55 protein-coding genes and 1 riboswitch (1 of these 56 running past the window's edge) are annotated in these 56558 nt (G+C 73.5%); of the genes, 35 read left to right on the top strand and 20 right to left on the bottom strand.

Features of this window, described 5'->3' with window-relative positions; translation table 11 throughout:
• Positions 1 to 10, top strand: partial view of a class I adenylate-forming enzyme family protein gene (locus tag AC1UE5_RS17555; protein ID WP_482925857.1) — the end only. Its footprint begins 1235 nt before the window's first position; 10 of the gene's 1245 nt are visible here — the last part of the coding sequence; its start codon lies beyond the left edge, outside the window; its stop codon occupies positions 8 to 10.
• Here the strand turns inward: AC1UE5_RS17555 and AC1UE5_RS17550 are convergent.
• On the bottom strand, positions 7 to 738 hold the full coding sequence (locus AC1UE5_RS17550; protein WP_482925855.1) for a GAF domain-containing protein: 732 nt from the start codon (positions 736 to 738) through the stop codon (positions 7 to 9). The genes AC1UE5_RS17555 and AC1UE5_RS17550 overlap by 4 nt on opposite strands.
• Before the next feature lie 125 nt (positions 739 to 863).
• Here AC1UE5_RS17550 and AC1UE5_RS17545 point away from each other — a divergent pair, with 125 nt between their 5' ends.
• From AC1UE5_RS17545 to AC1UE5_RS17535, 3 genes are all read left to right on the top strand, one after another.
• The gene (locus AC1UE5_RS17545; RefSeq protein ID WP_482925853.1) at positions 864 to 1451 is read left to right on the top strand and encodes a sigma-70 family RNA polymerase sigma factor; all 588 of its coding nucleotides are present in this window, start codon (positions 864 to 866) and stop codon (positions 1449 to 1451) included.
• Positions 1448 to 1762, top strand: coding sequence for an STAS domain-containing protein (locus AC1UE5_RS17540; RefSeq protein ID WP_482925851.1), 315 nt, complete (start codon positions 1448 to 1450; stop codon positions 1760 to 1762). Before AC1UE5_RS17545 ends, AC1UE5_RS17540 begins: the two co-directional genes overlap by 4 nt.
• 97 nt (positions 1763 to 1859) lie before the next feature.
• The gene (locus tag AC1UE5_RS17535; protein ID WP_482925849.1) at positions 1860 to 2711 is read left to right on the top strand and encodes a class I SAM-dependent methyltransferase; all 852 of its coding nucleotides are present in this window, start codon (positions 1860 to 1862) and stop codon (positions 2709 to 2711) included.
• Here AC1UE5_RS17535 and AC1UE5_RS17530 read toward each other — a convergent pair.
• Complete coding sequence (locus AC1UE5_RS17530; protein WP_482925847.1) at positions 2708 to 4813, bottom strand: MMPL family transporter; 2106 nt, start codon at positions 4811 to 4813, stop codon at positions 2708 to 2710. The genes AC1UE5_RS17535 and AC1UE5_RS17530 overlap by 4 nt on opposite strands.
• Before the next feature lie 124 nt (positions 4814 to 4937).
• Here AC1UE5_RS17530 and AC1UE5_RS17525 point away from each other — a divergent pair, with 124 nt between their 5' ends.
• The 7 genes from AC1UE5_RS17525 to AC1UE5_RS17495 all read left to right on the top strand — a co-directional run bounded on the left by AC1UE5_RS17525 (position 4938) and on the right by AC1UE5_RS17495 (position 12270).
• Positions 4938 to 5432 carry a MarR family winged helix-turn-helix transcriptional regulator gene (locus AC1UE5_RS17525; RefSeq protein WP_482925845.1) on the top strand — a complete coding sequence of 165 codons (495 nt, stop codon included), beginning with the start codon at positions 4938 to 4940 and terminating at the stop codon, positions 5430 to 5432.
• Between the two features lie 44 nt (positions 5433 to 5476).
• On the top strand, positions 5477 to 6466 hold the full coding sequence (ilvC, locus tag AC1UE5_RS17520) for a ketol-acid reductoisomerase (RefSeq protein ID WP_482925843.1): 990 nt from the start codon (positions 5477 to 5479) through the stop codon (positions 6464 to 6466).
• A gap of 66 nt (positions 6467 to 6532) precedes the next feature.
• Positions 6533 to 6616, top strand: a riboswitch (ZMP/ZTP riboswitch).
• Between the two features lie 30 nt (positions 6617 to 6646).
• Positions 6647 to 7768, top strand: a complete 1122-nt coding sequence (gene serC, locus AC1UE5_RS17515; protein WP_482925841.1) for a phosphoserine transaminase — start codon at positions 6647 to 6649, stop codon at positions 7766 to 7768.
• Positions 7765 to 9372: a phosphoglycerate dehydrogenase gene (gene serA / locus AC1UE5_RS17510; RefSeq protein ID WP_482925839.1), complete on the top strand. Its 1608-nt coding sequence runs from the start codon at positions 7765 to 7767 to the stop codon at positions 9370 to 9372. Before serC ends, serA begins: the two co-directional genes overlap by 4 nt.
• A gap of 101 nt (positions 9373 to 9473) precedes the next feature.
• Positions 9474 to 9923, top strand: a complete 450-nt coding sequence (locus AC1UE5_RS17505) for a hypothetical protein (RefSeq protein WP_482925837.1) — start codon at positions 9474 to 9476, stop codon at positions 9921 to 9923.
• 23 nt (positions 9924 to 9946) lie between these two features.
• Positions 9947 to 10885, top strand: a complete 939-nt coding sequence (locus AC1UE5_RS17500) for a hypothetical protein (RefSeq protein ID WP_482925835.1) — start codon at positions 9947 to 9949, stop codon at positions 10883 to 10885.
• Entirely contained in the window at positions 10882 to 12270 is a 1389-nt protein-coding gene (locus tag AC1UE5_RS17495) for an RNA polymerase sigma factor (protein WP_482925833.1), read from the top strand. The genes AC1UE5_RS17500 and AC1UE5_RS17495 overlap by 4 nt, the downstream gene beginning before the upstream one ends.
• Here the strand turns inward: AC1UE5_RS17495 and AC1UE5_RS17490 are convergent.
• The 4 genes from AC1UE5_RS17490 to AC1UE5_RS17475 all read right to left on the bottom strand — a co-directional run bounded on the left by AC1UE5_RS17490 (position 12267) and on the right by AC1UE5_RS17475 (position 16174).
• The gene (locus tag AC1UE5_RS17490; protein ID WP_482925831.1) at positions 12267 to 13412 is read right to left on the bottom strand and encodes a carboxylate-amine ligase; all 1146 of its coding nucleotides are present in this window, start codon (positions 13410 to 13412) and stop codon (positions 12267 to 12269) included. The two genes, AC1UE5_RS17495 and AC1UE5_RS17490, sit on opposite strands and share 4 nt — an antisense overlap.
• Positions 13409 to 14812, bottom strand: a complete 1404-nt coding sequence (locus AC1UE5_RS17485) for a circularly permuted type 2 ATP-grasp protein (RefSeq protein ID WP_482925829.1) — start codon at positions 14810 to 14812, stop codon at positions 13409 to 13411. The genes AC1UE5_RS17490 and AC1UE5_RS17485 overlap by 4 nt, the downstream gene beginning before the upstream one ends.
• Positions 14813 to 14921: 109 nt before the next feature.
• Positions 14922 to 15668, bottom strand: coding sequence for a gamma-glutamyl-gamma-aminobutyrate hydrolase family protein (locus AC1UE5_RS17480; protein WP_482925827.1), 747 nt, complete (start codon positions 15666 to 15668; stop codon positions 14922 to 14924).
• 56 nt (positions 15669 to 15724) lie between these two features.
• On the bottom strand, positions 15725 to 16174 hold the full coding sequence (locus AC1UE5_RS17475) for a winged helix-turn-helix transcriptional regulator (protein ID WP_482925825.1): 450 nt from the start codon (positions 16172 to 16174) through the stop codon (positions 15725 to 15727).
• Between the two features lie 93 nt (positions 16175 to 16267).
• Between AC1UE5_RS17475 and AC1UE5_RS17470 the strand changes: the two genes are divergently transcribed.
• The 7 genes from AC1UE5_RS17470 (at position 16268) to AC1UE5_RS17440 (ending at position 23001) form a co-directional block, all read left to right on the top strand.
• On the top strand, positions 16268 to 17416 hold the full coding sequence (locus AC1UE5_RS17470) for an MFS transporter (RefSeq protein WP_482925823.1): 1149 nt from the start codon (positions 16268 to 16270) through the stop codon (positions 17414 to 17416).
• A gap of 64 nt (positions 17417 to 17480) precedes the next feature.
• Positions 17481 to 18737: an ABC transporter substrate-binding protein gene (locus AC1UE5_RS17465; RefSeq protein ID WP_482925821.1), complete on the top strand. Its 1257-nt coding sequence runs from the start codon at positions 17481 to 17483 to the stop codon at positions 18735 to 18737.
• A complete protein-coding gene (locus AC1UE5_RS17460) occupies positions 18734 to 19669 on the top strand; it encodes a carbohydrate ABC transporter permease (protein WP_482925819.1) in 936 nt (311 codons plus the stop codon). The genes AC1UE5_RS17465 and AC1UE5_RS17460 overlap by 4 nt, the downstream gene beginning before the upstream one ends.
• 3 nt (positions 19670 to 19672) lie before the next feature.
• The gene (locus tag AC1UE5_RS17455; protein ID WP_482925818.1) at positions 19673 to 20515 is read left to right on the top strand and encodes a carbohydrate ABC transporter permease; all 843 of its coding nucleotides are present in this window, start codon (positions 19673 to 19675) and stop codon (positions 20513 to 20515) included.
• Positions 20516 to 20529: 14 nt separating this feature from the next.
• A complete protein-coding gene (locus tag AC1UE5_RS17450; RefSeq protein ID WP_482925816.1) occupies positions 20530 to 21738 on the top strand; it encodes an ABC transporter ATP-binding protein in 1209 nt (402 codons plus the stop codon).
• Between the two features lie 59 nt (positions 21739 to 21797).
• Positions 21798 to 22601 (top strand): helix-turn-helix domain-containing protein, encoded by an 804-nt coding sequence (locus tag AC1UE5_RS17445; protein ID WP_482925814.1) that lies wholly within the window; start codon positions 21798 to 21800, stop codon positions 22599 to 22601.
• Between the two features lie 10 nt (positions 22602 to 22611).
• The gene (locus tag AC1UE5_RS17440; protein ID WP_482925812.1) at positions 22612 to 23001 is read left to right on the top strand and encodes a VOC family protein; all 390 of its coding nucleotides are present in this window, start codon (positions 22612 to 22614) and stop codon (positions 22999 to 23001) included.
• 18 nt (positions 23002 to 23019) lie between these two features.
• Here the strand turns inward: AC1UE5_RS17440 and AC1UE5_RS17435 are convergent, their stop codons facing one another.
• A complete protein-coding gene (locus AC1UE5_RS17435; RefSeq protein ID WP_482925810.1) occupies positions 23020 to 23859 on the bottom strand; it encodes a thioesterase family protein in 840 nt (279 codons plus the stop codon).
• 40 nt (positions 23860 to 23899) lie between these two features.
• Here AC1UE5_RS17435 and AC1UE5_RS17430 point away from each other — a divergent pair, with 40 nt between their 5' ends.
• Positions 23900 to 24499, top strand: coding sequence for a TetR/AcrR family transcriptional regulator (locus AC1UE5_RS17430; protein WP_482925808.1), 600 nt, complete (start codon positions 23900 to 23902; stop codon positions 24497 to 24499).
• A gap of 21 nt (positions 24500 to 24520) precedes the next feature.
• On the opposite strand, the gene AC1UE5_RS17425 is transcribed toward AC1UE5_RS17430, so the two are convergent.
• The 3 genes from AC1UE5_RS17425 to AC1UE5_RS17415 all read right to left on the bottom strand — a co-directional run bounded on the left by AC1UE5_RS17425 (position 24521) and on the right by AC1UE5_RS17415 (position 28721).
• Complete coding sequence (locus AC1UE5_RS17425; RefSeq protein WP_482925806.1) at positions 24521 to 25336, bottom strand: MBL fold metallo-hydrolase; 816 nt, start codon at positions 25334 to 25336, stop codon at positions 24521 to 24523.
• The gene (locus tag AC1UE5_RS17420; RefSeq protein WP_482925804.1) at positions 25333 to 26181 is read right to left on the bottom strand and encodes a chromosome partitioning protein ParB; all 849 of its coding nucleotides are present in this window, start codon (positions 26179 to 26181) and stop codon (positions 25333 to 25335) included. Before AC1UE5_RS17420 ends, AC1UE5_RS17425 begins: the two co-directional genes overlap by 4 nt.
• A 68-nt stretch (positions 26182 to 26249) precedes the next feature.
• Positions 26250 to 28721, bottom strand: coding sequence for an alpha/beta hydrolase (locus tag AC1UE5_RS17415; RefSeq protein ID WP_482925803.1), 2472 nt, complete (start codon positions 28719 to 28721; stop codon positions 26250 to 26252).
• A gap of 412 nt (positions 28722 to 29133) precedes the next feature.
• On the opposite strand from AC1UE5_RS17415, the gene AC1UE5_RS17410 reads away from it, so the two are divergent.
• Positions 29134 to 31143, top strand: a complete 2010-nt coding sequence (locus tag AC1UE5_RS17410; protein ID WP_482925801.1) for an Ig-like domain-containing protein — start codon at positions 29134 to 29136, stop codon at positions 31141 to 31143.
• Between the two features lie 60 nt (positions 31144 to 31203).
• Here the strand turns inward: AC1UE5_RS17410 and AC1UE5_RS17405 are convergent, their stop codons facing one another.
• From AC1UE5_RS17405 to AC1UE5_RS17375, 7 genes are all read right to left on the bottom strand, one after another.
• Positions 31204 to 31686, bottom strand: a complete 483-nt coding sequence (locus AC1UE5_RS17405; protein WP_482925799.1) for a type 1 glutamine amidotransferase — start codon at positions 31684 to 31686, stop codon at positions 31204 to 31206.
• Positions 31623 to 31874, bottom strand: a complete 252-nt coding sequence (locus tag AC1UE5_RS17400; protein WP_482925797.1) for a hypothetical protein — start codon at positions 31872 to 31874, stop codon at positions 31623 to 31625. Before AC1UE5_RS17400 ends, AC1UE5_RS17405 begins: the two co-directional genes overlap by 64 nt.
• A gap of 9 nt (positions 31875 to 31883) precedes the next feature.
• Positions 31884 to 32723, bottom strand: a complete 840-nt coding sequence (locus tag AC1UE5_RS17395) for an ABC transporter permease (RefSeq protein WP_482925795.1) — start codon at positions 32721 to 32723, stop codon at positions 31884 to 31886.
• A complete protein-coding gene (locus AC1UE5_RS17390; RefSeq protein WP_482925794.1) occupies positions 32724 to 33587 on the bottom strand; it encodes an ABC transporter permease in 864 nt (287 codons plus the stop codon).
• A gap of 7 nt (positions 33588 to 33594) precedes the next feature.
• Positions 33595 to 34815, bottom strand: a complete 1221-nt coding sequence (locus tag AC1UE5_RS17385) for an ABC transporter substrate-binding protein (protein WP_482925793.1) — start codon at positions 34813 to 34815, stop codon at positions 33595 to 33597.
• Complete coding sequence (locus AC1UE5_RS17380) at positions 34816 to 35931, bottom strand: ABC transporter ATP-binding protein (RefSeq protein ID WP_482925792.1); 1116 nt, start codon at positions 35929 to 35931, stop codon at positions 34816 to 34818.
• A gap of 82 nt (positions 35932 to 36013) precedes the next feature.
• A complete protein-coding gene (locus tag AC1UE5_RS17375; RefSeq protein WP_482925791.1) occupies positions 36014 to 37648 on the bottom strand; it encodes a PucR family transcriptional regulator in 1635 nt (544 codons plus the stop codon).
• Between the two features lie 108 nt (positions 37649 to 37756).
• Here AC1UE5_RS17375 and AC1UE5_RS17370 point away from each other — a divergent pair, with 108 nt between their 5' ends.
• Positions 37757 to 39094 (top strand): aminotransferase class III-fold pyridoxal phosphate-dependent enzyme, encoded by a 1338-nt coding sequence (locus tag AC1UE5_RS17370; protein WP_482925790.1) that lies wholly within the window; start codon positions 37757 to 37759, stop codon positions 39092 to 39094.
• Positions 39095 to 39143: 49 nt separating this feature from the next.
• Positions 39144 to 40226: a CAP domain-containing protein gene (locus AC1UE5_RS17365; protein ID WP_482925789.1), complete on the top strand. Its 1083-nt coding sequence runs from the start codon at positions 39144 to 39146 to the stop codon at positions 40224 to 40226.
• A 3-nt stretch (positions 40227 to 40229) separates the two neighbouring features.
• Here the strand turns inward: AC1UE5_RS17365 and AC1UE5_RS17360 are convergent, their stop codons facing one another.
• Entirely contained in the window at positions 40230 to 40715 is a 486-nt protein-coding gene (locus AC1UE5_RS17360) for an HPP family protein (RefSeq protein ID WP_482925788.1), read from the bottom strand.
• Between the two features lie 262 nt (positions 40716 to 40977).
• Between AC1UE5_RS17360 and AC1UE5_RS17355 the strand changes: the two genes are divergently transcribed.
• Positions 40978 to 42540, top strand: a complete 1563-nt coding sequence (locus AC1UE5_RS17355) for a 2-isopropylmalate synthase (RefSeq protein WP_482925787.1) — start codon at positions 40978 to 40980, stop codon at positions 42538 to 42540.
• Between the two features lie 30 nt (positions 42541 to 42570).
• Here the strand turns inward: AC1UE5_RS17355 and AC1UE5_RS17350 are convergent, their stop codons facing one another.
• Together AC1UE5_RS17350 and AC1UE5_RS17345 are read right to left on the bottom strand one after the other, a co-directional pair.
• Entirely contained in the window at positions 42571 to 43509 is a 939-nt protein-coding gene (locus AC1UE5_RS17350; protein ID WP_482925786.1) for a patatin-like phospholipase family protein, read from the bottom strand.
• Positions 43506 to 43997, bottom strand: a complete 492-nt coding sequence (locus AC1UE5_RS17345) for a beta-class carbonic anhydrase (protein WP_482925785.1) — start codon at positions 43995 to 43997, stop codon at positions 43506 to 43508. The genes AC1UE5_RS17350 and AC1UE5_RS17345 overlap by 4 nt, the downstream gene beginning before the upstream one ends.
• Before the next feature lie 76 nt (positions 43998 to 44073).
• On the opposite strand from AC1UE5_RS17345, the gene AC1UE5_RS17340 reads away from it, so the two are divergent.
• The 12 genes from AC1UE5_RS17340 (at position 44074) to AC1UE5_RS17285 (ending at position 56407) form a co-directional block, all read left to right on the top strand.
• Positions 44074 to 44634: a helix-turn-helix domain-containing protein gene (locus AC1UE5_RS17340; protein WP_482925784.1), complete on the top strand. Its 561-nt coding sequence runs from the start codon at positions 44074 to 44076 to the stop codon at positions 44632 to 44634.
• 12 nt (positions 44635 to 44646) lie between these two features.
• The gene (leuC, locus tag AC1UE5_RS17335) at positions 44647 to 45993 is read left to right on the top strand and encodes a 3-isopropylmalate dehydratase large subunit (RefSeq protein ID WP_482925783.1); all 1347 of its coding nucleotides are present in this window, start codon (positions 44647 to 44649) and stop codon (positions 45991 to 45993) included.
• A gap of 12 nt (positions 45994 to 46005) precedes the next feature.
• Entirely contained in the window at positions 46006 to 46566 is a 561-nt protein-coding gene (gene leuD / locus AC1UE5_RS17330) for a 3-isopropylmalate dehydratase small subunit (protein WP_482925782.1), read from the top strand.
• Complete coding sequence (locus tag AC1UE5_RS17325; RefSeq protein ID WP_482925781.1) at positions 46563 to 47249, top strand: class I SAM-dependent methyltransferase; 687 nt, start codon at positions 46563 to 46565, stop codon at positions 47247 to 47249. The genes leuD and AC1UE5_RS17325 overlap by 4 nt, the downstream gene beginning before the upstream one ends.
• 134 nt (positions 47250 to 47383) lie before the next feature.
• A complete protein-coding gene (leuB, locus tag AC1UE5_RS17320) occupies positions 47384 to 48424 on the top strand; it encodes a 3-isopropylmalate dehydrogenase (RefSeq protein ID WP_482925779.1) in 1041 nt (346 codons plus the stop codon).
• Between the two features lie 27 nt (positions 48425 to 48451).
• On the top strand, positions 48452 to 49363 hold the full coding sequence (locus AC1UE5_RS17315) for a branched-chain amino acid transaminase (protein ID WP_482925777.1): 912 nt from the start codon (positions 48452 to 48454) through the stop codon (positions 49361 to 49363).
• Positions 49364 to 49395: 32 nt separating this feature from the next.
• Positions 49396 to 50943, top strand: a complete 1548-nt coding sequence (cimA, locus tag AC1UE5_RS17310; protein WP_482926398.1) for a citramalate synthase — start codon at positions 49396 to 49398, stop codon at positions 50941 to 50943.
• Complete coding sequence (locus AC1UE5_RS17305) at positions 50940 to 52067, top strand: DegT/DnrJ/EryC1/StrS family aminotransferase (protein ID WP_482925775.1); 1128 nt, start codon at positions 50940 to 50942, stop codon at positions 52065 to 52067. The genes cimA and AC1UE5_RS17305 overlap by 4 nt, the downstream gene beginning before the upstream one ends.
• Positions 52068 to 52157: 90 nt before the next feature.
• The gene (locus AC1UE5_RS17300; protein ID WP_482925773.1) at positions 52158 to 54089 is read left to right on the top strand and encodes a S8 family serine peptidase; all 1932 of its coding nucleotides are present in this window, start codon (positions 52158 to 52160) and stop codon (positions 54087 to 54089) included.
• Positions 54090 to 54099: 10 nt separating this feature from the next.
• The gene (locus tag AC1UE5_RS17295) at positions 54100 to 54465 is read left to right on the top strand and encodes a hypothetical protein (RefSeq protein WP_482925771.1); all 366 of its coding nucleotides are present in this window, start codon (positions 54100 to 54102) and stop codon (positions 54463 to 54465) included.
• Positions 54466 to 54482: 17 nt separating this feature from the next.
• Complete coding sequence (argH, locus tag AC1UE5_RS17290; RefSeq protein ID WP_482925769.1) at positions 54483 to 55820, top strand: argininosuccinate lyase; 1338 nt, start codon at positions 54483 to 54485, stop codon at positions 55818 to 55820.
• A complete protein-coding gene (locus AC1UE5_RS17285; protein ID WP_482925767.1) occupies positions 55820 to 56407 on the top strand; it encodes a DNA-3-methyladenine glycosylase in 588 nt (195 codons plus the stop codon). The genes argH and AC1UE5_RS17285 overlap by 1 nt, the downstream gene beginning before the upstream one ends.
• Positions 56408 to 56558: the final 151 nt, after the last annotated feature.

Below are 56558 nucleotides of genomic sequence, written 5' to 3'. Positions count from 1 at the left end.
CGCCCTCTAGCGCCGGCGCAGGCGCATCTCGGTCATGACCGAGGTGGCGAGGTCGACGAGGGTCGCGCGCATCTCCTGCGACCACTCGCGGGGCTCGCCGTCGACGACGCAGAGGGTGCCGATGGCGTGGCCGTCGTCGTCGCACAGCCGCGCGCCGGCGTAGGCGCGGACGCCGTACTGCTCCAGCTGGGGGTCGAGGCGCAGCACGGGGTGCTCGCGGACGTCGGGCACGATCAGCGGCTCCTCCGCCGCGAGCGCCTGCGGGCAGACCGTGTGCTCGAGCGTCGTCTCGCGCGTGCTCGCCCACGGCTCGGGCAGGCCGGTGCAGCCGAGGAAGATCTGGCGGTCGCGGTCGATCAGCGTCACGAGCGCGACCGGCGTCTCCAGCACGCGTGCGGACAGCCGCGCGAGGCGGTCGAACTCCGGGTCGGCGTCGAGCTCCAGCAGCCCGCTGGCGTGCAGCGCGCGCAGGCGGTCGGGGTCGTGGACCTCCGGGGGGAGCGGGATCCCGCCGCCCGCCGGCCGCGACGTGGCCCGCGCCCGCGCCCGCAGCGCGCCCTGCGCCACGGCCTCGACCGTCAGCTTCGTGTCCTCGTCGCCGCGCTGCGCGGCGAGCGCCGCGACGCGCAGGATCGTCGCGTCGCGCACGAACTGCGCGGCGCTCACACCCTGGGTGCGGGCCTCGGTCTCCAGCATCGTCCAGAGGGACTCGTCGAACCGGACGGTGGTCGCGCGCATCGGCATCTCCCTAGGGACGCTATCGGATCCGACATCGCCCGCAAGGCCGAAAGGATGGAATTGGGTATGAAAGCGCTCATACCGATTGCGCTTCCGGGTGGCGCGTGTCAGCTTGATCTGTGCCGATGCGCCACACCGACTCGAACAGCCCCGACCTGTCCCGCCTGGACGACGCCCAGCTGCTGCGTCGGGCCTGCGCGGGCGACGCCAACGCCTTCACGCTCGTGCACGACCGGCACGCCCGTGCGGCGCTGACCGCCGCTCAGCGCATCCTCGGCCGTTCTCCCGCCGCCGAGGACGTCGTGCAGGAGGCGTTCGTCCAGCTGTGGAAGAGCGGTGACCGCTTCGCCCCCGAGCGCGGCTCCCTGCGCGCCTGGCTCCTCGTCGTCGTCCGCTCCCGCGCCCTCGACTCGCTCCGCCGCGAGAAGGTCCGCACGCAGGTCACCGACCGCGTCCTCGCGGCCGTCCGCACCGAGCCGCAGGTCAACGCGGAGGAGGAGATCGCCCGCCGTGCCGCCGCGCGCGACGTGCGCACCAGCCTCACGCGCCTGCCCAAGGAGCAGGGCCAGGTCCTCGGCATGCTCTACCTCGCCGGCCGCACCCAGGCCGAGATCGCGGGCGAGCTCGACGTCCCGCTCGGCACTGTCAAGGGCCGCACGCGCCTGGGCCTGACCAAGCTCCGCACCGACCTGCGCGAGCACTCCGCCGCATGACCAAGGGGCTCCAGCGCCTGGGCCTGTCGGTCCTGCACGGCGGTGCGCGCAGCGCGCACGTCGTCGCGGCGGGGGAGCTCGACGTCGAGACCGTCGACCTCCTCGAGGAGACGCTCTGCGACACGCACCGGCGCGCGCGGCGCATCACGCTCGACCTCACGGCGATCACGTTCCTCGACCTCGCCGGCGTCGCGTTCCTGTACCGGGCCGTGATCAAGCTCGGCACCCAGCTGAAGATCGTTCCCCCCGCCGGCGGCCCCGCGCGCCGGCTGCTTCAGACCAGCGGCGCCGAGCTGCTGCTCCCCGTCTGAAGCGCGTTCCGTCCCCCGCGTTCCCCCGCCCGTCCCCACCCCGGCCGCCTGGCCGCGCGCCCGTCCCCAGCGCGCGGCCAGGCTAGGCTCCGCGGCGATGGTCGACGATCCCGACGCCTACCGCGACGACGCGCGCGCCATGTGGGACGAGGCGGCGCAGGGCTGGGAGAGCCGCCGCGCCGCCTTCCAGCGCGCGATGCAGCCCGTCTCCATGTGGCTGGTCGAGCGCGTCGCCCCGCAGCCCGGCTACACGATCCTCGAGCTCGCCGCCGGCCCCGGCGACACCGGCCTGCTCGCCGCCGAGCTCGTCCTCCCGGGCGGGAAGGTGATCCTCACCGACACGTCCGAGAAGATGGTCGAGGTCGCGCAGCGCCGCGCGCAGGAGCTGGGCATCCGCAACGCGGAGGCCAAGCAGATGGACATGGAGTGGCTCGACGAGCCGACCGCGTCCGTCGACGGGGTCATCAGCCGCTTCGGCTACATGCTGCTCGCCGACCCGGCCGCGGCCTTCCAGGAGACGCGCCGCGTGCTGCGTCCCGGCGGCCGCGTCTCGCTCGCCGCGTGGACGGCCGCCGAGGACAACCCGTGGGCGACCGCCCCGGCGACGTCGCTGCGGGAGCTCGGCCTGGTCGAGGAGGCCGACCCCGCCGCACCCGGCCCGTTCAGCTTTGCCGCGCCGGGGACGATCGAGACGTACCTGGAGGAGGCGGGCTTCGACGACGTCGTCGTCCAGGCGCTCGACGCGCGGTTCGCGTTCCCGAGCCCCGACGCCTACTTCGAGCACCAGCGCGAGATGTCGCCGACGCTGCGCGGCGTCCTGCCGCGGCTGTCGCCGGCCGAGCACACGCACCTGCGCGACGCGATCGACGAGAAGCTCGCGGCGTACGTCCGGGCCGACGGCTCCGTGGAGCTGCCGGCCCGGACGTGGGTCGCCGCCGCGACCGCCTAGGCGGTCGCGCCGCTCGGCTCCAGCTCGGTCCGCGGGATGACGCGGTCGAGCCAGCGGGGCAGCCACCAGGAGCGGTCGCCGAGGAGCTGCATCACCGCGGGCACGAGGATCATCCGCACGATCGTCGCGTCGATCAGGACCGCGGTCGCCAGGCCGACGCCGATGAGCTTGAGGAAGACCTCGGGGCTGAGCACGAACGCCCCGAACACCGCGACCATGATCGCCGCTGCCGCGGTGATCACCCGCGCGGTACGCGCGAGGCCCTCGCTGACCGCCTCGCTGGTCGCCTTCCCGCCCAGGTACTCCTCGCGGATGCGCGAGAGCAGGAAGACCTCGTAGTCCATCGAGAGCCCGAAGAGGATCGCGAACATGATCACCGGGATGAACGGCGGCACCGGCGTCGCGGTGTCGATCCCGATCAGCTGCCCGAGGAACCCGCCGTCGGCGAACGCCGCCACGACGCCGTAGGCCGCGCCGATCGACAGCAGGTTCAGCGCACCGGCCTTCAGCGCCACCAGCGGCGAGCGGAAGGCGACGAGCAGGAGCAGGAACGAGAGCGCGACGACGCCGCCGATGAAGACGGGCATCCGCGCCGCGACCGCGTCGGACTGGTCGACGAGCGACGCGGTGTTGCCGCCGACCTGCACGCCGTCGTGGGCCCGCAGCCGCGTGACGAGCTCCTCGGTCGCGTCGTCCTGCGGCGACGACGCGGGGACGACCGAGATCATCGCGGTGTCGCCCGCGCGGTTCACGACCGGCTCGCTCACCGCCGCGACGCCGGGTTCGTCGCGCGCCTCGGCGGCGACCCGCGCGACGGCGGCGCGGTCCTGTCCGTCCATGACCACGAGCAGCGGCCCGGCCGCGCCGGCGCCGAAGCCCTCGCGCGTGAGGTCGTAGGCGGTCCGCGTCATGGTGCCCTCGGCGTCGTTGCCGCGGTCGGGGAAGCCGAGCCGCAGCCCGGTGACCGGCGCGGCGAGCACGAGCAGGAGCGCGACGCCGGCGACGGCGGCCAGGAGTGGGCGGCGCTGGAGCATCCGGCTCCACCGCGCGGCAGGGGTGCGGGCCGGGTCGGCGGCCTCGCGGCCGACGCCCGGGATGCGCAGCCGGTTGATCCGCGTGCCGAAGAAGCCGAGCAGCGCGGGCAGCAGCGTCACCGAGGCGGCCATCACGATCAGCACCGCGGCGATCGCGCTCAGCGCCACGCCGTAGAGGTAGGTCAGGCCGACGAGGAAGAGGCCCATGAGCGAGATGACGACCGTGCCGCCGGCCACGAGCGCGCTGCGCCCCGCCGTCGCGATCGCCTCGACCGTCGCGGCCTGCGGCGCGAGGCCACGGGCGACCGCCGCGCGGAACCGCGTGATGATGAGCAGCGCGTAGTCGATGCCGACGCCGATCCCGATCATCGCGGCGACCGACTCCGCCCAGTCCGGCGTGTCGACGACGGCGGCCAGCAGCATCACGACGGCGGTCGAGACGCCGAGCCCGAAGAGCGCGGTGATCAGCGGCAGCCCGGCCGCGACGATCGAGCCGAAGGTCAGCAGCAGCACGGCCGCGGCGATCAGCAGGCCGACGCCCTCGGACGAGACCGCGCCCTGCTGCGCATCGACGATGGCCTGGCCGGTGACCGCTACCTGGACGCCGTCGCGCGACGCGCGCTCGGCCGCCTCGATCAGCGCCGTGCCGGTCTCGACCGGGACGTCGGACGCGTTCTCCACCGCCAGCGGCAGCCGCACGAGCGCGGTGCGCCCGTCCTCCGAGACCTGCGCTGCGGGCGGTTCCGCTCCTCGGGCGATCCCTTCAAGCCCGCGCGCCTCGGTCAGCACGCGGTCGACCTGCTCCCGGACGGCCGGCGCGGACGCGTCCTCGGCCCGCCAGACGACGTCGATCGTCTCGGGCGACTGGCCAGGGAAGCGCTCGGTGAGCCGCTCGGCCGCGGCCTTGGACTCCGAGCCCGGTGTCGAGTAGTCGGCCGACCACTCGCCGTGGAACGCGGTGGCGAGCCCGAACGCCGCGACGAGGGCGACCACCCAGCCGAAGACGACGAGCCGGCGGCGCCGGAACATCCGGTCGGCGAGGCGGGCGAGTGGGGTCTGGAGCGGCATCGTTCCCTTTCTTTCCGTCTCAACAGTTGACACGGAAAACGTTGACGGCGGAAACGTACGCGCTCAACAGTTGACGTGTCAAGTGTTGATTTCGAAAAGATCACCTCCTACAGTTCTCGCCGCCATGGGTCACATCGAGCCGAAGTTCCAGGGCTGGTACGGCACGCTTCAGGCGACGCTCCGGTCCCTGGAGAAGATCGAGCAGGAGGTCGAGGCCGAGTCGGGCCTGCCGATGCCCTGGTTCGAGCTCCTCTACTACCTGTGCAAGGACACCGAGCACGACGGCCGCTGGCGCATGGGGGAGCTGGCCGACATGACGCTGCTCTCGCGCGGCGGCGTCACGCGCCTGGTCGCGCGGATGGAGGAGGCGGGCCTCGTGCGCCGCGAGACGCCGCCCGAGAACCGGCGCGTCACGTACGCCGTCATCACGCCGAAGGGCAGGGAGACGATGGAGCGGGCGGCCCCGCTCCAGAAGGCGGCGGTCGAGAAGTACTTCGGCGCGGCGATCACCGACGAGGAAGCCGAGACGCTGCGGCAGATCAGCGTGCGCGTGCTCGAGCTCGTGGGGGAGCGCTGCGACTGGGTCATCAAGGACCTCACCGCCGCGCCTAATTCGTAGGTGAACCCAACGTCGCGCGCGCGTACGCGCTAGGTTCCACCGCCATGTACTACGACGACGACGCCGACCTCGGCCTGCTCGAGGGGAAGACCGTGGCCATCATCGGCTACGGCTCCCAGGGGCACGCGCATGCGCAGAACCTCAAGGACTCCGGAGTTGACGTCGTCGTAGGCCTTCGTCCCGACTCCAAGAGCGTCGAGCAGGCCAAGCAGGACGGCCTGCGCGTGCTGGACGTCGCCGACGCCGCCAGCGCGGGCGACATCGTCATGCTCCTCACCCCGGACGAGCTGCACCGGCAGATCTGGGAGAGCGACGTCCGCGACGGCATCGCCGAGGGCAACCTGCTCCTCTTCGGCCACGGCTTCAGCGTCCACTACGGCGAGGTCGAGCCGCCCGCGGGCGTCGACGTCGCGCTGGCCGCCCCGAAGGGCCCGGGCCACCTGGTCCGCCGCCAGTACACCGAGGGCTCCGGCGTGCCGGGCCTGATCGCGATCCACCAGGACGCGACGGGCAACGCCAAGGCGCTCGCGCTCGCGTACGCCAAGGGCATCGGCTGCACCCGCGGCGGCGTCATCGAGACGTCGTTCAAGGACGAGACGGAGACCGACCTCTTCGGCGAGCAGGCCGTGCTGTGCGGCGGCGCCTCCGAGCTGGTCCAGGCCGGCTTCGAGACGCTCGTCAACGCCGGCTACGACCCGCAGATGGCGTACTTCGAGTGCCTCCACGAGCTCAAGCTCATCGTGGACCTCATGTACGAGAAGGGCCTCGCGGGCATGCGGTACTCGATCTCCAACACGGCCGAGTACGGCGACTACACCCGCGGCAAGCGCGTCATCACCGAGGAGACGCGCGCCAACATGAAGAAGATCCTCGAGGAGATCCAGGACGGCACCTTCGCGCGCGAGTGGATCGCCGAGAACCGCGCGGGCCAGGAGAACTTCAAGCGCATGCGCGAGGAGCAGGCGAGGGGCCAGATCGAGACGACCGGCAAGGAGCTGCGGTCGAAGATGGACTGGATCAAGACCGAGTTCTGAGCCGCGCCCGCCGGTTCTTGACGAATCGGTGACAAGCCGCTCGCACCCGCTCGATATGCTCGCCCAAGGCGCCGCCGCGACTGGCGTCTTGGGTGGAGCACCACCGGGAAGCGGCGGCCGCATCAGCCGCCGCACGCCTGGGCACCTCTGTTCTGAACCACGAACTTCGGAGCTGTCCGCATGACGTCGACCGCGACGGTGGAGATCCCGCCGGACCTGAAGCCCCAAGACGGCCGTTTCGGCGCCGGGCCCTCGAAGGTCCGCCCCGAGCAGCTGCAGCACCTCGCCGACCACGGCGTGGCCATCATGGGCACCTCGCACCGCCAGGCGCCCGTCAAGGGCGTCGTCAAGCGCGTCCGCGAGGGCCTCGCCGACCTCTTCCAGCTGCCCGACGGCTACGAGGTCATCCTCGGCAACGGCGGCACCACCGCCTTCTGGGACGCGCTGGCGTTCGGCGTCGTCCGCGACCGCGCGCTGCACCTGACCTACGGCGAGTTCTCGTCGAAGTTCGCCAAGGTCACGCAGGCCGCGCCGTTCCTCGGCGACTCGATCGTCGTCTCGGCCGACCCGGGCTCCGCGCCCGCGCCGCGCGACGACGACGCCGCCGACGTGGTCGCCTGGGCCCACAACGAGACCTCGACCGGCGTGATGGTGCCGATCGAGCGTCCGGCCGGCGACTCGCTCGTCCTCATCGACGCGACGTCCGGCGCCGGCGGCCTGGCCGTCGACGTGTCGAACGCCGACGTCTACTACTTCGCGCCGCAGAAGTCGTTCGCCTCGGACGGCGGCCTGTGGCTCGCGCTCGCCAGCCCGGCCGCGATCGAGCGGATCGAGGAGATCGGCAAGACGGACCGCTGGGTCCCGGACTTCCTCTCGATCCCCACGGCGCTGGACAACTCGCGCAAGGACCAGACCTACAACACGCCCGCGGTCGCGACGCTCCTGCTGCTCGCCGACCAGCTCGACTGGATGTGCTCCAACGGCGGCCTGGACTTCACGGTCGGCCGCACGAAGGCCTCCTCGGACCACCTCTACGGCTGGGCCGAGAAGACCGAGTACACCTCGCCGTTCGTGCAGGACCCGGCGCACCGCTCGCTGGTCATCGGCACGATCGACTTCAGCGACGACGTCGACGCCGCGCAGGTCGCCAAGACGCTGCGCGCGAACGGCATCGTCGACGTCGAGCCGTACCGCAAGCTCGGGCGCAACCAGCTCCGCGTCGCGATGTTCCCGGCCATCGAGCCGGACGACGTGAAGGCCCTGACGGCCTGCATCGAGTACGTCGTGGAGAACCAGGCATGACCAAGGTCCTCGTCGCCGAGAAGATCGGCCAGAGCGGGATCGACCTGCTCCGCGAGCACTTCGACGTCGACACCGCGTTCGACGCCGACGGCTTCGACCTCCCGAGCCGGATCGCCGAGTACGACGGCATCCTGATCCGCTCCGCCACGAAGATGACGGCCGACCTCATCGAGGCCGGCACGAACCTGCGCGTCATCGGGCGCGCGGGCGTGGGCGTCGACAACGTCGACGTCCCGGCCGCCACCAAGCGCGGCATCGTCGTGGCCAACGCCCCGCAGTCCAACGTCGTCACCGCGGCCGAGCACACCGTGGCGATGCTGCTCGCCGTCGCGCGCAACATCCCGCAGGCGCACAAGTCGCTCGTCGAGGGCCGCTGGGACCGCTCGAAGTACAGCGGCGTCGAGCTGCTCGACAAGACGCTGGGCATCCTCGGCTTCGGCCGCATCGGCCAGCTGGTGGCCGAGCGCGCGAAGTCGTTCGGCATGCGCATCGTCGCGTTCGACCCGTTCGTGTCGGCCGAGCGCTACAAGGAGCTGGGCGTCGAGAAGGCCGAGACGTCCGACGACGTGTACGCGGCCGCCGACTTCCTCACGCTCCACCTGCCCAAGACGCCGGAGACCGAGGGCTGGCTCAACGCCGAGGCGCTCGCGAAGTGCAAGGACGGCGTCTTCGTGATCAACGTGGCCCGCGGGCCGCTGATCGTCGACGAGGACCTCGAGGCCGCGATCGCGTCCGGCAAGGTCGGCGGCGCGGCGCTCGACGTCTTCCGCTCCGAGCCGGTCACCGAGCATCCGCTGTTCGGCAACCCCAAGGTCGTCGTGACGCCGCACCTCGGCGCCTCGACCGCCGAGGCCAACGACCGCGCCGGCTACCAGGTGGCCGAGCAGATCATCGCGGCGCTCAACGGCGGCAGCGTGACGACCGCGGTCAACGCGCCGGCCGTCAAGGCGGAGGACCTCGAGGTGCTCGGGCCGTTCGTCCCGCTCACCCAGGGCCTGTCGCGCCTGGCGTCGACGCTCGCCGAGAGCTCCTCGGTCGACTGCGTCGAGGTCGAGTCGCTGGGCCGCATCGCCGAGCGCGACACCCGTCCGCTGGGCACCGCCGCGCTGCTCGGCGTCCTCTCCGGGCGCACCGAGGAGGAGGCGAACGCGGTGAACGCGCCGTTCCTCGCCGAGGAGCGCGGCATCGAGCTGATCGAGACGAAGAACGCGCACGCGCGCGACTTCACCGACCTGGTCCGCATCACGGTGCGGTCGGGCGGCGTCGAGACGCGCGTCGTCGGCACGACCCTGGGCAACCGCGACCGGCCGCACCTCCTGGAGGCGTGGGGCCAGCGGTTCAACCTCCAGCTCACCGAGCACCTCGCGCTCTTCCGCTACCAGGACGTGCCGGGCCAGATCGGCCGCGTCGGCACGCTCTTCGGCGAGGCCGGCGTCAACATCGCCTCGGCCGCCGTCGGCTACAAGACCGACGAGGACGAGGGCGAGGACGGCGTCGCGGTGATGGTCGTCACCACGTCCGACCCGATCCCGCAGGAGCTCGTCGACCGCATCGTCGCGACCGACGGCTTCCTCGACGGCCGCGCCGTCGCGCTGACCGCCTAGCGCCACCGCTGCATCCGCCCGCCGCGTCCGCCGAAGGTCGGACGCGGCGGTGCGCGGACCCCTGAGCCGTCACGCTGGCGGAGGCCTCCGGTCGTACGGGTATGACCAGAACTCTCCGCAACGCGCTCGCCGCGACCGCCCTGCTCGCCGTCGCCGCGGCGCCCTCCGCTGCCGTCGCGAAGGACCGGGACGCGCACTCGCAGACCTCGCTCACCGTCACGCTGTCGTACGACGACGGCCGCGCAGCCGAGAAGATCGACTGCGGCAAGGAGCTCCAGGACACCCGCGTGCTCTGCTACGGCTTCGTCGGCGACCAGGTCGCCGCGGCCCGCGCGGCCGGCGCGACCAAGGTCCGCACGCGCAGCACCTACGACGACGGCGACTGGGCGGATGCGACCTACCGCGTGCCCGCCACCGACACCGAGCGGTTCACGACGGTGAGCAAGACCTCGTTCAACGGCCGCGAGCGGACGTTCCGCTACACCGCCTCGATCGAGGAGTACCGCCAGCGCGCCGCCGAGGCGCGCAAGAACGCGCGGGTGGCGCGCTGAGCCTCACGCGCACAGCGGGGTCGGTGGCCGTCGCGGCGCTCGCCGCGGCGGCCCTGACCCCTGCGCCGGCGGCGCGCGCGGCGAAGTGGCTCGCGCCGCCGGACCTGCAGGCGGTGCCGGTCGCCGCCGGCACGGTCGAGCACCAGGTCCTCGACCGGCGCATCACGCGCTCGGACGGCGTGCTCGGGCGGGTCACGCGCATCGAGCACTGGATCGCGGCCGACGCCGCGCGGACCGTCGTCACCGGGCCGCGGGGCGGCGTGCAGAGCGAGGACGCGCTCGCGCCCGACGGGACGTGGCGGGTGTGGAACGCGATGGAGCCGCGCGTGCTGCGCGAGTACCGGCTCGACGACCCGGCACCGCTGATCCGCTGGAACGCCGCGACGCAGGCCGAGCTGCTAAGGGCGCAGCTGAGGGCCGGCGTGCTGAAGCGCGCAGGCGCCGGCCCGCGCCGGTTCGGGCAGCGCACGGTCGTGCTCGTCGACGGCCCGAACGCCGGCGACGGCCCGCGCGAGCGCGACCGCATCCTCGCGCTCGCCGGCTCGCTGCGGATCGTCGAGCGCGAGCTGACCGTGGGCGACGTGGTCGTGACCGAGCGGCTCACGCGGCTCGAGACGCGGCCGCGCGACGAGCGCCAGCTCCAGCTCGGTCCGCACCCCGAGGCCGTGCCGCGCATCGCGCCGGCCGACGTCGGCGACCTGATGCTGGAGCGCAAGGCCGGGATCGACCGGCTGGGGGAGGTCGGCGACACCGCCGCGCGCGCCGCCTCGGGAGCGCGTGCCGCGATCGTCTGCGCGCGCCGCGCGTCGCTGCTGGAGAGCCCGCAGGGCATGGTCGTCGGCGCCGTGCTGCGCGGCGACCGCGTGCGGCTGCTGCGCCGCGACCGCTCCCGCCGCTGGCTGTTCGTCCGCACCGACCTGGGCGGGCGTGGCTGGCTCGCCCGGAGCCACGTGTGCACGTGAGCGCGCCCCGAGCCGGCGCGCCGGACGCCGCGGACGTCGCGCTCATCGACCGCTTCCGGGCGGGCGACCAGGCCGCCTTCGCCCGCCTGCACGCGCGCCACCACCGGGCGCTGGAGCGGTACGCCTACCGCGTGCTCGGCGATCACGCGCTGGCCGAGGACGTCGTGCAGGAGGCGTTCCTGCGCGCGTCGCGGGCGCTGCTGCGCGACGCGCCGCCGCTCAAGCTCCGCGCGTTCCTCTTCACGCTCGTGCGCAACTGCGCGCTGGACGAGCTGGCCCGTCGCCGCGCCGAGCCGCACGACCCGGCGAGCGTCCACCTCGTCAGCGTGCCCGAGCCGGACGGCGATCCGCACGTCCGGATGGAGCGTGCGGCCGACCTGCGCCACGTGCTCGCCGACCTCGCCGCGCTGCCGGCGCCGCAGCGCCACGCGCTGATCCGGCGCGAGCTCGACGGTGAGTCGCACGAGCAGATCGGGCGGGAGCTGGGCATCGCCGAGAGCGCGTCGCGCTCGCTCGTGCACCGGGCGCGGCGGTCGCTGGGGCGCGGCGTGGCGGCCCGTACCGCGGACTGCACGTCGGTGCAGGAGGCGCTGCTGGTGGCGTTCGACGCCCGCCGCCGCGCCCCGGTGCATGCGCTGCGCCACGTCGCCACGTGCCCGGCGTGCCGGGCGTTCCGCGCGGACCTGCGCGGCCTGCGGCGCACGCTCGACCTGCTCGTGCCCGGGCCGGCGCTGCTGCTGTTCGGCGGCGCGCTCGGCATCAAGGCGGCGCTGGGCTCCAAGCCCGCGGCGGTCGTCGCCACGGGCGCCGTGGCGGTCGGCGGGACGGTCGCGGCGGCGCAGCTCGTCACCCACGCGGGGGAGCCGTCGCCCGTCGCGTTCCGCAGCCCGACGCTCGCGCCCGCGCGGGTGCTCGCGGGCGCGCCCCTGCCGGCCGGCGCGGCGCTGGTGACGCGGCAGGCGCGGGTGGAGCGGGGCGTCGCGACGGTCGCGCTCACCTGTCCGGCCGGGCACGTCGTCGCCGACCTGCTCGACACCGCGACGACCGGCGCGCTGGTGTACGCGGAGACGACCGTCCCGGGCCGCTCGCGGCGTGCGCAGGTGCGCGTGCGCGCGGAGGCGGGGCGGCCGGTGCGGACGATCCGCGTCCTCTGCCGCCGGCCCGACGCGCAGGGGTCGGTGCGGCCGGGCGCCGACCCGCGGGCGCGCGCGGCGACGTGCGCGCGGCGGACGTTCGTGCTCGCCGCGCCCGGCGGGGCGACTGTCGGCTCGGTCAGCCGCGGCCAGCCGCTGCGCATCGTGCGGCGCGGGCGCGTGTGGACGCGCGTGGTCGCCGACGACGGCACGCGCGGGGTGGTGCGGACGGCCGCGCTCTGCCCGCGCTAGCCGACCGCGACGACGGGGCTGAACGACTCGGCCAGCGCCCCGACGAGGTGGCGCTGGTCGTCGTCGTCGCCCGCGAGCGTGCGCTGACGCTGCGCACCCGGCTCGGTCAGCAGCCGCGTCCGCACGAGCTCCAGCTCGTCGGCGCAGCCGAGGTCGTGGGCGTGCGGCTCGCACGCCTCCAGCACCTCGTACGCCAGCTCGGTGATCGGCACGCGCGTGCCGCGGTCGGGGTCGATCAGCTCTGCCGCGACGCCGTCGCGCGCAGCCAGGAAGCGGTTCTCGTCCAGCACCTCCTGCGCGTGCAGCACGCGCGAGGACGCGTAGCCCTCGAGCACCTCCAGCCGCACCAGGCACTGGACGAGCGCGACGAGCGCCGCGGTGTGGTCGCTCGTCGTCTGCGCGTCCATGATGCGCACCTCGACCGTGCCGTAGCGCGGCTGCAGCCGGACGTCCCACCACAGGTAGCTGTGGTCGGGCAGCGCGTGGCTGGCGATGAGCAGGTCGACGCTGCGCGTCCAGTCGGCGTAGGAGCTGAAGACGCGCGGGATGCCGACGCGCGGGAAGGCCTGGAAGAGCGGCGTGCGGGCCGAGGCCAGGCCGGTGTCGCGGCCCTGCCAGTAGGGCGAGTTGGCGCTGAGCGCGAGCAGCAGCGGGATGTGCGCCCGCATCTGGTTGAGCGCGGCGGTCGCGCCGGCCGGGGTCGGGATGCCGACGTGGACGTGGAGCGCGAACGTCGGCTCGCGCCGCGCGAGCGCCCGCATCGAGCCGTAGACGGCCTGGTGGCGCTCGGCGCCGGCGACGCGCATGTCGTGCCAGATCGCGAACGGGTGCGTGCCGCTGCACGCCGCGCGCAGCTCGAGCGGGCCGAGGATGTCGTTCAGCGTCGCGCGCAGGTCGGAGATCTCGCGGATCGCGGTGCCGACCGTGCGGTGCACCCCGGTCTGGATCTCGACCGCGGCGCTGTGCGTCTCGGAGCTGACCTGCGCGCGCAGCTCGCCCGGCACCACGGCGAGCACGTCCTCGATGCGCTGCGCGAGGGCCCAGCTGCCGGGGTGGAGGAGCATGACCTCCTCCTCGACGCCCAGCGTGGCCCCGACGTCGTCGGCACCCTGCCAGCGCGCCCACCCCGCCTGGGCGCTCATCGCTCCAGCACCCAGGTGTCCTTGCCGCCGCCCCCCTGCGAGGAGTTCACGACGAGGTTCCCTTCCTCGTATGCCACACGGCTGAGCCCGCCCGGGATCGCCTGCGCGCGCTCTCCGTCGAACGTCACGAAGGCTCGCAGGTCCACGTGGCGCGGCGCAAGCTCGCCGTCGATGACGGTCGGATGGCGGGAGAAGAAGACGGTCTCCTGCGCGATCCACGCGTCGGGCGCGGCGCGGACGATCGCGGCGATGCGGTCGCGCTCCTCCGGCGTCGCCGTCGGTCCGACGAACACGCCCTCGCCACCGTACGCGCTGCGCGGCTTGACGACCATCTCGTCGATCCGGTCGAGCACCTCGGCGAGCTTGTCGGGCTCGCACAGGTCGAACGTCGGGACCGAGGCGATCAGCGGCTCCTCGTGCAGGTAGAAGCGGACCATGTCCTCGACGTGCGCGTGGACGAGCTTGTCGTCCGCGACGCCGTTGCCGAGCGCGTTGATGACGGCGACGCTGCCGTCCTTCAGGCCCTCCTCGAGCGCGGCCGCGACCAGGGTGCGGCGCCCGTTGGCGTCGTTCAGGCGGTCCTCGTCGGTGCGCCGGTAGACGACGTCGACCTGGCGGGGATCCAGCTCGTCGAGCGTGACGAGCGGGACGCCGAGCCGCTCCGCCAGCAGGCTGTGCTCCCAGTAGGCGGTGTTGCGGACGCCGTCGGTGAGGAGCACGACGCGCGCCTTGTCGGGGCCGCGCGGCGACGCGTTGCGCAGCGTGCGGCCGAGCGCCTCGATCGCGACGTCCTCGATGGCGACCGGCGCGGGGTGGCTGCCCTCGGGGTCGCCGGCGTGGGGGAGGACCGCCTGGCGCGCCGCGAAGGCGTACGCCAGCCCCGACGGCGTGCGCAGGTTGTCCTCGAGCACCTGGAAGTGGCCGTCCGGGGTGCGGACGATGTCGAGCCCGGCCATCCCGACGCGGATGCGCGGCTCGGCGTGGCCGTCGAGCTCGGGCTCCCAGTAGTCGGCGCCGGTGATGACGCGCTCGGGGATGACGCCCTCGTGGACGATCCGCTTGCCGGTGTGGATGTCGTGCAGGAACGCGTCGAGCGCGTGCACGCGCTGCTCGAGCCCCGCGGCCAGCACGACCCACTCCTCCGGCGTGAACACGCGTGGGATCAGGTCGACCTTGAACGCCTCGCGCTGCTCGCCCGCCCCGAACGCGCACCCGAGGTCCAGCAGCGTCCGCCGCATCGCGCCGAGCGCCTCGTCGAGGTCGACGCGCCCCAGCCGGTCGAGGATCTCCGCGTAGTGCGCGCGCGGCGTGCCGATGTCCTCGAACCCCTCGTCGTAGAGGTCCTCGGGGTCGTACCGCTCCCCGCCCTGCGGGAGCGACACGTAGGTCGTCGCTGGCATGTGCTCTGCGTTCACCGGAATGGACCGCAACGTAACCCGGGCACACGCGCCAAACATCCGCCACTCGGTCGGACATTCCCGTCCGGGTTGTCGAACCGGGCGTCCGCGCCTACGCCGCGCGCCGCTGCCGCGCGGCAGGCCCGCAGGCGTCGAGGAACGTCTCGAAGAGGCGCTCCTGGTCGGGCGCGCGCAGCAGGCCCTCGGCGTGCCACTGCACCCCGACGACCCAGTCGCGGTCGGTCGCCTCGATCCCCTCGACCAGCCCGTCGTCGGCCCACGCGACCGGCCGCAGGTTCAGGCCGAGCTCGTCGACCGCCTGGTGGTGGAACGAGTTCACGCGCGTCTCCACGACCCCGAGCCCGTCCGCCAGCAGCGAGCCGGGCTCCACGCGCACGCCGTGGACCGGGATGTGCCCCGGCTCCTCCTGGCGGTGCCCCGGCAGGTCCTGGTGCAGGGTCCCGCCGCGCGCGACGTTCAGCGCCTGCAGCCCGCGGCAGATGCACAGCATCGGTAGCCCGCGCTCGAGCGCCAGCCGCACGAGCGCGATCTCCGAGCCGTCCAGCTCCGGCTCCGTCGGCCCCAGCTCCGGCGACGGCTCCTGCCCGTACAGCGACGGGTGGATGTCCGGGCCACCCGCGAGCACCACGCCGTCCACGCGCGAGAGCAGCTCGCGGATGACGATGTCGGACGAGAACGGGGGCACGACGACCGGCACGCCGCCGCCGCGCGCGACCGCCTGCGGGTAGGTCAGGCCGAGCGCCATCTCGCGCATCGGCGGCTCCCCCTCGGGGTGCTGCCGGACGGACTGGGGAGAGCGCAGCTCGGAGGTGGTGATGGCGACCAGGGGCGCGTGCAAGGCCCCGGCATGATGACGCAGCGGGCGGACCGCTCGCGCCGCCCCGTCCGGCACGCTCAGGCCGTCGTCGCGGGCTTGCGCACGACCGTGGTCGTCGCGGTGACCGGGCGCCCGTCGGCCGCCGCCACCCGCATCGGCGCGACCGGCCGGCCGTCGCGCTCGTCGACGAGCTCCGAGCGCGGCTCCCCGTCGGCGAACGCGTGCGCCTCGCCCCACTGCCGCAGCGCGACCACGACCGGGAACAGGTCCAGCCCGGCCTCCGTGAGCCGGTACTCGAGGTACGGCGCGTGCGCGGCCGGCGTCGTCTCCAGGATGCCGTCGGCGACCAGCGCGCGCAGCCGGGCGGAGAGGATGTTCTTCGCCACGCCCAGGCGCCGCTGGAAGTCGTTGAAGCGCCGCGCGCCGTCGTAGGCCTCGCGGACGATCAGGAGCGACCAGCGGTCGCCGATCACCGCGGTCGCGCGGGCGACGGGGCAGGTGCTCGTTCGCAGGGCCTCGGTGCTCATCGGGACCTCAGCCTAGCCGTCTGGTTTCGAAATGCAACCGGCTTGCTAGCTTGCCGCCGCGTGTCCACTGGTAGTGAACTGCAACCACCACGGTTGACCGGCCGTGTCACCGCCGTCGCCGCGGTCGCATGCGGTGTGGCGGTCGCCTGCATCTCGCTCGTCCAGCCGCTGCTGGCGACGATCGGGGACCGGCTCGCCATGCCCGACGGCGTCGCCGGGCTGGTCGTCGCCGTCACGCAGGCCGGCTACGGCGCCGGCCTGCTCCTGCTCGTGCCGCTCGGCGACCTCGTCGCGCGGCGCGGGCTCGTCGTCGGGATGCTCGGCGGGCTCGCCGGCGCGCTCGTGCTGGCCGGCGTCGCGCCCAGCGCGCCGGTGCTGCTCGTCGCCATGGCGGTGATCGGGCTGCTCGCCGTGGTGACGCAGGTGATCGTGGCCCACGTCGCCGAGCTCGCCGAGCCGGCGCAGCGCGGCCGGGCGATCGGCGTGGTCACCGGCGGCATCGTCCTCGGGATCCTGCTGGCGCGGACGTTCGCGGGCGCGGTCGCCGACCTCGCCGGCTGGCGCGCGGCCTTCCTCCTCGCGGCGGCGATCGTCGCCGCGGCCGCCGTCGCCGTCCGCCGCACGATGCCCGCCGGCGACCGGCCGCGCGAGCGCGTGCGGTACGCGGCGCTCGTGCGCTCGACCGTCCTGCTGACGCGCGACCACCCGGCGCTGCGGGCCTGCGGCCTCCTCGCGCTGCTGATCTTCGCCGCGTTCAACCTGCTGTGGAGCGGGATGGCGCTGCCGCTCGCCGCGCCGCCGCTGTCGCTGTCGGACGGGGCGATCGGCGCGTTCGGCCTCGCCGGTGCGGCGGGCGCGCTGGCGGCGGCGCCGGCCGGGCGCCTGGCCGACGCGGGGCGCGGTCGCGCCGCGACGCGCGCGGCGCTCGTGCTGCTCGCCCTCGCCTGGCTGCCGATCGCCCTGCTCGGGCAGAGCCTCTGGGCCCTGCTGATCGGGGTCGTCCTGCTCGACCTCGCGGTCCAGGGCGTGCACGTGCTCACGCAGGCGCGCATGTACGCGCTGCAGCTCGGCGCGGTGAGCCGCGTGACCGCGAACTACATGGCCTTCTACGCGCTCGGCAGCGCCCTCGGGTCGATCGGTGCGAGCCAGCTCCACGCGGCCGTGGGGTGGACCGGCGTATGCGTCGCCGGCGCTGCCGTGAGCATCGCCGCGCTGGCCGTGGCGGCAGCGCGCCAGCAATGACCGGATTTCGGTCGATCGTGCAGCACGTTTTGCAGCGGAGCAAGGGGGTACTGGAAGCTCCGTCATGGGTCGAAGGGCAGCTTTGGCGGCGGCCCTCATTGCCAGTCTCGCCGCAGGATGCGGGGACGACGACAGCGGGGGTTCGCGGACGCTCAACTGGTTCATCGCGCAGCAGCCGGGCGGGGCGCTGCAGAAGATCGCGGACCGCTGCACGCAGCAGTCCGACGGCGCCTACGAGATCAACATCGAGCTGCTGCCCAACCAGGGCGAAGCGCAGCGCGAGCAGCTCGTCCGGCGCCTCGGGGCGGAGGACTCGACGATCGACATCGTCGGGATGGACGTCGTGTGGACGGGCGAGTTCGCCAACGGCGGCTGGGTCCAGCAGGTCCCGGAGGACCGCGCGGACACGCTCACGCAGGGCATGTTCGAGTCCGTCCTGGACTCCGCCAAGTTCGAGGACCGGCTCTACGCGGTCCCGATCTGGTCCAACACCCAGCTCCTCTGGTACCGCAAGGACCGCGTCGACCAGGCGCCGCAGACCTGGGACGAGGTGCTCGAGGCGGCGGCGAACCTGCCGCCGAACGAGAACGACATCCAGGTCCAGGCCAACCGCTACGAGGCGCTCACCGTCTGGGCCAACGCGATGATCGCCAGCGCCGGCACCGCGATCCTCACCGGCCCGGAGTCGATCGGCCTGGAGCCCGAGGCGACCAAGCGCGCGCTGGCGCTCATGGGCCGCGTCGCCGGCGGCCCGTCCGCGGCGCCCGACGTCGACACCTCCAACGAGAACTCGTCGCGCCTGGGCTTCGAGGCCGGCACCGCGAGCTTCATGATCAACTACCCCTTCGTCTACGCGAGCGCGAAGTCGAACGCTCCTGACGTGTTCGAGCAGATGGGCGCCGCGCCGTACCCGCGCGTGGACCCGGACCGCGAGTCGGCCCCGCCGCTCGGTGGCTTCAACCTCGGCGTCTCGAGCTTCAGCGACAACCCCGACCTCGCGTGGGACGCGGTCGAGTGCCTGACGAGCGAGGAGAACCAGCTCGAGGTCACCGCGCTCGAGGGCCTGCCGCCGGTCAAGCCTGAGCTGTTCGACCGCAAGGAGGTCCAGGACGCGTATCCGGAGTTCGGCGACCTGATCCGCGACGCGATCGAGAACGCCTCGCCGCGCCCGTCCGAGTCGCCTGCCTACCAGGACCTGTCGCTCGCGATCCAGCGCGCGCTGCACCCGACGTCGAAGATCGACCCGGAGGACCCGCAGGACGCCTACGACCGCCTGCGCGACAAGGTCGAGCAGGCCATCAACCGGGAGGGGCTGCTGTGAGCACCGCCGCACCGCCTCAGGTCGGCGCCGCCGCCGAGGGGCGCAAGCAGGGCGTGACCGACCGCGCGAAGGCCGAGCGCAAGCTCGGGTGGATGCTGTGCGCGCCGGCGGTCATCGCGATGCTGCTCGTCACCGCGTACCCGATCGGCTACGCGATCGTCCTGTCGCTGCAGGACAACGACCTGCGCTTCCCGGGCGAGGGCGGCTTCGCCGGGCTGTCGAACTACGTGACGGTGCTGACGTCCGAGCTGTGGTGGAGCTCGCTCTTCAACACCGCCTTCATCGCCGTCGTCTCGGTCGCCATCGAGCTGGTCATCGGCATGGCGCTCGCGATGGTCATGCACCGCGCGATCTTCGGCCGCGGCGCGGTCCGCACCGCGGTGCTCGTCCCGTACGGCATCGTCACCGTCGTCGCGGCGTTCGCGTGGTTCTACGCGTTCGACCCCGCGTCGGGCTTCGTCAACGGCCTGCCGTTCATCGACGACGAGAAGGCGTGGTTCGGCGAGAAGTGGAGCTCGATGTGGGTGATCATCGCCGCGGAGGTGTGGAAGACCACGCCCTTCATGGCGCTCCTGCTGCTGGCGGGGCTCACCACCATCGACGAAGGGCTGTACGAGGCCGCGAAGGTCGACGGCGCGTCGTGGTGGCAGCGCTTCACGCGCATCACGCTGCCGCTGATGAAGCCGGCGATCATCGTCGCGCTGCTGTTCCGCACGCTGGACGCGTTCCGCGTGTTCGACTCGATCTACGTGATGACGAAGGGCGCGCAGGACACCGAGTCGATCTCGATCGTGGGCTACAACCAGCTGATCTCCCGGCTCAACCTCGGCCTCGGGTCCGCGGTGTCGGTGTTGATCTTCCTGCTGGTGCTCGGGCTCGCGTTCCTGTTCGTGCGCGGGTTCGGCGCGCAGACCCCGGGGGAGGAGCGGTAGGCCATGGGCGAGCGGGGCACCAAGGAGTACACGTTCTGGACCGTCGGCCTGATCGCCGTCGTCATCGCCGCGCTGTTCCCGGTCTTCTGGCTGCTGATGCTGTCGCTCAAGACGCCGGCGACGATCGGCGACGGGCGGCTGATCCCGGCCGAGTGGACGACCGAGAACTACACGACGCTGTTCGAGGGCGGGCTGGACTCGCCGCTGCTGCGGCCGCTGATCAACTCGGTGCTGATCGCGCTGATCGCGACGACGATCGCGATCGTGCTCGCGTCGTTCACCGCGTACGCGATCGCGCGCCTGGACTTCCCGGGCCGCCGCCTGATCCTCGGCGGCGCGCTGGCGATCGCGATGTTCCCGCCGATCTCCACCGTCGGCCCGCTGTTCGACATGTGGCGGGCGCTGGGGATCTACGACACGTACATCGGGCTCATCATCCCGTACCTGACGTTCGCGCTGCCGCTGGCGATCTACACGCTCGTCGCGTTCTTCCGCGAGATCCCGTTCGAGCTCGAGCAGGCCGCGCAGGTCGACGGCGCGACGCCGACCCAGGCGTTCCGCAAGGTCATCATGCCGCTGGCCGCGCCGGGCATGTTCACCGCCGCGATCCTCGTCTTCATCTTCTGCTGGAACGACTTCGTCTTCGCGATCTCGCTGACGTCGTCGGACGCCTCGCGGACGGTGCCGGCGGCGATCGCGTTCTTCACCGGCGAGTCGCAGTTCACCGCCCCGACTGGCAACATCGCAGCGGCAGCGGTCCTCGTCACCATCCCGATCATCATCTTCGTCCTGATCTTCCAGCGGCGCATCGTGGCCGGTCTGACCTCCGGCGCCGTCAAGGGCTGACCCCAGGAACTCACATGGCACGCATCCAGCTCGACAACGTCACCAAGCGCTACGGCGACGGCTACGAGGCCGTCAAGGGCATCGACCTCGACATCGCCGACGGCGAGTTCATGATCCTCGTCGGCCCGTCGGGCTGCGGGAAGTCCACCGCGCTGCGGATGATCGCGGGGCTGGAGGACATCACCTCGGGCGAGCTGCGGATCGACGACCGCGTGGTGAACGACCTCGCGCCGAAGGACCGCGACATCGCGATGGTCTTCCAGTCGTACGCGCTGTACCCGCACATGACCGTGCGCGACAACATGGGCTTCGCGCTCAAGCTGGCGAAGCTCGACAAGGGCGAGATCGACAAGCGCGTGGAGGAGGCGGCGCGGGTGCTCGACCTGTCGCAGCACCTCGACCGCAAGCCGGCGAACCTGTCCGGCGGCCAGCGCCAGCGCGTGGCGATGGGGCGCGCGATCGTCCGGTCGCCCAAGGCGTACCTGATGGACGAGCCGCTGTCGAACCTCGACGCGAAGCTGCGCGTGCAGATGCGGACCGAGGTCGCGCGCATCCAGCAGCGGACCGAGACGACGACGATCTACGTCACGCACGACCAGACCGAGGCGATGACGCTCGGCGACCGCGTCGCCGTGATGCGCGCGGGGGAGATCCAGCAGGTCGACACGCCGCAGACGCTCTACGACCACCCGGCGAACCTGTTCGTGGCGGGCTTCATCGGGTCGCCGGCGATGAACTTCCTCCCGGCGCGCGTCGAGGGCGCGACGCTGCACCTGCCGTTCGGGCAGGTCCAGCTGCCGGACACGCTGCGGCAGGCGCTGGAGCGCTCGGGCGGATCGTCGTCGACGGTGATCGCGGGCATCCGCCCGGAGGACTTCGAGGACGCCGAGCTGGTCGAGGAGCACCGCGAGCGCGAGGGCTTCACGTTCGACACGACGATCTCGCTGACCGAGTCGATGGGCGCGGAGATCTACGCGTACTTCGAGTACGAGGGCGAGGGCGCCCAGGCCGACGCGCTGGAGGAGATCGCCGAGGACACCGGCACCGCAGAGGTCCCGGGCGCGGGGGAGGCGCAGGTCGTCGCGCGCCTGGACCCGGCCTCCAAGGTGCGCCGCGGTCAGCCCGCGCGCCTGTGGATGGACACCCGCAAGCTCCACCTCTTCGACGCCGAGACGGGCGCGAACCTGACGCTGGGCGAGGCCCCGGCGGCGACGCCGGCGTAGGGCGCGCCCCGCCGCCCGCCGCCGTCCGTGCGGCGGGCCCGTCCGGCAGACTGGCGCGCGTGCCGCACCAGCATCGCGCGCCGCCCTCTCCCGCCGCGTCCGGTCCGATCGCGTGGCAGCGCCGCGCGCCCGCTCCCGCGACCGCCGCGGCGATCGATCGCGTGTGGACGGCCACGGCGCCCGTGGCGGGTGCGCGGCACCGCGTGCTGCCGGACGGCTGCGTCGACCTCGTCGTCGACGATCACGGGCGCGCGCTCGTCGTCGGGCCGGCGCGGACGGCGCGGCTGGTCGAGCTCCGCGGCGGCGGGGTCGTCGCGGGGCTGCGGCTGCGGCCCGGTCTGGCGCGGCAGGTGCTGCGGACGCCGGTGGGGGACTTGCTCGACGCCGTCGTGCCGCTCGACGCGGTGGCGCCGGCGGTGCAGCGCGGGCTCGAGCACGCCCTGGCGGCGGGCGCGCGCGTGCCCGACGCGCTGGAGCGCTCCGTCGCCGGTCGGGTCGGGGAACCGGGCGGCGTCCGGCGGGCGGCGGCGATCGTCGCGGGCCTGGGCACGACGGCCGACGCGCGGCCGGTCGCGGAGCTGGCGGCGGCGCTGGGGCTGAGCGAGCGCCAGCTGCGGCGCTGGTGCCACGACCACTGCGGCCACGGCCCGGCGGAGCTGCGCCGGGTGCTGCGGCTGCAGACGCTGCTGCGGCTGGCCGCGGCGCGGCCGGCGGCGTCGCTCGCGGCGCTCGCGCTGGCAGCGGGCTTCCACGACCAGCAGCACATGTCGCGCGAGGTCCGCCGGCTCGCGGGGGTGACGCCGGCGCGGCTCCTGCGGCGGGACGGCCGATCCGTGCAAGATCGGAGGGCCGCGCGCGCCTAGCGTCGCGGCCATGGACCTCTCCTACGTGATCCTCTACGTCCCCGACGTGCCGGCGGCGCTGGACTTCTACGAGCGCGCGTTCGGCCTGACGCGCCGGTTCCTCCACGAGAGCGGGCAGTTCGGCGAGCTGGCCACCGGCGCCACGGCGCTCGCCTTCACCGGCCACGCGCTCGCCGCGGACGCGGTGCCCGCGCAGTACCGCGCTGTCGCGCCGGACGAGCTCCCGCCCGGCTTCGAGCTGACCCTCACCACGGCCGACGTCCCCGCCGCCTTCCGCCGCGCGGTCCAGGCGGGCGCGCCGGCGGTCGCCGACCCGCACGCCACCCCCTGGGGCCAGACGGTCGCCTACGTGCGCGACCACGTCGGCGCCCTCGTCGGTCTCGCGACTCCGATGGGCTGACCGCCGCGCCGCGTGCGGTCAGGCCGCCGCCAGGTCGTCCACGAGGAGCGTCTGCGTCGCCGTGCCGACGAGGCCCTCGCGGTCGAACAGGCGCGTGTCGGTCGTGCCGGTGGTGCCGGGCGCGATGGTGGTGACGGCGGCGAGGCAGAGCCACTCGTCGGTCGGGTCGCGGTGGAGCGAGACCGCGAGGTCGGTGTTGATCGCGAGGAAGCGCGTGCGGTCGACCGACGTGCCGACCCCGCTGCCAGAGTCGGCGAGGAGGAGCGTCCGCTGCAGCGGCGTCGTCTCCTCGCCGGCGACGAGCGGGATGCGCGGGCGTGCCCACGCGGTCGCCGGGCCCGTCTGCTCGAAGTCGCCGCGGACGAACCGCCACTCGACCGCGCTCATGTAGCCGCCGACGTGGGCGATGCCGGACGTCGGCTGCGGCTGGGGCTCCGGGAGTCGCGGGGCCGGCGTGGCCGCGGCAGTCGTCGGCGCGCTGTCGGGAGCCGCCGCCACGCGCCACGCCGCGACGCGCAGCACCGGCTCCTCCTCGCCGGCGACGGAGACCAGCGCCTCGACGAGCTCCACGCGGCGCCCCGGCCGGACGATCCGCGCGGTGGCCGTCACCGCCGCCACGGGGACGGGCTTGAGGATGTCGACGGTCACGCGCGCGACGCGCAGCGTCGGGGCCGCGGGGAGGCGCTCGATCGCCCGGGCCGCCAGCGCCGCGGGCGGCCCGGCGTGCTGGAGGTGGCGGGACCATGGGCCGGCGCTCGCCGGCGTCGCGACGAACACGCCGTCGCCCTCGTCGTCGGCCGTGGGGACGTAGAAGCTCTCGGCGTCGCCCCACGGCCAGCCGGTCCGGCGACTAGACAAGTTCTCTAGAGACATCCTCTAGTTGGTAGCATGCCGCGCCGTGCCCACGCAAGAGCGGACACGGCGGGAGGCGATCCTCGCGGCGGCCCTGCGGGCGTTCACCGAGCGCGGCTACGGCGCCACGACGATGACCCACGTCCGCGAGGCGTCGGGCGCGAGCACGGGCTCGCTCTACCACCACTTCCCGAGCCGCGAGCACCTCGCCGCCGCGCTGTGGCTCGACGGTCTGGCGCAGTTCCAGCACGGGTTCGAGCAGGCCGTCCTCAAGTCTCGCTCGGCCCGCACGGGCGTCCGCAACGGCGTGCTCTTCCACGTCGACTGGGTCACCGCGCAACCCGAGCTCGCCGCGTTCCTCCTCGCGGACCGCGACGCGGAGGTCCGCAAGGTCGCGGCCCCGGGACTCGCGGAGCTGAACGCCGGCTTCTTCACCAACGTCACCGCGTGGGCGCGCCGCTACGAGGAGCGCGGCGAGCTGCGCCGCGTGCCGTTCGAGGTCCGCTACGCGCTCTGGCTCGGCCCGGCGCAGGAGCTCGCGCGCCTCTGGCTCGCCGGCCGCGCCGACGCGCTCCGCGACGCCGGCGACACGCTCGCCGACGCTGCCTGGGCCGCCCTCGGCGCGACGGATACCGTCAGTTCGTGAGCGGCGCCGCCGCGCCGTGAGCTAGGTCGGCAGCTCGCCCCGCAGCGCGCGCTCGTACCGATCCGCGGAGCGTGCGACGACGGCGTTGCCCTCCTGGCGCACGACCGCGTCCCACCACGCGCCGTAGATCACCTCGAAGTCCCACGCCGCGAGCGTGTCGGCGATCTCGCGGACGCGGAAGCCCGGCAGCGGGACGAGGCAGGGGTAGGACCACATGAAGCCGACGAAGCGGCGGTCGGGGATGACCTGCACGACGTCGCCGGCCAGCAGCGCGCCCGCGCCGCCGGCGCCGCCGGCCCAGTGCAGGACCGTCGCGCCCGGGAAGTGGCCGCCGAGGCGCAGCAGCGTCAGGCCGTCGCCGAGCGAGCGCTCCTCGCCGCCCCACAGCTCCACGCGCGGGGACGGCTCGGTGATCCACTCCTCGTCGTCCTCGTGGATCAGGATCGGGCAGTCGAGGCGCTCGGCCCAGTCGGCCATCGCCGTGTAGTAGTGCGGGTGGGAGATCGCGATCGCGCGCAGGCCGCCGAGCGTCTCGATCGCCTCGACGGCGTTGTGGTCGACGAGCGGCACGCAGTCCCACAGCACCCGCTGCGCGCCGGCGGGGACGAGCAGCGCCCGCTGGCCGATCCCGAGCTTGGGCTCGACGCCGACCGCGAGCAGCTCCTCCTCGTCGCGCAGCACCGTGCGGTGCGACGCGGCGACCTCCGACGCGGCCATCCACTCCTGCCCCGACTCGGGCACGTACTGACGCTCGTCGCTGCAGATCACGCACACACGCGGGGGCGCCGCGGCCGGCGGGTAGTGCGCCGCGCACGTCACGCAGACCCACCCCGTCACGACGCGTCGCCCCGCAGCCGCGCGACCACGTCCTCGTTCCAGTCCATCGTCCGCATCAGCCGGTACCGCTCTCCTCCCAGTCGCTCGTACGCGTCGGCGTCGGTCTCGCCGGCCCGGATCAGGCCCGCCTCGCGCAGCATCGCGCACACGGGCGCGAACTCCTCCTCGAACCAGGCGCGCGCGAGCGCCTCGCGGTCGAGTAGCTCGCCGCGCTCCTGGCACTCGCGGTAGCCCCACGCCTCGACGCCCTCGGCCAGCTCGCCGTACCGCTCCGGATCCGACAGCGACACGCCGCGCGCCCGCTCGGGGTCGAGCGGGACGCGCTCGCGGAACAGCCGCTCGTGGCCCTTCAGCGGCAGGTCGGCCATCCGCAGCTCGCGGTCGGCGCCGACGCGCGTGCGGACCTCGGTCACGTACGCCTCGATGTCGCGCCGCCCGAGCGCCCGCGCGACCGACACCCGGTGGTGCCCGTCGCGGACGAAGTGCACCTCGCCGACGCGGTAGAGCTGCACCGGCGGCATCGCCTCGCCGCGCCGCATCGCCTGGGCGATCCGCTCCCACCGCCGCCGCACCTGCGACGACGTGGGGCGGAACGCGCGATCGAACTCCTTGCCCCGGTCGACCGTCCCGACGATCGCGTCGAGCGGCACGACCTGCAGCCCGATGCGCTGCTCGCCGAGCCGCCCGAGCTCCGCCACGACCTCGTCGAACGGGAGCATCGCCATGACGTCGCCGCCGCCACGCACCGCGAACCGCCGCCCGAGCGCCTGCAGCGCCTGGCGCCGCCGCACCCGGAGGAAGTCGTCCTGCGCGTCCGCCGCGGGGAAGCCGGTGTCCCGTGCCATCCCGACGATGGTGCCACGGCGGGCCACGCGAGATCTCTCCCGCATGGCCCGCCGCCGCAGAACCGGTGTCAGCCGACCCGGATCCGGCGGGTCGCGGTGCGCGAGGCGCCGCCCGCCGCGTCGAGCGCCTGGACCGTCACGCGGTAGCTGCCCTTGGGCAGCCTGCGCGCCAGCCGCAGCGTCCAGGACGTGGTGCCGGTGGCGGCGAGGCCGAGCTGCGCCCGGCACGAGACCGGCTTGCCCAGGCGCCCGCCGCCGCTCACGAACCGGCATGCGCCGGCCTTCGTCGTGGCCGCGATCGTGACCTTGACCTGCTTGACCTTCGCGCAGCCCGCGGCCGACCCGGACACCGTCAGGGGCGCGCCCTTGACGGTGCCGAGGGCGACCTTCGGGACGCACGCGGATCCGCCCGCCGCCGACACCACGGCGCCCGGCGCCGCGACGCCCGGAGCGACGGTCGCCACCGGCGCGGCCGTCACGACGCTCTCGACCTTCGGGAGCTCCGCGTCACCCGGCAACGGCGTGGTCGGCGCGGCCGGCGTCGCAGGCGTCTCCGCCGCGCTGATCTCCGCCGACGCGCCGGCGCCGCCCAGCTCCTGGAACGCCACGTCGGCGAGCTGGATCGCGCCCTTGGCCGGGACGCCCGCCCCGCCGAAGCGCAGCTCGAGCTGCTGCAGGTCCGTCAGGTCGACGCCCGCGAACGCGCTGAGCGGGACGTCGAAGCCGCTGAGCGCGATGTGGCGCGGCTGCGTCGTCGCGGTCGTCGCCCCGAGGGTCGTCTCGATCGGCCGGCCGTAGTCGCTGAGCCGCACGGCCTTCGCCGCCCCCGCACGGTCGACCAGCGCCACCTCGAGGTCCTGCGTCGCGCTCAGCGGGTCGAAGCCGTTGCCGAGCCCGTTGCGGGCCGTGTCGGTGAACTGGAACGCGGCGCGCAGCGACAGCTCGCGGAACCGCGAGACGTCGCGGTACGTGCCGCGCAGGTCGGCGGTGATCTTCGCCGGCCCGTCCCACGCCAGCGCGAGCTGCGGCCCGAACGAGCGGTTGAACGAGTTGGCCGTCGTGCTCGTGCCGACCACCGGCCCGGGGCACGGCAGCAGCGCGGTCGTCGCCTGCGTCGCCGGCGGGTTGGCCGACAGCGGGTTGGCGAACGGGTCCGGGTTGCACCACTCGAACGTGGCGAAGCCCTCGCCGCGGAAGTAGCCGCCGGTCGCGTCCGCCGCCACCGGGCTCGCCGTCGTGGGCCGCTGCCCGGAGCCCGGGCGGATCACGTCCTGCCGCTCCCCCGCGGGAGCGACGTGCGAGAACTTGACGAGGTCCGCGCAGGGCACCGCGCGGGTCGTCGTGCCCGGGATGGTGTAGTCGGGGCAGGCCGAGCCCGGCAGCCCGTGCTCTCCGGTCAGCCACGGCTTGTACGCGGTCTCCCCGCCCACGAAAACGCGCAGGAACGTCGCGATCGTCGCGAGGCCCGTCTTCTCCTGCTCGGCCCGCGTCATGCGGATCCGCGTCGACGCGTTCGGCCCGCACGCGGTGTCCGAGCCGCTGCGGTCGTCGTTGGCCCACATCGAGTTGTAGAAGTTGTGGTTCGCGCCCTCGACGTAGAAGAGGTACTTGTTGAACGGGTCGGCGAGGTTGACGTACTTGCCGCGCTCGAACGCGTTGACGCCCGAGATGCTCGACACGTCGCCGTCGCACGCGGGGGCGAGGACCGCGAAGTTCGTGCCCTGCGGCGCGTGCTTGTTGCGGTCGATCGGGGCGAGCGAGAAGACCGCCTGCAGGTTGTACCGGCGCGCCGGCTCGGGCCGCTGGCGGTTGTACTCGATGAACTGCGTGACGCCCTCGCCACCGCGCGAGTGGCCCATCATCCCGATCTTCGAGAAGTCCAGCTTGCCGACGAGGTTGTCGTCGACGCCCGCCGGGCCGGTGCCCTGGTTCCAGGCGTAGAGCCGGTCGAGCGTCTGGGCGATGATCTCCGCGCGCGCCGTGGCGCCCGCGTCGACCGGCGCGTACGTGTTGTTGTCGTAGGTCGTGACCGAGGACGCGTCGGGTGAGATGACGACGTAGCCCCACGACGCGAGCACGTTCGACAGGTAGTCGTAGCCCTGCCAGCTCGGCCACGCGCCGTACTGGCAGACGCCGGTCGCCCACGGCTGGCTGCCGCCGTCCGCGCCGGTCGAGGTCTTGCACGCCGAGTGGCGGCCATGCAGGAAGAGCAGCACCTTCCAGCCGCCCGCGGGCGGGGTGCCGGTCGGCCAGGTGACCGAGCCCTGCAGCGGCTGCGGGAACGTCTGGCCCGGGCCGTGCGTGCTCTCGCCGTAGTCGATCGTCGGCGCGGTCGTGGTGCCGCAGGCCGATGCGCTGCTCGTGCACGTGTAGCCGGACGTCGTGACCGTCAGGTTGAGCGTGCCGGCGTTGTACTCGCTGCGGGCGACGCCGTGCGGGCCGGGGACGAGCGGGTCGGGCGGCGTGGCCGCGTGGGTCGCCGCCGGACCGGCGAGGGCGGTCGCCGTCACGCCGGCGACCAGGGCGAGCAGGCGCCGCACGCGGCGCCGCCTGGGTGCGTGATGTGGGAGCAAGAGGTCCTCCACCGGTCGCCGTCCTGGCGGTCCGGGGTCGGGTGTTGGTGGTGAACGCGGGAGCGGGCAGATGGGTCCGGCACCGGCGCGGCTCCGCGGAGCCGGGAACGGTACGGGCCGGATCGCCCGGCACTTGACGGCCCGCTCGTCGGAAGAGGCGCCTCGCACGGTGGACCACCTGTCGAAGGGGAACGGTGCCGTCCCACCGCGGAAAGCGCGTCTTTGCAGGGAGTTCGTGCATCGGCGTGTCGTGCCGGACGTGGCATTCGGCACGTCCGCGGTGGTCTATCGTCTCCGCCGCATCCGCTCGTGAGGTCCGGTCACAGCGGTCATGGAAGACCGACGGCGCATCGTCGATGCGTCGAGAAAGGACCATCGCTTGCCCAGTCCGACCCCCCGCGGCCGCAGCCGGCCGCGCCGCTTCGCGCTCACCGCGGCGCTCGCGGCGCTCCTCGGCGCGGCCGCCCTCGCACCCGCGTCCGCGCTGGCGGACCGGATCGCGGTCGACGACGACCGCGCGCAGTGCCCCGAGGCCGAGTACACGTCGCTGACCGCGGCCGTCGCCGGCGCCGCGCAGGGCGACGTCATCAACATCTGCGCCGGCACGTACACCGTGCCCGGCGGTGCGGCCTCGCCGGGCCTGCGCATCGAGAAGAACCTCACGCTCCGCGGCGCGGGCGCGGACAAGGTCGTCATCCAGCCGGAGCTCAGCGACCCGCCGGTCGCGTCGATGGCCGCCGCCGCGCCGAACCCGCGTGACGAGCTCGGCAACGTCATCACGGTCCGCCGGCGGGTCGTGGAGCTGTTCAAGGTCGAGATCTCGGGCGTCACCGTCCGCGCGTATCGGTCGGGGACGACGGGCGTGGGCGTGGAGGCGGGCATCGCGCTCGTCGACGTCACCGGCGCCAAGCTGTCGGGCGTCCGCGTCACCGGGCTCACCCCGTCGACCGGCCCCGGCACCGGCCCGTACACCGACCCGGCGCTCGCCGGCACCGGCATCGTCGTCGCCAACACGGCGGAGGCGACCACGAGCGCTGTGACGATCGAGAACAGCCTCGTGGAGGGCTACAACCGCGAGGGCATCCTGCTCGACGGGCGGACGCTCGACGGCAGCGCGCCGACGCCCAACGCCGGAACCGTGCGCGCCACGATCACCGGCACGCGCGTCGCGGGCCGCGCCACGGGCACGCCGGCGATCGCCCAGAGCGGCATCGTCGTCGACAGCGGCCCGTGCCTGAAGCTCACGAGCAGCGAGATCGTCGGCAACCGCGACCCGAACGTCGCACCTGGCACCTCCGCGGGCCTCCTGCTCAAGGGCGCCGGCACCGCGCCGCGGTGCGGCACGGAGTGGGCCACCGTCATCGGCGGCACCGCTGCGACCGGCAACGCCATCGCGGGCAACGCGTTCGGCGTCTTCCACGGCGATGCGACCGGTGCACCGGCGGCCACCACGCTCCGCGCCCGCGGCAACTGGTGGGGGAGCGCGGAGGGCCCGTCGCTCGGCCTGCCGACGATCGAGGGCGACCCCGTGTCGCCCGGCGTCGACTACGCCGCGGACCGCGCCGAGCCGCCCGCCGCGCTGGTCGTGCCCGCCCCGGCCGCCGACGCCGCGCCGACGATCGTCTTCGACGCGCTGCGCGACGGGGACGAGGTGGAGGTCGGCGACGAGGTGATCCTCGACGCGATCCCCGCCGACGACTTCGGGATCCGGGCGGTCGTCTACCAGGTCGGCGGCAGGACGATCCGGTCGTACGCGAAGGCAGACACCGGCCCCAAGGCGCGGTCGCCGTACGCCGCGAGCTGGACGCCGGCGGCGGCCGACGCGGGGAGGACGCACGCGGTGACCGCCGCGGCGATCGACGCGGCCGGACAGGTCGTGCTCGCCACCGTGCAGGTCCGGGTCAAGGCGCTGCCGGAGGAGCCCGAGGAGCCGCAGCAGCCGGAGAACCCGGGCCGGCCCGAGACCCCCGGTCAGCCGCAGACGCCGGGCGGCGGCGGCTCGACGCCCGACCCGGCGCCGGTGAGCACGACCGCGCCGTCGCAGACGCCGGCGACGTTCGTCGTGCCCAAGCTCGGCGTCACCGCGCTCGCCGCGCGCAAGGGCACGCCGCGGCTGCGGATCCGGCTCGACCGGCCGGGTGCGGTCTCCGTCGCGCTGTACGCGAAGGTCAAGCGCGCCGGCCGGACGACGCGCGTCCGCGTCGGCCTCGTCCGCGTGAAGCTGAAGACGGCCGGGACGCGTGACGTCTCGGTGCAGCTGACGGCGACGGGCCGCGGCCTGATCGCGCGCACCGGCCGGCTGGCCGTGACCGCCGAGCTTCGCGCGCTGTGGGAGGCGAAGCTCACCACGGCCACGCAGCCGCTCACGCTGCGCGGCGTGAAGCGCTAGCCCGAGCGGGGGACCGGGGCGCCGGCGCGGCATGCGCGGGCGCCCCGGCACCCGACGCGCTCAGGAGAGCCGGCGCAGGAACGCGGAGAACAGCGCGCGCCCACGCGCGCTCCATTCCTCCATCCGCGCGTCGGCGTCCGCATGCATCGCCGCCGGCGTGACCCCGAGCGCCACCGCGTCGGGGTCCTTGTCGTAGCCGTCGATCCAGCGGCCGAGCGTCGCGCGGTCGACCTCGGGGTGGAACTGCACGCCCCACGCGCTCCCCACCCGGTACGCCTGCGCGCAGACGTCGGAGGAGGCGAGCAGCGTGGCGCCGGACGGCAGGCCGAACGTGTACGAGTGCCACTGGCAGGCGAGGAAGGTCGCGCCCATTGCCGAGAGGACCGGGTCGGAGCGGCCCTCCGCGGTGAGCGAGACGCGCGACCACCCGATCTCCGGCGCCGACGCCCGCACGACCGGCGCGCCGAGCGCCGCCGCGATCACCTGCGCGCCGAAGCAGAGGCCGAGCAGCGGCGTGCCTCGGCGTGCAGCTCCCGGACCCACGCCAGCTCGTCCTCGAGCCACGGCTCCGGGTCGCCGATGTTCGTCGCGGCCCCGTACAGGACGACCGCGTCGAACGGGCCGGACGGGCGCGCCTGGGGCTCCCAGGCGCGCCACGTCTCGAACGTCGCCAGCTCGCCGAACACCCCGGGGCCACCGCCGTCGGGGTGCTCGACGTGCAGCAGGCGCACTGCGGCCGCCTACGCGGCCGCCGGGGTCGTCGCCGGCGTCAGGCCGACCGTCGCCGCGGCGTCGGCCTTGGCCCGCCGCCGCTGGTACAGCACGTTCAGCGCCATCAGGACGAGCACGATCAGCAGCAGCGCCGTCGCCAGCACGTTCACCTCGGCCGGCACGCCCTGACGTGCCGCGCCCCAGATGAAGAGCGGGAACGTCGACGTCTGGCCGGCGGTGAAGTTCGTGATGACGAAGTCGTCGACCGAGATCGCGAACGACAGCAGCGCGGCCGCCGCGACACCCGGCGCGATGATCGGCAGCGTCACCTTGCGGAACGCCGTCCACTCGTCGGCGCCGAGGTCCATCGCCGCCTCCTCCAGGTGCGTGTCGAGCCCCTGGAGCCGCGCGCGGATCGTCACCACGACGTACGACACGCAGAACATCGAGTGCGCGATGACGATCGTGGCGAAGCCCGTCGCGACGCCCATCGTGATGAAGAGCCCCAGCAGCGAGGCGCCGAGCACGACCTCCGGGGTCGCGAGCGGCAGGAAGATGAACAGGTTCGCCGCCCCGCGGCCCTTGAACCCGTGCCGCACCAGCGCGACCGCCATGAACGTGCCGAGCACCACCGCGATCAGCGTCGACAGCACGCCGATCAGCAGCGTGTTCGTCAGCGCCTCCTGCAGGCCCTCGACTGCGAACGGGTCCTTCCAGTGGTCGAGCGTGAAGCCCTCCCACGTCAGGTTGAACCGCCCCTTCGGATCGTTGAACGAGTAGAGGATCACGATCCCGATGGGGAGGAAGAGGTAGAGCAGCGCGAGGACCGACCAGATCCCCAGCGCCCAGTTGCGGATGCCACCGCGCACCTAGATCACCGCCTCTTCGAGGTTCTGCCGCCCGAGCACGCGCGTGTAGATCAGGACGCACGTGAGGACGATCGCCATCAGGATGAACGACAGCGCCGCGGCCGCCGGGTAGTCGGTGATCACTAGGAACTTCGACTGGATCACGTTGCCGATCATGTACTGGCGCGACGTGCCCAGCAGCTGCGCGTTGACGAAGTCGCCGACGGCCGGGATGAACGTCAGCAGCGAGCCGGCGATGATGCCCGGCATCGCGAGCGGCAGCGTGACGCGCGTGAAGGCCACCCGCCGCGACGCGTACAGGTCGGTCGCGGCCTCGACCAGCCGGCGGTCGATCTTCTCCAGCGCCACGTACAGCGGCAGCACCATGAAGGGCAGGAAGTTGTACGTGATGCCCGCGATCACCGCCGTCCGCGTCGCCAGCAGCCGGCCGTCCTCGCCGAGCAGCCCGACGTCCCGCAGCCGCTCGGCCACGAAGCCGTTGTCGGCGAGGATCGTCTGCCAGGCCACCGTGCGGATCAGGTAGCTGGTGAAGAACGGCAGGATGACCAGCAGCAGCATGAGGTTGCGCCACCGGCCCGCCTTGAACGCGATGAAGTACGCGAGCGGGAACCCGATGATGAAGCAGAGGATCGTCGCGGTCGCGGCGTAGCCGAGCGACCGGAGGAACTGCTCGTCGTAGTCCGCGAGCGCCTCGGTGTACGTCGAGAAGTTCCAGGTGAACTCGTAGCCGACCTCGAAGTTGCCCTCCTGCAGCGAGACGTACAGCTGCGTGAGGGCCGGGATCGCGTAGAAGACGACGAGCCACGCGAGGCCCGGCCCCAGGAGGACGGCAGGGACGAGCGCGCGGCGGCGCTTGAGGCCCATCGGTCTCCTACGCGCCCGTGACGCCCGCGAAGGCCTCGTTCATCTGCTGCTCCTCCTCGACGCTGAGCTCGGGGAAGGAGTGCGTCCGGGCGTCGATCTCGGCGTCCGGGAAGATGAGCGGGTTCTCGGCGAGCGCCGCGACGTCCTTGTCCTTGTCGGCCGCGAGGATCTCCTGCACGCCCTTGACCGGCGTCACGTAGTTGACGTACGCGCAGACCTTGGCCGCGACCTCGGGGTCGTAGAAGTAGTTCATCGCGACCTCGGCGCCGTACGGCGACGGGGCCTTCTGCGGGATCATCATGTTGTCCGACCAGAGCATCCCGCCCTCGTCCGGCACGACGAACTCGAGGTCCGGGTTGTCGGCCTTGAGCTGGACCATGTCGCCCGACCAGGCGAAGGACATGACGACGTTCCCCTTCGCGAGGTCGGTCGTGTAGTCGTTGCCGGTGAACTTGCGGATCTGGCCCGAGCGGTTGATCTCGTCGAGCTTCTCCGACGCGGCGAGGATGTCGTCGATCGTCGCGTCCTCGGGCTTCTTGCCCTCCGACAGCATGATCAGGCCGAGCGTGTCGCGCGCCTCGCTCAGCATCGTGACCTTGCCCTTCCACTTGGGGTCGAGCAGCTGCTTGAGCGAGGTCACCTCGCCGACGATCTTCTTGTTGTAGCCGATGCCGGTCATGCCGGACTGCCACGGCAGCGACTGCTTGCGGCCCTTGTCCCAGGCCAGGTCCACGAGCACGTCGCGGAGGTTCTTCTTGTTCGGGACGTTCTTCTCGTCGATCGGCTCGACGTACCCGAGGCGGATCCAGCGTGCGGCCATCCAGTCCGTCAGCGCGACGAGGTCGCGACCGATGGAGTCGCCCTGCTCGAGGGGCTGGCGCACCTTGCCGAAGAACTCGTTGTTGTCGTTGATGTCCTCGGTGTACTTCAGGGTCGCGTTGAACTCGCGGTTGAAGTCCTTGATGACGGCCTTGTCGATGTAGAGCGGCCAGTTCGAGAAGACGATCGTCTTCAGCTCGGTCTTCGGGTGGCTGACGGCCTCGGTCGTCTTGGCGTCGCCGCCGCCCGACTCGTTCTCGCCCTCGGCGGGGCCGCAGGCGGAGAGGAGCGCGCCGAGCGCGGTCGCGCCGAACGCCGCCGAGCCCGCCCGCCCCATGAAGCGGCGGCGCGACATCCGGTCCTCGGCCAGGATCCGCTGGAGGGCGGACTCAGGGGACTCGTTGCGCATCTAGGACTCCTTGGTGACGACGAAGGTGTGGGCGGGGTCCCAGGAGAGGAAGACCTCCTGGCCGGGACCGCAGGTCGCGCCGCCGATGCCGGCGCGGTTCTGCTCGACGACGGTGAGCTCCTCGCCGCCGGGCGTGCGGACGAGGTACTGGAGCGTCACGCCCAGGAAGGACGCGACGTCGACCCGGCCGCGCAGGCAGTTGCCGCTCGCGGGCTCGGTGGTGGAGATGTGCAGCTTCTCGGGGCGCACGCCGACCTTCACGGCGCCCTCGCGGGCGACCTTGGCGTGGACCGTCGCGCCGTCGTGCGTCTCGTAGACGACGTCGCCGCCGTCCTGCGACCTGAGCTTGGCGTCGACGAGGTTCGACGTGCCGAGGAAGCCGGCGACGAACTCGGTGGCGGGCTGCTCGTACAGCTCGGTGGCCGAGCCGCGCTGCTCGATCCGCCCCTTGTTCATCACGGCGATCTCGTCGGCCATCGTCATGGCCTCCTCCTGGTCGTGCGTGACGTGCACGAACGTGAGGCCGACCTCGTCGTGGATGCGCTTGAGCTCGATCTGCAGCTGGCGGCGCAGGCGCAGGTCGAGCGCGCCGAGCGGCTCGTCGAGGAGCAGCGCCTGGGGGCGGTTGACGAGCGCCCGGGCGAGCGCGACGCGCTGCTGCTGACCGCCCGAGAGCTGGGTCGGCTTGCGCGTGGCGAACTCGCCGAGCTGCGTCAGCTCGAGCACCTCGGCGACGCGGCGCTTGGCCTCCTCCTTGGCGACCTTGCGGCGCTCGAGGCCGAACGCGACGTTCTTCTCCACGGTCATGTGGGGGAACAGCGCGTACGACTGGAAGACGGTGTTGACGTCGCGCTTGAAGGGCGGCGTGTCGGTGACGTCCTGGCCGGCGAGGTAGACGCGACCTTCGGTCGGCTCCTCGAAGCCGCCGATCATGCGCAGCGACGTGGTCTTGCCGCAGCCCGAAGGGCCGAGCAGCGCGAAGAACGTCCCCTTGGGGATCTCGAGGTCGAGCGCGTCGACGGCGACGGCGTCACCGAACCGCTTCGTGACCCGGTCGAAGCGGATGTCGGGCGAGGCGGCAGCAGTAGCTGGCGCCGGGGTGGCGGAGACGGCCATTGGCGGCCAAGTTACCGACCGGTGTTAACCGGGTCCAATAGGTCGTGTTGTCCAACGATGAAGGGCCTGACGCGACGTTCTGTCACGTCGCCGAGAGGCGCCTTGTCCGCAGGGCCAAGTGGAGACCCAGCCGGGTGTCCTCGTCGTCGAGCTCGGCGCCCAGCAGGTCCTCGATCCGGGCCAGCCGGTGGTAGAGCGCCTGCCGGCCGAGGTGCAGCGCCCGCGCGGTCTCGGCCTTGTGCCCGCCGTAGGTGCAGAAGGCCTCCAGCGTGGGGAGGAGCTTGTGCTTGCGCTTGGCGTCGTGGTCGAGCAGCGGACCGAGCCGCTTGGCGACGAACGCCGCGAGGTGCTCGTCGTCGCGCAACGTGGCGAGAAGGCGCTCGAGATCTGGCGCGGCGGCGTCGTGCCAGGCGCGGCCGGGGACCTTGCGGGCCGCCTCGACGGCGCCGGTCGTGGCGCTCAGCGCGGCGCCCGCGTCCTTCCATCCGCGCACCGCCGGGCCCGCGACGACGATCGCGCGGCGGCCGCGCCCGAAGTGGTGCTCGACGGCGCGGTGGATCGCCTCGGCGGCGGCGTCCGCGACGTCGGTCCGGACGGCCCCGGCGCGCAGCGCGACGAGCGCCAGCACGTCGCCCTCCTCGGCGCGGGAGCCGAGCAGCGACGGCAGGTTGCGCGCGGCGAGCTCGCGGCGCGCGTCGCGCCAGGCCAGCGCGGCGGCGCGCTCCTCGGCCTCGCGGCGCGGGCCGGTCGGATGCGTGTCCGGGACGAGCGCGATGGCGAGCGGGAGGAGCTGGCCGTCGCCGGCGGTGAAGCTCAGGCCCTCGGCGCGGGTCGCGGCGTCGCGGGCGCTCAGGTCGCCGGCCGCGAGCTCGGCGAGGAAGCCGCCGCGCTCGCGCAGGGCCAGCAGCTGCTGCTGGTTGGTGCGGAGGGACGCGAGCGCGATGACGCCCGCGGCGCGCTCGATCGCGACGCGGTCGAAGTCGTCCAGCGGCGAGTCGAGCGGGAGCGCGACCAGCCGGCCCGGGCCGCCCGCGTCGCCGGTCGGGATGTCGACCGCGAAGACCGGCGCGCGGCCGCCGTTCGCCCCGTTGGCGGCCGGGCTGTCCTCGTGGCGCAGCGCCTCCCACGCGGCCACGACGTCGCCGTCGGGCGTCCGGTAGCGGGCGTGGAAGAGCAGCTCGCCGCGCGCGTCCTCGAGCACGACCGGGTCGGCGATCGTCTCGGCGAGCACGCGCACGACCGTGTCGACGCCCTCGCCGTCGAGCATCAGCCCCGTGAAGCGCTGGTGGATCTCCTCGCCGCGCCGCAGCAGGCCGAGCTGGCCGGCGAGGATCGCGGAGTGGATCGCCTCGGTGACCTCGACGAACGGGACGCCGCGACGCAGGATCACGAGCGGCATGCCGCGCCGCTCGGCCTCCTCGGCCATGCACGGCGGCACGCGCGGGCAGGCGGGGCCGAGCTCGATCACCAGCGCGGCGACGTCGCGCTCGGCCAGCTCGCCGACGTAGCGGCGCTGCTCGCCGGTGCGCTCCGGGAAGTCCATGCCGGTCGTCAGCAGCAGCTCACCGCCCTTGAGCAGCTCGGCGATGTTGCGGACCTCGGCGACGTGCGCCCAGCGCATGTCCCGGTCGAGCGAGCGGGCGCCCGCGAGGACCTGCGGCAGGCCGCGGCGCAGCGCCGGGAGCGCAAGGGCTGAGCGCACGGTCATGCCGGACATGCCTCAGGAAGGTACTCCGATTCTTGCGACGCTTCGTCCTCTCGTTCGCGCCAGCGTGGGGCGAACTGTCGTCTCGTAGACGCGTGCGCGCGGCGCGAGCATGCGCGCGTGGCCGCCGGTGACCGCTCGCTGCTCCTGCACTTCCACCGCAACGGCGGGCCGGAGCCGCTCGTGCTGGAGCGCGGGGAGGGGCCGTACGTCTTCGACGCGTCGGGCCGGCGGTACCTCGACGGGCTCTCGTCGCTGTTCTGCGCGCAGCTCGGCTTCTCGTACGGCGCGCGCATCGGGGCCGTCGCCGCGCGGCAGATGGAGCGGCTCGCGGTCGGCACGAACTGGGGCGTCGCGTCGCCGCCGGCGCTCGAGCTGGCCGACCGGCTCGGCGAGCTGACCGGGCTGCGGCGCGCGTTCTTCACCAGCGGCGGGTCGGAGGCCGTCGAGGCGGCGTGGAAGCTCGTCCGCCAGATCCACCTCGCGCGCGGGGAGGAGCGGCGGACGGTCGCGATCGCCCGGCGCACCGCCTACCACGGGACGTCGCTGGGCGCGCTCGCGCTGACCGGCGCGGCGGTGATGAAGGACCCGTTCGGGCCGAGCGCGCTGGACGTGCGGCACGTCGCGACGACGAACGCGTTCCGCCCCGAGGTCCCCGACCCGCTCGCCGACGTCGAGCGCGCGGTGGAGGAGGCCGGGCCTGACCGCGTGGCGATGATCATCGCCGAGCCCGTGCAGAACGCCGGCGGCTGCCTCGTTCCGCCCGACGGCTACTGGCAGGGCCTGCGCGAGATCGCCGACCGGTGCGGCGCGCTGCTCGTCGCCGACGAGGTCATCACCGGCTTCGGGCGGCTCGGCACGTGGCTGGGCGGCGAGCGGTACGCCGCACGGCCCGACCTCGTCTGCATCGCGAAGGGCCTGACCGCCGGGCACGCGCCGATGGGCGCCGTGCTGCTGCGCGAGGACGTCGCGGCGCCGCTGTACGACGCGGGGCGCACGCTGCTCCACGGCGTGACGTTCGGCGGCCACCCGGTGTGCGCCGCGGTCGCGCTGGAGGTGCTCGACATCTACGCCGAGGACTTCGTGCTCGCGCGCGTGCAGGAGCACGAGCCGCACCTCGAGGCGCGCCTGCGGTCGCTGCTCGACCTGCCGATCGTCGGCGACGTGCGCGGCGCCGGGTTCTTCTGGGCGCTCGAGCTCGTGGCCGACGAGGCCGGCACGCGCTTCGACGTCGCCGAGCGCGAGCGCCTCCTGCGCGGCTACCTGCCCGCGCGGCTGCTGGAGGCCGGCGTGCTCGCGCGCGCCGACGACCGTGGCGACGCGGTCCTCCAGATCGCCCCGCCGCTCGTCTGCGACCGCGCGGTCCTCGACGACCTCGTCGACCGCCTCGCGCTCGTCCTCGCGGACGCCGGCGCGTGGATCGCCGCGCGCCGCACGCCGCGTGCCGAAGCGGCCTGACGGCACGGATGCGGGACGCCGCCGGACCGGCTCGTAGAGTCCGGCGCCGATGCGCTCCCATCCGTGGCGACTCCGCGTACCCGCCGTCGCTGCGGCGGCGCTCGCGCTGCTCGGTGCCGCCGCGCCCGCGCGGGCGACGACCGTCGAGGTGGTCGACACGGCTGGGCGGCCGCAGGTCGCGGCGCTCACCGGCGTCGGCGGGGAGCGGTGGTGGACCGGCGTGGACGGCCGCGCGGAGGTCCCGGCGCAGGCGCTGACCGTCTCGCGCGCGCCCGGGGACGGGTGCGGGGGCGAGGAGGCCGTCACGGTCGTCGACGGGCTCGCACACGCGCGGATCGTCGTCCCCGAGCTCGTCGGCGTGGCGACGCGGCCCGCGCTCGACGCGGAGGAGCGGCGGCTGCTCGACCTCATCGCGGAGCACCGCGCGCGGCTGGGCCGCACGACCCGCCACGCCGACACGCTCGACCGCACGGCCGACTGGTACGCGACGCGCCTCGCGCGCGCCGGGAGGATCGACCACTGCCTGGTCGGCTCCCCGACCGCCCGCGCGCACGCGACCGGCTTCCCCGGCGCGATCGTGGGGGAGGCGCTCTCGACCGGCGGCGACGACACCGCCGCCACGCATCTCGGCCGCTGGCTCTCGTCCGGGCCGCACCGCGCGACGATCGAGTCGTTCGCCGTCGGCACGTACGGCGTCGCGCACGTCGACGGCACGTGGGTCCTGCTCGCCAGCGGCGACTGCGGGCCGGGCGGCACGACCCCGAGCGCCCTGCACGGGGTGCCCGGCGCGTCGTGCGGCTGGTCGGACCCGGGCGACCTCACGGCCGTGCCGGTTCCGGGCGGTGAGGCCGCGTCGGGGCCCACGACCGCCGCCGCGACCGCGAACCCGCACCTGCGCGTGACGCTCCGCCGCACCGGCCGCCGCGTCCGCGTCGTCGCGCGCGTTGCACCGGGCGCCCGCGGCCGGATGCGCCTCACCGTCGCCGGCCGCCGCCGCCACGTCCGCGCCGGGACGCGCAAGCTCGACGCGACGATCCGCCTCGGGCCCGGCCGCTACGCGGTCTCGGTCGCCTTCACGGGCACCGCGCCGTGGCGCTCGGCCCGCGCCGCGACCTCGATCCGCGTCCGCTAGGGCTCAGCAGGCGCGCGCGAGCCGGCGCACGGCCAGCGCGCCGTGCAGCGCCCGGTCCGCCGCCACCAGCGTCGCCGCGCCTGCGGTGACCGTCATCGCGGCCATGCCCGGGTGGGCGTTGATCGCGACCAGGCAGGCCGCGGCCGTCGCGGGCGGGTGGACCTCACCGTGGCGGAGCATCAGCCCGAGGCTGCCGACCACCGCGGCCGCCGCGGCGTACGCGACGAGCTCCTCCGGGCCGACCGCGCCGGCCAGCGAGGCCCCGAAGCCGAGCACCGCCGCCACGACGTACCCGCCGAGCACCACCCGTGGCGTGGCGGCCGCCGGAGAAGCGCCGCTGGCCAGCAGCGTCGCGCTCGCCGCGAGGGGCGCGGCCGCCGCCGGTACGCCGCACAGCACGCACACGGTCATGACGGCGACGGCCTTCACGGCGGTGGCGAACACGGTCACGCGAGCGGAACGGCGGACGGCGGGGAAGTGCGGCTTCATGGACTCCGGGACGGCGCGGGACGGACGGGACGAGCGCCAGACCGTACTCGCGCGCCCGCGCCCGTTTCGTGCCGCATCTCACGTACGCGCCGGTCGTTCGCGATCCGCTGGTTCGTCGCGTACACTCATCCGGCGCATGGCGCTCTCGCTCGACCTCCGTCTGCTTCTTCTCCTCCCCCGCTAGGGGGATCAGGAGCGCGTGGCGGCCGCCTCAAGCCGCGAACCACTGCAGACGAGAACCAGCGAGAAAGGACCCAAGCCCATGCCTTCCAACGACGACCAGCGCGTCATCCTCTTCGACACCACCCTGCGCGACGGCGAGCAGTCGCCGGGGATCAGCCTCAACGCGTCCGAGAAGCTCGAGATCGCGCAGCAGCTCGCGCGGCTCGGCGTCGACGTCATCGAGGCCGGCTTCCCGATCGCGTCCCGCGGCGACTTCGAGGCGGTCCAGACGATCGCCCAGGAGGTCGACGGCCCCGTCATCGCCGGTCTCGCCCGCGCTCAAGCGGGGGACATCGACGCTGCGTGGGGCGCGGTAAAGGACGCGGCACGACCTCGCATCCACACGTTCATCTCGACGTCGGACATCCACATCGAGCACCAGCTGCGCTCGACCCGCGAGGACGTCAAGCTCGGCGCCCGCGCCGCGGTCGCGCAGGCGCGCGCGCTGTGCGACGACGTGGAGTTCTCCCCGATGGACGCGACCCGCGCGGACGTGGAGTTCACCGCCGAGGTGCTCCAGATCGCGATCGACGAGGGCGCGACGACGATCAACATCCCGGACACCGTCGGCTACGCGACGCCGAACGAGTACGCCGCGTTCCTCACCAAGCTGTACGAGTACACGCCGGGCCTGAAGGACGTCATCGTCTCGGTGCACTGCCACGACGACCTCGGCCTCGCCGTCGCGAACTCGTTCGCGGGCATCCAGGCGGGCGCGCGGCAGGTCGAGTGCGCGGTCAACGGGCTCGGCGAGCGCGCGGGCAACGCGTCGCTGGAGGAGATCATCATGCTCCTCCACACGCGCCACGACGCGGGCTTCCACACGGGCGCGGTGACCACGGAGATCGCGCGCACGTCGCGGATGGTCTCGCGCCTGACCGGCTACCCGGTGCAGCCCAACAAGGCGATCGTCGGCCGCAACGCGTTCGCGCACGAGTCGGGCATCCACCAGGACGGCGTGCTGAAGGAGCGCACGACGTTCGAGATCATGGACGCGACGACGGTCGGCCTGGACGCCAACCAGCTCGTGCTCGGCAAGCACTCGGGCCGCGCGGCGCTGAAGGACGCGCTGCTCAAGCTCGGCTACGAGATCGACGGGGCCGCGCTGCGCAAGGCGTTCGACCGCTTCAAGGACATCGCCGACAAGAAGAAGCAGGTTACGGCGATGGACCTGGAGGCGCTGGTCACCGACGAGCTGCGCGAGGAGATCGCCGGCTACGAGCTCGAGTGGTTCGACGTCGAGGCGTCCTCGCGCCGCCCGCCGCACGCCACGGTCGCGGTCCGCCTCCCCGACGGCACGGTCGCGCAGGGCTCGTTCACCGGCGACGGCCCGGTCGACGCGATCGCGCGCGCGATCAACGCGGCGACCGGCATCGACGCCAAGCTGCGCGAGTTCCGCGTCGACGCGGTCACCGCCGACACCGACGCGCTCGGCGAGACGTCGGTCGTCCTCGAGGTCCAGGGCCAGACGGCCGCGGGCCAGGGCGTCGCGACGAACATCCTCGAGGCCGCGGCCCGCGCGTACGTGCGCGCGCTCTCGCAGGGCCTGCGCAAGGTGACCGCGGCGGAGAACGCCGAAGTGTCGCTGGAGACCGCCCCGTAGGCAGTCGCGCTCGCCTCGCCCCGCGGCGCCCTAGGCGCCGCGGCCGAGGCGGAGGCCCTGCGCGTAGCCGGCGGCGGTGACGTCGGCGGCGGGCGCGGGGTCCATGAAGTTCGAGCCCATCCGCGCGGCCGCGCCGGCGTCGGGGCCGATCACCCGCACGCGGGCAGCGCGGGCGCGGAGGGCGAGCGCCTCCAGCTCGACCGCCGCGCCGGCGAGCCCGCGCGCGGCGGCGAGGGGGGAGGAGCGGGCGACGTCGAGCGAGACGGACGCCGGGTTGAGACACAGCACCTCGCTGTCGCGGCCGGCCGGCGCCGCGTCGAGGTTCGAGAACGACCACGCGCCGCCGTCGACGTACTCGCGGCCGCCGATCACGACCGGGCGGAAGACCCACGGGATCGCGCACGAGGCCAGCACCGCGTCGGCGACCGACGCCCGCGGCGCGCCCGGCCTGCCGAACACGACGCGACGGCCGGTCGCGCGATCGACCGCGCAGATGCGCAGGCGCCCGTCGAACCGCACGCCCCACTCGCCGACCCGCCGGTGCAGGCCGGTGAGCCGCTCGCCCCGCGACGGCACCCGCGCGAGCGCCAGCGCCCGCAGCCGTGCTCCCGGGGCCGCGCCGACGGCGAGCACGGGGCCGGCGAACGGCGCGCTCGCCCACGCGCCGAGCCGCGCCGCCCCGCGCACCACGCGCGCCGCCGTTCCGCTCCCGTCACGCTCGCCGGCCTCGAAGTCCGCCTCCGCGTCTGCCGCGCGGGCGTCCGCCGGCCGCCGTGGTGACCGGCCCGACGCGAGCCGGGCCGCCACGATCGACCCCGCCGACGTGCCGACGTACGCATCGCAGCGCGTGAAGTCGACGGCCCCCGAGGAGGCCGCCTCGATGCCCGCCAGCACGCCGGTCATCCACGCCTCGCCCAGCACGCCGCCGCCACCGAGGACGAGGACGTCGGGCTGGCGCAGCGGCGTCACGAGACCTCGGTCAGCGCGCCCGTCTCGACGTCGTACACGAAGCCGCGGATGGCGTCCCGGTGCTCGAGGAACTTCGACTCGCGCAGCGTCCGCATCGACGAGCGGACGGTCCCCTCGAGGTCGTTGGTGGCGCCGACGCGCCACGGCGGCACCTGGCCGACGGCCATCGTCAGCTCGTGCTGGAACTCGGACTCCGAGCGGCTCTGCAGGCCGCAGTTGGTGTGCATGATCACGATGATCTCGCGCGTCTGGAGGAACCGCTGGGACAGCGTCAGCGAACGGATCACGTCGTCGGTGACGATGCCGCCGGCGTTGCGGATCATGTGCACCTGGCCCTCGCGGAGGCCGAACATCGCGTAGGGGTTCAGACGCGAGTCCATGCAGGTGACGATCGCGGTGCGCAGGGTCGGCTGGACGGCGAGCCCGGCGCGGTCGAACGTCTGGTGCCAGAACTCGGCGTTGCGGAGGAGGTCGTCGGTCACGCTCATGCGGACGCGCACGCTACTTCAAGTGCACCGCCTCAAGTTCCACCGTCCGTATGCGATAACGTACGGACGTATGACGGTGTCTGTCGGACCACGCATCCGGGCCCTGCGCGAGGCGGGCGGGCTGAGCCTGCGCGACCTCGCCGAGCGCACGGGCGTGTCCGCGCCGATGCTCAGCCAGGTCGAGCGGGGCGAGACGAGCCCGACCCTCCAGGTCGCGGGCCGCATCGCCAACGGGCTGGACCTCTCGCTCTCCCAGCTCCTGCGGCTGGACGAGGGCGACAGCGTCCACGTCATCCGGGCCGGCGACACCAAGCCGACCCGGCAACGGGAGGGCCACCGCACCGAGGTGCTGACCGCTGCGCTGCCCGGCCAGCGCGCCGAGCTCTCCCGCCACACGCTCGCCGCGAACGCCGCGACGGGCTCGCCCGAGGACCCGCCGCTGCACGAGGCGGGCGCGCGCGAGATCGCGCACGTCGAGGCGGGCACCCTCGTGCTGCACATCGACGGCGTCCAGCACGAGCTGGGCGCGGGCGACACCGTGACGTTCGACGCCGACCTGCCCCACCACTTCGAGAACCCCGGACCCGGCGAGGCCACGTTCCTCGCCGTCGTCGCCGCCGGCCTGCGCCGGAGCTAAGGAGCCACATCCATGCCGCAGACCCTCTTCGACAAGCTGTGGGCCGCCCACGAGGTGGCTCCGGGCCTCATCTACATCGACCTGCACCTCGTCCACGAGGTCACGTCGCCGCAGGCGTTCGACGGCCTCCGCCTCGCCGGCCGGCCGGTCCGCCGCCCGGATCGCACGCTCGCCACCGCTGATCACAACACCCCGACCGACGGCACGCCGGTAGCCGCGCTGATCAAGGACGAGCTGAGCCGCAAGCAGGTCGAGAAGCTCGAGGAGAACTGCGCCGAGTTCGGCGTCCCGGTCTACTCGCTGGGCTCCGACAAGCAGGGCATCGTGCACGTCATCGGGCCGGAGCTGGGCGTCACCCAGCCGGGCATGACGATCGTCTGCGGCGACTCGCACACCGCCACGCACGGCGCGTTCGGCGCGCTGGCGTTCGGCATCGGGACGAGCGAGGTCGAGCACGTGCTGGCGACCCAGACGCTCGTGCAGAAGAAGCCGAAGTCGATGCGCATCCTCTACACGGGCGAGCTCGGCGCGGGCGTCACGCCGAAGGACATGATCCTCGGCACGATCGGCCAGATGGGCGTCAACGGCGCCACCGGCCACGTCGTCGAGTTCGCCGGCGCGCCCATCGAGGCGATCTCGATGGAGGGCCGCATGACGATCTGCAACATGACGATCGAGGGCGGCGGCCGCGCGGGCATGATCGCGCCGGACGAGAAGACGTTCGCGTGGCTGGAGGAGCGCGGCGTGGCGATCGATCCGGCGTGGCGGGAGCTGCGCACGGACGAGGGCGCGACGTTCGACCGCGAGATCGTGGTGGACGCGGGCGCGCTGTCGCCGCAGGTCACGTGGGGCACGACGCCGGAGATGGTCGTCGGGGTCGCCGACGCGGTGCCCGAGCCGCAGGACCAGGGCGACGAGCGCGCGCTGGAGTACATGGCGCTGCAGCCCGGCACGCCGATGACGGAGATCAAGCTCGACCGCGTGTTCATCGGCTCGTGCACGAACTCGCGCATCGGCGACCTGCGCGCCGCGGCGTCGATGCTCGACGGCCGCAAGGTCGCCGACGGCGTCGTCGCGATGGTCGTCCCGGGCTCCCAGCAGGTCAAGGCGCAGGCCGAGGCCGAGGGCCTGGACGAGGTCTTCAAGTCCGCCGGGTTCGACTGGCGCGAGGCCGGCTGCTCGATGTGCCTGGGCATGAACCCGGACGTCGCGGCGCCGGGTGAGCGCGTGGCCTCGACCTCCAACCGCAACTTCGAGGGCCGGCAGGGCCGCGGCGCCCGCTCGCACCTCGTCTCGCCCCAGATGGCCGCCGCGGCCGCCATCGAGGGCCACTTCGTCGACATCCGCGACTGGAACTAGGGAGCTTCGGACATGGATCCCATCGAGACCATCACCGGCCCGGTCACCGTGCTGATGCGCGACGACATCGACACGGACCAGATCATCCCCGCGCGGTACATGAAGCGGGTGGAGCGGACGGGCTTCGGCGAGTTCTGCTTCCACGAGTGGCGCGCGCAGGGGACCGAGATCCCCCACAACCCGATCCTCGTGACCGGCGTGAACTTCGGCTGCGGCTCGTCGCGTGAGCACGCGCCGTGGGCGCTGAAGGACTACGGGTTCCAGGCGATCGTCGCGATCAACTTCGCGGACATCTTCCGCAACAACTGCACGAAGAACGGCGTCCTGCCGGTCGAGCTGCCGAAGGAGACCGTCGAGGCGATCGCGGAGGCCGGCCACGCGCAGGTCGACCTGGCCGCGCAGGAGGTCCGGTGGGACGGCGGCACCGCGTCGTTCGACATCGACCCTGAGATCAAGCACCGGCTCCTCAACGGGCTCGACGACATCTCGCTCACGCTCGAGCAGGCGGACAAGATCGCCGCCTACGAGGCCGACCGCGAGCGGTCGGGCCCGGTCACCACGGCGCTGTCGTGAGCGCCGACGCGGCCGGCTGGGACGCGGCGACCTACGAGCAGGTCGCCGCGCCACAGCGCGCGTGGGCGCAGGAGATCGTCGAGCGCGCCGCGATCCGCCCCGGCGAGCTCGTGCTCGATGCCGGCTGCGGTGGCGGTGGCGTCACGCGGCAGCTGCTCGACGCCGGCGCGCGCGTCATCGCGGTCGACGGCGACGAGGCGATGGTGGCGAAGGCGCGCGAGACGCTCCCGCCGTCCGTCCCCGTGCTGCACCAGGACCTCGTTGACCTCTCGCTCGACGAGCCGGTCGACGTCGTCTTCTCGTGCGCGGTCTTCCACTGGATCACCGACCACGACGCGCTCTTCGCACGGCTCTTCGACGCGCTGAAGCCCGGCGGCCGCCTCGTCGCGCAGTGCGGGGGAGAGGGCAACATCGCGAAGGTGATCGAGGCCCTCGGCGAGCGCCCCGGCCGCTGGTTCTACGCGGACGCGGAGTCGACCGAGGAGCGCCTGCGCCGCGCCGGCTTCACGCACGCGCGCGCGTGGCTCGAGCCCAAGCCCACCCACGTCGACGACATGGAGACCTTCATCGCGACGGTGATGCTCCACGGCCAGCCCGACGCCCGCGAAGCCGCCGCCCGCGCGGCCGCGCAGCTCGACCACCTCGACTACGTCCGCCTGAACATCACCGCCACTCGCCCGTAGCTCAACCCGGCATGGTTTGAGCCCCGCTATGGGGTCGAAACCATGCCGAGTTGCACGGAGCCCCCGCCGCGAGGGCGCGTGTACGTGATGGCGTACAGTTGTTCGCTCACCTTGACCCGGACCCGGAGGACAGCTTGAGCCCGAAGATCGTGACCCTTCCCGGCGACGGGATCGGCCCGGAGATCATGGACGCCGCGCTGCGGGTCCTCAGCGCGCTCGCCCCCGACGTCGAGACGGAGGAGCACGCGTTCGGCGGCGCCGCGCTCGACGCCCACGGCAACAGCCTCCCCGACAGCACCCTCGAAGCGGCGAAGGGCGCCGACGCCGTGCTGCTGGCCGCGGTCGGCGGGCCGAAGTGGGACACGACCGACGCCAAGGCCGACCGTCCCGAGCGCGGCCTGCTCGCGCTCCGCAAGGAGCTCGGCCTGTTCGCCAACCTGCGGCCGGTCCGCCCGGTGCCCGCGCTCTACGACGCGAGCCCGCTCAAGCGGGAGCTGATCGAGGGCACCGACATGCTCGTCATCCGCGAGCTGACCGGCGGCATCTACTTCGGCGAGAAGAAGCGCACCGACACGACCGCCTCCGACCTGTGCGAGTACACGACGCTGGAGATCGAGCGCATCGCGCGCGTCGCCTTCCGCGCGGCGCGCACCAAGGTCACCTCCGTCGACAAGGCGAACGTGCTCGAGTCGAGCCGCCTCTGGCGCGAGGTCGTCACGAACCTCCACGCCGCGGAGTTCGCCGACACGCCGCTCGAGCACGCGCTGGTCGACTCGACCGCGATGCAGCTCGTCGCCAAGCCCAAGCAGTTCGACGTGATCCTCACCGAGAACATGTTCGGCGACATCCTCAGCGACGAGGCCGCGATGATCACCGGCTCGCTGGGCATGCTCCCGAGCGCCAGCCTCGGCGAGGAGGGCACGCCCGGCGTGTTCGAGCCCGTCCACGGCAGCGCCCCCGACATCGCCGGTCAGGGCATCGCGAACCCCCTCGCGATGTTCCTCAGCCTCGCGATGCTCCTCCGCCACGGACTCGGTCGCGAGGACGCCGCGACGGCTCTAGACTCGGCCGTGGACCGCGCGCTGGCGGGCGGTCTGCGCACCCGGGACCTCGGCGGCGAGGCGTCGACCACCGAGGCCACGGACGCGGTGCTGACCCATCTCGAAAGGGCGTAAGTCGTGAAGCAGTGTGACCTCATCTGGATGAACGGAGACTTCGTGCCGTGGGATGAGGCCAAGGTGCACGTACTGACGCACGGCCTCCACTACGGCACGGGCGTCTTCGAGGGCGTGCGCTGCTACGACACCGAGATCGGGCCCGCGGTCTTCCGCCACCAGGATCACGTCGACCGGCTCTACCGCTCGTCGCAGCTCTACTACATGGACATCCCGTTCGAGAAGGAGCAGATCCGGCAGGCGACGCTGGAGCTGATCTCCCGCAACGGGCTGCGCGAGTGCTACATCCGCCCGCTCGTCTACCGCGGCTACGGCTCGATGGGTCTCAACCCGCTCGACGCGCCGGTGGAGGTCTCCATCGCGGTTTGGGAGTGGGGCGCGTACCTCGGCGAGGAGGGCAAGCGCAACGGCATCCGCGCGCGCGTGTCGTCGTGGCGCCGCATCAGCGGCGACTCGCTCATCCCCGCGGCCAAGGCGTCCGGCCAGTACCTCAACTCGATCCTCGCGAAGATCGAGTCGCAGAAGTCCGGCTACGAGGAGGCGATCCTCCTCGACGACAAGGGCCACGTCTGCGAGGGCACGGGCGAGAACATCTACCTCGTCCGCGACGCCAAGATCTACACGCCGACGCTCAGCTCCTCGATCCTCGACGGCATCAACCGCCGCGCGGTGCTCGAGATCGCCCGCGACCTCGGCTACGAGATCGTCGAGGCCGACATCGAGCGCTCCGAGCTGTACCTGGCCGACGAGATCTTCCTCACCGGCACCGCGGCGGAGCTGACGCCCGTCCGCGAGGTCGACGACCACGCGATCGGCACCGGCAAGCCCGGCCCGGTCACGCTCGCGGTGCAGTCGGCGTTCGAGGACGCGCTGCACGGCCGCGCCGAGCGGTACAAGCACTGGCTCGACCCCGTGCCTGTCGCAGCACCCGCCTCGTGATCGAGCTCTACGACGCGACGCTCCGCGACGGCATGGGCGGGGCTGGCATCAGCCTCACCGCCGACGAGAAGCTGCGCGTCGTGCACAAGCTCGACGAGCTGGGCGTGCACCTGATCGAGGCCGGCTTCCCGGCCTCGAACCCCAAGGAGGCCGAGCTGTTCGGCCTCCTGGAGAAGGAGCGGCTCACCCGCTCCACGATCGCGGCGTTCGGGATGACCCGGCGCCGCGACAGCGCCGCCGCCGACGACCCCGGCCTGCGGACGCTCGCCGAGTGCTTCGCGCCGGTGACGACGATCGTGGGCAAGTCGAGCCTGCTCCACGTGGAGAAGGTCGTGCGCGTGTCGCGGGAGGAGAACCTCGCGATGATCGCCGAGTCGGTGCAGTTCCTCGTCTCCCAGGGCAAGCGCGTCCTGTTCGACGCCGAGCACTTCTTCGACGGCTACGCGGTCGACCCGCGCTTCAGCCTCGACTGCCTGCGCGCCGCGCTCGACGCCGGCGCCGAGCGGCTCGTCCTGTGCGACACCAACGGCGGCTCGCTCCCCGGGCGCATCTACGGCACGGTCCGCGAGGTCGTCGCCGCGCTGGGCGAGGACGTCAAGCTCGGCATCCACTGCCACAACGACACCGACTGTGCGGTCGCCAACTCGCTGTCCGCCGTGGAGGCCGGCGCGACGCAGGTGCAGGGCACGCTCAACGGCATCGGGGAGCGGACCGGCAACGCGAACATGATCTCGATGATCGCGGGCCTGCAGCTCAAGCTCGGCTACGACGTCGTCAGCGCCGAGCAGCTCGCCAAGCTCACCGAGACCGCCCACTACGCCGACGAGCTGCTCAACCGCGCGCCGGACGCCGACCAGCCCTACGTCGGCAAGAACGCGTTCGCGCACAAGGCCGGCCTGCACGCCGCGGGCGTCCGCAGCGTGTCAGAGGCCTTCGAGCACGTCGACCCCGCCGTCGTCGGCAACCGCAACGACGTGCTGGTCAGCGAGATCGCCGGCCGCGCCACGGTGCAGGAGAAGGCCGAGGACGCGGGGGTCGAGGTCGACCCCACGCGGGTCGTCGCGCGCGTGAAGGAGCTCGAGCACGCCGGCTACCAGTTCGAGGCCGCCGACGGCTCGTTCGAGCTGCTCCTGCGCAAGGAGGCCGGCGTCTACGAGCCGCTGTTCCGCCTGGAGTCCTGGCGCTGCATCGTCGAGCAGCGCGCCGACGGCAAGGTGGAGACCGAGGCCACGATCAAGATCTGGGTCGACGGCGAGCGCTTCGTGTCGACCGCCGAGGGCAACGGCCCGGTCCACGCGCTCGACGCGGCGCTGCGCAACGCGATCACCGAGGTGCACCCGCACCTGCGCGACATCGAGCTCGTCAACTTCAAGGTCCGCATCCTCGACGTCACGAAGGGCACCGGCGCGATCACCCGCGTGCTGCTCGACGCGTCGGACGGCTCGGAGATGTGGGGCTCGATCGGCGTCCACACGAACGTCATCGCGGCGTCGTGGCAGGCGCTGGTCGACTCGCTCGAGTACGCGATGCAGCCGGGCAAGGAGCAGCACACCCGCTCGACGCGCGCCGCGACCACGTGAGCGGCGTCGGGCAGCAGATCGGCCTCGCGCGCCCGGTGATCGGGGAGCGCGAGGAGGAGCTCGTCCTCGAGGTCCTGCGCTCGCGGCGCCTGTCGCTCGGGCCCATGACCGAGCGGTTCGAGCACGACTTCGCGGCCGCGCTCGGCGGCGGCGTGCGGGCGAGCGCCGTGTCGTCCGGCACCGCCGGCCTGCACCTGGCGCTGCGCGCGATCGGCGTGGGGGAGGGCGAGGAGGTCGTCACGTCCCCGCTCTCGTTCGTCGCGTCGGCCAACGCGATCGTCTACCAGCGCGCCAAGCCGGTGTTCGCGGACATCGACCCGCGGACGCTCAACCTCGACCCGGACGCGGCGCGTGCGGCGATCACCGAGCGGACGACCGCGCTCCTGCCCGTCCACATCTTCGGCTACCCCGCGGACATCCCGGCGTTCGAGGCGTTCGGCCTGCCGATCGTCGAGGACGCGTGCGAGGCGCTGGGCGCGGTCCACGCCGACGGCACCCGCGTCGGCGCGCGCGGCAACCCGGCGGTCTTCGGCTTCTACGCCAACAAGCAGATCACCACCGGCGAGGGCGGGATGATCACCGTCGGCGACCCGGCCCTCAAGGAGCGGATCGACTCCGAGCGCAACCAGGGCCGCGCACCGGACATGGGCTGGCTGGATCACGACCGGCTCGGCTTCAACTACCGGCTGTCCGACATCGCCAGCGCGATCGGCGTGGCGCAGGTCGAGCGGCTCCCGCAGCTGCTGGAAGGCCGCGCGCGCGTGGCCCAGCTCTACCGCGAGGCCCTGAGCGACATCGAGGATCTGACGCTGCCCTGTGACGACGCCGGCGGCGACCGGCGCGGGTGGTTCGTCTTCGTCGTCCAGCTCCCGCACCGCGTCGACCGCGACGACACGATCCGCGCGCTGCGCGAGCGGGGCATCGACTCCAAGCCGTACCTGCCGGCGATCCACCTCATGTCCTACTACCGCGAGACGTTCGGCCACCGGCCGGGCGAGTTCCCGGTCTGCGAGGACGTCGCCGCGCGGTCGATCGCCCTCCCGTTCCACCCCGAGCTGACCGCCGGGGAGGTCGAGCAGGTCGCGCGCACGCTGCGCGATGTGCTCGGTGTGCAGGCCCTTTAGGCCCTCTGGACACATGGCTGAGTTGACCGCCCGCCGTGCGTGGGGTCAACTCCGCGGCCGATGTCCGGCCGGAGACGGATGTGCGCCGCGGTGGCGGCTGCCCTCATGGGGCTCGGCGGCGCAGGCGTGCCGGCGGCGAGCGCGGCGCCCGCACGGGTCGACGGGCTCGACTCGGCGCTGACCGACGCCGGCGGTGGGCCGGCGGCACGGGCGCGGGGGAGCGAGCGCGTCGACGTCTGGATCCAGCCCGCGCCCGGCGGCGACGCGGCGGCCGCCGCCCGGGCGGTCGGCGGCACCGACGTCGTCGACGCGGCCACGGTCGTCGAGGCGGCGGTGGAGCGGGTACGGCTGGCCGAGCTCGCGGCGCGCGCCGACGTCCGCTTCGTCCGCCCGGTGCTGCGCCTGGAGCCGACCGCCGTGGGCACCGAGGGCGTCGCCCCGACCGGCGCCGCGGCCTGGCACGCCGGCGGCGTCACCGGCGCGGGCGTCCCGATCGCGATCATCGACGGGGGCTTCGCCGGCCTGGTTGGCAGCCAGGCCGCGGGGGAGCTGCCGCCGACCACGAACCTCGACGCGTGCGACGGCCGGTTCGAGTCGACCTCCCACGGCACCGAGGTCGCCGAGGTCGTCCACGCGATGGCGCCCGGCGCCGAGCTCACGCTGATCTGCGCGCAGACGCTCGGCCAGACGCTGCTCGCGCTCGACGAGGCGATCGCGCGCGGCATCCCGATCGTCAACTTCTCCGCCGGCTACGTCGGCTTCGGCCCCGGCGACGGCACGGGCGGCGTCGACCTGCCCGACGAGCTGCCGCGCCGCGCCCGCGCGCACGGCGTGCTGTGGATCAACGCCGCCGGCAACTCCGGTAACAAGCACTGGAGCGGCACGTTCGCCGACGTGCCCGCCGCCGGGCCGGTCACCCGCTTCACGATCCCCGCCGGCCAGCAGAAGTGCGTGCGCTTGCGCTGGGCCGACTGGCCGCTGTCGGACCAGGACTACGACGTGCGGATCGTCGACGCCTCCGGCCAGACGGTCAGCGCCGGCGGTGCCAACGAGCAGACCACGGCGGAGCCGACGACGCCGCTCGAGATCGCGTGCGCGACGAACGCCGGCGCGCTCCCCGCCACCTACGGCGCGGTGATCGACCGCTACAGCGCCACCGAGGCGCCGACGATGGACCTCTACGCCGACACCGCGGTCACCGCCGGGACGCCGGCGCGGAGCCTGATCGAGCCCGCCGCCTCGCCGGCCGCGCTGACGGTCGGCGCCGTGTGCTGGAACGGCTTCGGGCTCGAGCCCTACAGCGCGCAGGGCCCGACGCTCGACGGACGCGTCAAGCCCGACCTGGTCGCGCCGGCGAACACGAGCAGCGACGTCTACGGCCCGTTCTCGGCCTGTGGGACGAGCGGCTTCACCGGCACGTCGGTCTCCGCGCCGCACGCGGCGGGCGCCGCCGCGCTGCTGCTCCAGGCCCGGCCGCACCTCGACGCCGGCGGCCTGCACGCCGAGCTGGCGGCGCACGCGCTCGACCTCGGCTCGCCCGGCCTCGACGCCGCGTTCGGCGCCGGCGCGCTGCACGTCGGGGCGCTGCTGGCGTCCGACCGCCGCGAACCCCGCGCCGCCGTCGGCCACCCCGCACCGGCCGGGCCGCCGACGCCCGACGCGCCGTCCGGGCCCGTCGCCGCGGCCCCGCCCGCGGCGGTCAGCACCGTCGCCGCGAACGCCCGCAGCCGCACGCGCGCGCTGGCCGCCGCCGACGTCATCACGCTCCCCGCGGCGACCCGCTGCGTCCGCGCCCGTCGCGTCACCGTCCGCGCCGCCGCGCCCCGCGGCACGACGCTGCGCCGCGTCACCGTCAAGCGCGCGGGCCAGGTGCTCACCAGCGCGTCCGGCCGCGCCCGCACGCACGCGGTGACCGTGCGCCAGCTCCCGCGCCGCGGCGCCTTCCGCCTGACGGTCGCCGCCACGCTCGGCGACGGCCGCCGCCTGACCGTGTCGCGCCGCTACCGCGCCTGCGGCGGGTAGCATCCGTCACGTGTCGGCAGGGACACGCCAGCGACGCCTGGACGCGCAGCGCCGGCAGGCCCGTCTCGTGGGCGCCGGCGGGTTCGCCGCCGCGCTCGCACTGCCCGCGGTGCTGTTCCACCGGCCGGTCGCGCTGCTCTTCGGCCAGCCGCAGCTCGGCGACGTCGGCTGGCTCACCGGCCTCGTGCCGTGGCTCCTGCTCCTCACCGGCCTCGCGTTCCTGCTGCCCGTCGCCTGGTCGGCCGGGATGGATCCCGACAGCCGCTGGTTCCCGCGCGCCCGCCCGGCCTTCGCCGGCTGGGGCAGCAGCCTCTACGTCCTGGGCTTCCTGCTCGCCTGGCAGGTCGTCCAGATCCAGGGCGCGGGCTCGGGCTGAGTAGATTCAGCACCCGCATGAGCGGGCGCTTCTCCGAACCTCCGGATCCGGCCTTCACGGCCCTCGACACCTCGCTGGGCTACGACCAGCGGCTCTGGCCCTACGACGTCGCGCAGTCGCGCGCGCACGCGGGCATGCTGGCCCAGCAGGGGATCATCTCCGACGCCGACCGCGACGCTCTCCACGAGGCGCTGCTGCAGGTCGAGGCCGAGCTGGCCGCGGGCGAGTTCCCGTTCCTGCCCGACGACGTCGACATCCACATGGCGATCGAGCGGCGCGTGACCGAGATCGCCGGCCCGGTCGGCGGGAAGATCCACACCGCGCGCTCGCGCAACGACCAGGTCGTCACCGACGTGGCGATGTTCGTCCGCGACGCCGCGCGCAGCGCCCAGAACGCGATCCGCGACGTGCAGTCCGCGCTGATCCAGCGCGCCGAGCAGCACCTCGACTGGCCACTGCCCGGCTACACGCACCTCCAGCGCGGCCAGCCGGTCTACCTCGCGCACCACCTGCTCGCATACGTGTGGATGCTCGAGCGCGACAAGCAGCGCCTGGCGTTCGCGGAGGAGGCGGCGAGCGTCCTGCCGCTCGGCGCCGGCGCGCTGGCCGGCGTCAACTTCGACACCGACCGCGGCCACGTCGCCGAGGCCCTGGGCTTCACGAGCGTCGTCCCGAACTCGATCGACGCCGTCTCCAACCGCGACTTCGTCCTCGACTTCCTGGGCGCCGCCGCGACGTGCCTGACGCACCTGTCGCGCCTCGGCTCCGAGCTGGTGATCTGGTCGACCAGCGAGTTCGGCTTCGTCACGCTCCCCGACGCGTGGACGAGCGGCTCGTCGATCATGCCGCAGAAGAAGAACCCCGACGCCGCCGAGCTGCTGCGCGCCAAGGCGCCCCGCGTCGTCGGCCGCCTGACGGCGCTCTACGGCACGATCCACGCGCTCCCGCTGACCTACAACAAGGACATGCAGGAGGACAAGGAGGGCCTGTTCGACGCCGTCGACACGCTCGACCTGTGCCTCGCCGCGGCGCGCGGGATGATCGCGGGGGCGAACTTCCACCGCGACCGCATGGCCGACGCCGCGTCCGACGAGCTGATCGCCGCGACCGACCTCGCCGACCTGCTGGTCAAGCGCGGCACGCCGTTCCGCGACGCGCACGGCGTCGTCGCGGGGATGGTGCGGCGGAGCGTCGAGACCTCCACGCCCCTCGTCGACATCGCGACCGAGGAGCTGGGCGACGAGGCAGCGGAGGTCTTGAAGCAGTCCTCGTGGCTGGAGTCGAAGGTGAGCGAGGGCGGCACCTCGCTCGCCCGCGTGCGCGAGCAGCTCGACCGGGCGCGCGCGCTGGTCTGATGGACCGCGAGTGGTACGCGCGCCCCGTCCTGGACGTGGCGCGCGACCTCGTCGGGTGCGTGCTGCGCCACGGCGACACGTCGGGCGTCATCGTCGAGACGGAGGCCTACCACTACACCGAGGCCGCCTGCCACGCCTACGTCGGGGTCACGCCCCGCACGCGTGTGCTCTGGGGCCCACCGGCCCGCGCCTACGTCTACCGCTCGTACGGCATCCACGCGCTCTTCAACGCCGTGTGCGAGGAGGACGGCGTGGGCGCCGCGGTGCTCGTCCGCGCGCTGGAGTCGCGGGACGGCATCGAGGTCATGCGCATGCGGCGCGGCGCCGTGCGCGACGCCGACCTGTGCAACGGGCCCGGGAAGCTCACCCAGGCGCTGGGCATCGAGCTCGGGCACAACGACACGCCGCTGCTGAACGGGCCCATCGCGATCGAGCCCCGCCCGCCGGAGTGGGAGGACGTCGACGTCGTCCGCAGCGCGCCGCGCATCGGCATCACCAAGGCGATCGACCTCGACTGGCGCTTCTCGGCCCGCGGGCATCGGGGTGTCTCGCGCCCGCACCCGGCGGTCGCGCCGCCGCTCGGCTAGGTGTAAGTCCTGAGGACGTTGTTACGTCCGGGCCTCTTCGGAGGCTGGGTGGTGCCAACCACGCCCAGCTCTCCGAAGGAGGCACCGGATGCGGCTGCACGCTAACGCGGCGCTCAGTCTGATTCAGCGAAGGAAGATGGTCCTGGCGGTC

The sequence above is a fragment of the Parviterribacter multiflagellatus genome (assembly GCF_056863265.1).
The sequence above is the reverse complement of the archived record's forward strand: the minus strand, read 5'-3'. Positions and strand labels throughout refer to the sequence as shown.

Bases quoted from the DNA above. Each gene is read 5' to 3' on its own strand.
- serA (WP_482925839.1), top strand. From the start codon at position 7,765: ATGACCAAGGTCCTCGTCGCCGAGAAGATCGGCCAGAGCGGGATCGAC.
- AC1UE5_RS17345 (WP_482925785.1), bottom strand. From the start codon at position 43,997: ATGAGCGTGACCGACGACCTCCTCCGCAACGCCGAGTTCTGGCACCAG.
- AC1UE5_RS17530 (WP_482925847.1), bottom strand. From the start codon at position 4,813: ATGCCGCTCCAGACCCCACTCGCCCGCCTCGCCGACCGGATGTTCCGG.
- AC1UE5_RS17550 (WP_482925855.1), bottom strand. From the start codon at position 738: ATGCGCGCGACCACCGTCCGGTTCGACGAGTCCCTCTGGACGATGCTG.
- AC1UE5_RS17465 (WP_482925821.1), top strand. From the start codon at position 17,481: ATGGGTCGAAGGGCAGCTTTGGCGGCGGCCCTCATTGCCAGTCTCGCC.
- AC1UE5_RS17535 (WP_482925849.1), top strand. From the start codon at position 1,860: ATGGTCGACGATCCCGACGCCTACCGCGACGACGCGCGCGCCATGTGG.
- AC1UE5_RS17375 (WP_482925791.1), bottom strand. From the start codon at position 37,648: ATGTCCGGCATGACCGTGCGCTCAGCCCTTGCGCTCCCGGCGCTGCGC.
- AC1UE5_RS17490 (WP_482925831.1), bottom strand. From the start codon at position 13,412: ATGAGCGCCCAGGCGGGGTGGGCGCGCTGGCAGGGTGCCGACGACGTC.
- ilvC (WP_482925843.1), top strand. From the start codon at position 5,477: ATGTACTACGACGACGACGCCGACCTCGGCCTGCTCGAGGGGAAGACC.
- AC1UE5_RS17455 (WP_482925818.1), top strand. From the start codon at position 19,673: ATGGGCGAGCGGGGCACCAAGGAGTACACGTTCTGGACCGTCGGCCTG.
- AC1UE5_RS17485 (WP_482925829.1), bottom strand. From the start codon at position 14,812: ATGCCAGCGACGACCTACGTGTCGCTCCCGCAGGGCGGGGAGCGGTAC.
- AC1UE5_RS17525 (WP_482925845.1), top strand. From the start codon at position 4,938: ATGGGTCACATCGAGCCGAAGTTCCAGGGCTGGTACGGCACGCTTCAG.
- cimA (WP_482926398.1), top strand. From the start codon at position 49,396: ATGGGCGGGGCTGGCATCAGCCTCACCGCCGACGAGAAGCTGCGCGTC.
- AC1UE5_RS17385 (WP_482925793.1), bottom strand. From the start codon at position 34,815: ATGCGCAACGAGTCCCCTGAGTCCGCCCTCCAGCGGATCCTGGCCGAG.
- AC1UE5_RS17475 (WP_482925825.1), bottom strand. From the start codon at position 16,174: ATGAGCACCGAGGCCCTGCGAACGAGCACCTGCCCCGTCGCCCGCGCG.
- AC1UE5_RS17540 (WP_482925851.1), top strand. From the start codon at position 1,448: ATGACCAAGGGGCTCCAGCGCCTGGGCCTGTCGGTCCTGCACGGCGGT.
- AC1UE5_RS17390 (WP_482925794.1), bottom strand. From the start codon at position 33,587: ATGGGCCTCAAGCGCCGCCGCGCGCTCGTCCCTGCCGTCCTCCTGGGG.
- AC1UE5_RS17420 (WP_482925804.1), bottom strand. From the start codon at position 26,181: ATGGCACGGGACACCGGCTTCCCCGCGGCGGACGCGCAGGACGACTTC.
- AC1UE5_RS17450 (WP_482925816.1), top strand. From the start codon at position 20,530: ATGGCACGCATCCAGCTCGACAACGTCACCAAGCGCTACGGCGACGGC.
- leuD (WP_482925782.1), top strand. From the start codon at position 46,006: ATGGATCCCATCGAGACCATCACCGGCCCGGTCACCGTGCTGATGCGC.
- AC1UE5_RS17545 (WP_482925853.1), top strand. From the start codon at position 864: ATGCGCCACACCGACTCGAACAGCCCCGACCTGTCCCGCCTGGACGAC.
- AC1UE5_RS17365 (WP_482925789.1), top strand. From the start codon at position 39,144: ATGCGCTCCCATCCGTGGCGACTCCGCGTACCCGCCGTCGCTGCGGCG.
- leuC (WP_482925783.1), top strand. From the start codon at position 44,647: ATGCCGCAGACCCTCTTCGACAAGCTGTGGGCCGCCCACGAGGTGGCT.
- serC (WP_482925841.1), top strand. From the start codon at position 6,647: ATGACGTCGACCGCGACGGTGGAGATCCCGCCGGACCTGAAGCCCCAA.
- AC1UE5_RS17360 (WP_482925788.1), bottom strand. From the start codon at position 40,715: ATGAAGCCGCACTTCCCCGCCGTCCGCCGTTCCGCTCGCGTGACCGTG.
- AC1UE5_RS17285 (WP_482925767.1), top strand. From the start codon at position 55,820: ATGGACCGCGAGTGGTACGCGCGCCCCGTCCTGGACGTGGCGCGCGAC.
- AC1UE5_RS17505 (WP_482925837.1), top strand. From the start codon at position 9,474: ATGACCAGAACTCTCCGCAACGCGCTCGCCGCGACCGCCCTGCTCGCC.
- AC1UE5_RS17315 (WP_482925777.1), top strand. From the start codon at position 48,452: ATGAACGGAGACTTCGTGCCGTGGGATGAGGCCAAGGTGCACGTACTG.
- AC1UE5_RS17380 (WP_482925792.1), bottom strand. From the start codon at position 35,931: ATGGCCGTCTCCGCCACCCCGGCGCCAGCTACTGCTGCCGCCTCGCCC.
- AC1UE5_RS17355 (WP_482925787.1), top strand. From the start codon at position 40,978: ATGCCTTCCAACGACGACCAGCGCGTCATCCTCTTCGACACCACCCTG.
- argH (WP_482925769.1), top strand. From the start codon at position 54,483: ATGAGCGGGCGCTTCTCCGAACCTCCGGATCCGGCCTTCACGGCCCTC.
- AC1UE5_RS17440 (WP_482925812.1), top strand. From the start codon at position 22,612: ATGGACCTCTCCTACGTGATCCTCTACGTCCCCGACGTGCCGGCGGCG.